Genomic DNA, 57,671 nt, shown 5'->3' on the forward strand with positions numbered 1-57,671 from the left:
AAGTAATTAAAACACTCATGAAAATGGGTGAGCTTGTCACTCAAAACCAATCAATCGACCAAGATACAGCAGTTCTAGTTGTTGAAGAAATGGGTCATAACCCAGTTCTAGTATCAGATACTCAAGCGGAAGATAACTTGCTTGAAGCGGCTGAAGAAGCACGTGGTGCACAAACAACGCGTCCACCAGTGGTTACTATCATGGGTCACGTTGACCATGGTAAGACATCGCTTCTTGATCGTATTCGTCGTGCGAAAGTAGCGCAAGGTGAAGCGGGCGGTATTACCCAGCATATCGGTGCTTATCACGTTACAACGGATAAAGGTATTATCACTTTCTTAGATACTCCGGGACACGCAGCATTTACTGCGATGCGTTCACGTGGTGCGAAAGCAACTGATATCGTTGTATTGGTGGTCGCAGCTGATGATGGTGTTATGCCACAAACAGCGGAAGCGATTGACCATGCTCGTGCAGCAGGTACGCCAATCATTGTTGCAATCAACAAGATGGATAAAGAATCTGCTGATCCAGATCGCGTATTGAATGAATTGACAACTAAAGAAATCGTGCCTGAGCAATGGGGTGGTGATGTCCCTGTAGCGATGGTTTCTGCGCACACGGGTGCAGGTATTGATGAACTTCTTGACTTGATCTTGATTCAATCTGAACTTCTAGAGCTAAAAGCTTCTGAAGAAGGTGCGGCACAAGGTGTTGTAATCGAAGCACGTGTTGATAAAGGCCGTGGTGCGGTTACTTCGATTCTTGTTCAAAATGGTACATTAAAAGTAGGTGACCTCGTTCTTGCAGGCGCATCTTACGGTCGTGTACGTGCGATGACTGATGAAAATGGTCAACGTATTAAATCTGCAGGTCCATCGATTCCAGTTGAGATCTTAGGTCTTCCAGAAGCGCCAATGGCGGGTGATGAAGTTCTTGTTGTTAACGATGAGAAGAAAGCTCGTGAAGTGGCTGATGCACGTATGGATCGTGAGCGTCAGAAACGTTTAGAGCGTCAATCTGCAATGCGTCTTGAAAACTTAATGGCTTCAATGGGCAAAAAAGATGTGCCGATTGTGAATGTAGTTCTGAAGACAGATGTTCGCGGTACATTGGAAGCGCTTCATGTTGCATTGGCTGAACTTTCAACTGATGAAGTGAAAGTGCGTGTCATTGGTTCAGGTGTTGGTGCGATTACTGAGTCTGATGTCACACTTGCAGAATCTTCTGAAGCATTCTTATTAGGCTTTAACGTTCGTGCAGATAATACAGCGCGCCAAAAAGCTGACGCAGATGGTATCGACATCCGTTACTACTCAATCATTTACCAATTGATTGATGATGTGAAAGATGCAATGAGTGGTAAGCTTGCACCAGAACATCGTGAAACAATTCTTGGTGTGGCTGAAGTACGTGAAGTATTCCACTCGAGTAAGTTTGGTGCTGCAGCAGGTTGTATGGTTCTTGAGGGCTTATTACACCGCAATAAACCAATTCGTGTCTTACGTGATGACGTGGTTGTGTTCCAAGGTGAACTTGAATCACTTCGCCGTTATAAAGAAGTGGTTGAAGAAGTTCGTGCTGGTATGGAATGTGGTCTTGCAGTCAAAGGTTATAAAGACATCAAAGTGCTCGATAAAATCGAAGTCTATGATGTTCAATTAATTAAACGGAGTCTTTAATGGCGGGTAGTCAACGTCTTAAGCGTATGGCGGACACGGTTCAGCGAGAATTGTCTGAACTCATCCGTCAGGAGCTGAAAGATCCACGCTTAGGTGGTCTTGTGACCATCTCAGCGGTGAAAGTGAGCCCAGATTTAGGCTATGCTGAAGTTTATGTCACTGTCATGGGGCGTGAACTTGGTGATGAGCAAAGTGAAGCAGCAAATAAAGATACTCTAGATGTTTTAAATAAAGCATCAGGTTTTCTGCGTCATGAGCTGAGTCGTCGTATTAAGACACGTATCACACCTCGTTTACGTTTCCATTATGATAAAACTAATGCATACGGAAACTACATGTTTGGTCTAATTGCTGAAGCTGTGAAGGACTTACCTCCAGCTGACGATAAAAAAGACGATGAGTAATTTCAAACAAAAAGCTACCTTAGGGTGGCTTTTTTTATCTTAATGTTTTTATATAAATTAAAGCCATAAAATAAATGCTACATTCAATTTTGAATTTGCGTATACAATATTTTTAATTAAACAAATACAAATAAATAATGAGGTTGATGTCATGCAAATTTTAAAAAAATCAGCTGTTGTGCTCGCATTATCAAGTACCTTGCTTTTCACAGGTTGTGGGTACAATACACTTCAAGCGAAAGATGAAGCGGTGACTGCATCATGGTCTGAGGTACAAAACCAATACCAGCGTCGAGCAGACCTTGTTCCGAATTTGGTGAATGTAGTTAAAGGATATGCAAAACATGAAGAACAAGTTTTAACTGAAGTCACAGAGGCACGTGCAAATGTTGCAGGGCTCAAAGTTGATAAAGAAGTCCTTGAAAATCCTGAACTATTCAAGCGTTATCAAGAAGCGCAATCACAAATGACAAGTGCATTATCACGTTTGCTGGCAGTGACTGAGAACTATCCAGATCTTAAAGCAAATGAGCAATTCCGTGATTTGCAGGTACAATTAGAGGGTACAGAAAACCGTATAGCAGTTGCGCGTAATCGCTATATTTCTACCGTCCAAGATTACAACACCTATGTTCGTCAATTCCCACAAGTCATAACTGCAAAAGTCATTGGTATGGATGCAAAAGAAAACTTTAGTGCCGAAGCGAGTGCACAAAAGGCACCGAATGTTTCTTTTGATTAAATCAATGATTAGAAGTTAATGAATATGAGCATGAGAACACAGCATCTTAGACACAATAGTATGAAATTGATTTCATGGCTATTTGTCTTTGTGATGACCTGTACATTGCAAACGGTTCATGCAGAAACTGCAACAGCAGTAGACCATGAGTCTGACGCGATTGTGCTGGGAAAAGTGATTCAACCCAACTCAACAAATCCATCATCAAGTGCTCAGCAAAATAAACCAACACCACTATCTCCTGTTACTGTTTCAAATGATATGCAGGAAGGAGACTCACAACGTCAACTTCCTACATTAAATGAACCTGTGATAGATCAGGCGAATATACTTTCTCCTCAAGAAAAGTCGGAGCTTGATACAATAATTCGCGGTCTATATAGCGAGGGTAAGGCTCAAATTGGGATCGTCATCGTTCCAACAACTGGTCAGGAAGGTATTTTTGACTTTGCAATGCGGACTGCACAGACTTGGGGGTTGGGTTCTGCTCAACAAGATAATGGCTTGTTAATCGCGGTGGCAATCAATGATCGAAGATTACATATCGCAACAGGCTATGGATTGGAAGGTATCATTCCAGATATCGTTGCGAGTCGAATCATTCGTGAACAAATCACGCCTTACTTTAAAGTCAATCAATTTGGACAGGGTTTAATTTCAGGAGTCAGAGAAATTGAACGAATCGTTAACCTTGATCCTGAAATTGCCCAACAAGCCGCTGAAGAACTGAAACTTAGACAAGAACAAGCCTTAAAAGCACAATATGCAAAAGAAAAGACATTTAACACGGTATTATTCATTTTGATTGCTGGTGTGATTGGTTCTTTTATTATTGGTAATCGTTTAAGTGCTTCGGTCGCGGGTGTTACTGCTTTTGCTGCGAGCATGATTTATGGTTCAGGGATTTTAATCAGCTTGATTGTGGGCATTGGAATTTTCTTTTTATTATTTACATCCATCGCACAGTTGATTTTCCAAGCATTTTTATCTGGCGGAGGACGCGGTGGCAGTGGCGGTCGAGGCGGATTTGGCGGTGGTGGATTTAGTGGCGGTGGTGGTGGCTTTGGTGGGGGAGGTGCGTCAGGCTCATGGTAACAAAAACTGAAACGACAGAAATTATCACTGAACCAAGGTTGCAACAAGCATCTCAACCGAGTTTTAAGCGCTGGATTAGGCACTTTTGTTATTTGCCTGCGTCTAAACGTTATTTTTCCAAGATGGACCAAAATGCAATTGCTGAGGCAGTGAAACAAGCGGAGCAAGGTCATGTTGGAGAGATTCAAGTGGTCATAGAGGGATATATTCCATGTGCCTTGGCTTATTCAATGAATACTCGTCAGCGCGCCGAACAACTTTTTGCTGAATTAGGTGTATGGGATACAGAGTTTAATAGTGGTGTACTGATCTATTTAAATCTATGTGAACAGAAAGTTGAAATTGTGATTGATCGTGGCATTCAAAAGGCCACAACGCAACAGGATTGGCAAGCAATCTGTGATCACATGATTCGTGAGCTTAAAAATAAAAATTATAAACAGGGTGTTATGGTTGGCGTGATGGAAGTCGGCGAAATTTTGAATTGTTTTTATGATGATAAAGTGCAAGATTTGGAAAATGAGCTCAGTAATCAGCCAATAATTTTAAATTGATTTAAGAAAAGTGACAAAAAATGTCACTTTTTTACATAAATTAACATTAAAAATAAATTTGAAAATTATTTATTGGCAACCTTGAAGCGTTATCCGAAAATAGCATCAGTTAGTTAGCAACAACAAAATCTATTTTGGGGATAGGTTGTTAACTTTGAACTTAAAAATTAGGAGAGATGTTATGAACGCTCAAAAAGGTTTTACTTTAATCGAGTTAATGATTGTTGTTGCAATTATTGGTATTCTTGCTGCGATTGCGATTCCTGCATACCAAAATTATATTGCTAAATCTCAAGTAAGTGAAGCTCTTACATTGGCTGGTGGTTTGAAGACTGGTATTCAAACTAATTTACAAAATAATTCATGTTTTGCTAATGGAGAATCTACTGCTCAACCGCAAGATTCAATCGAAGGTAAATATGGTACTGCAACCATTACTTCATCTGGAACTGCACCAGCATTAACTTGTGGTATTAAATATGAATTTAAAGATACTGGTGTTTCAAATAAAGTAGCAGGAAAAGATATTGCATTAATTGTAAACGAAAATGGTGTAATGTCTAAAGCAGCAACAGGGACTACAGTAGATGATGAGTTCTTACCACAATCTTTAACGGTTTCTGGTTCATAAGTTAAATTGACTTAAAAAGAGGATTTTAAAATCCTCTTTTTTTATATGAAAATTATTTATATTCTTCTCGCCAACTTTGCCCTTGTTGCACTTGCAAGTTACTTGGGAGTAGAACGGTCATTGGTTAACTATGATTACTTAGTCGTATTACTTATTTTTCTATTTTTAAGAAATAAAATTTTAGCAGTTGTACTATTTTCACTTTGTATTTTCATAGATGGATTGAATATATTCTTTCAAATATTTCCTGTTATTCATCTATCCGATATTATCTACCTACTTCAATTTATACCAGAAATAGATCATACTAAAAAAATAATAATTTCGTTTGGATTAATATTCCTGTTTGTATATCTGTTTTTTTTATGGAAATTTTTAGGAAAATTTTCGGTATCCAAAAAATACTTTTCCTATGCAGTCATTATTGTAATCTTACTTTCAATACTACAGAGTTTTTATATTGCCAATGGTGAGCGAGCATGGCGTATTGGTGAATCTAAATATTTTGATTCACAAATTTATAATTTCATAAAATTTAGAAATATAGATTTTATAAAAAAATTTCAAACTTCAGAAACAGCTTTGGGAGGCAGATATTCTTTTTCAACTGGTTATGATGAAGTATTAAGAATTGAAAATCCTAAAAAAATTTTATTTATTGTAAATGAATCATGGGGAGTCACTTCAGATGAAATTCAAGAAGATTTATTGCATGAAATTTTAAACAATAAACGGTTTAAATTGCTCAAACAGTCTGAAGTCATTACAGATGGGTTTACCGTCAATGCTGAAATTAGAGAGTTATGCGGTCTATATCTGAATAATTTTAATCTCAAAAAACAAAAAAATGGATTTGAGCAGTGTCTACCTCATATTTTGAGTAAAAGGGGATTTCATACACTGGGTGTTCATGGTGCTGCGAGCACCATGTATGAGAGGAAAGACTGGTATCCAAAATTAGGTTTCAAGGAATCTCTATTTTATGAAAATTTTTTAAACTTAAATTCGCGTTGCTATTCATTTCCAGGATTGTGCGATCGAGATTTGATGCAAGTTATTAGAAATAAACTCATGAATCACGATCAAATTTTTCTTTATTGGCTTACGTTGAATACGCATCTTTCATATGACTTGAGAGATCTTAAAAATGATCAATTTGATTGCGAGCGATTTTTAATCGATGGAAAATCCTCTTTATGCCGAAATTTAAAATTACAGAAGCAGTTTTTTTCAAATATAGGTGAATTGCTAATTCAATCACAACTTAGTGGAACAATGATCATAATTGTGGGAGATCATGTGCCACCGTTGCTCGAAAATAATGAAATCAAATTTAAAGATGCTAAAGTTCCAATGATCGTGGGGTATATAGAGTGACGAATTTAAAAACATATAATAATGTCTTTTTGTTTTTTTTATTTTTTATTATAGGGTTTAGTAGTGTTTCTTATAGCCTTATCAATAATTTAGTGATTACTTTTATTTTGGGTGTGGCGTTATTATTTGTTTTATTGAAATATAAACTTGAATATTTTAGCTTCGAAAAGAAAGGATCACTGTTTTATTTTTTTTTATTGTTTCTAGTTTTTGGAGTTTCTCTCTATCTCTCACCTTATCAAAATGAACACATGTTGTATCGTTATTTTGGAGTGGTCTTAAGTATTATTTTTGGAATATTTGGATACTTTAACTACAAAAATAAAGGCTTTGATCTGATTTTTATCAGCCAAATTTTGAGTCTAATCGGTTTCCTTCATTGTGCAGTTTTAATATTTTATTGGTTTACTGTTCCGAGTCCAGCTGATTACGATTGGATATGGGATATGCCATTTTTTTCAAACATCAGACATATCGCGGATTATCTGTCCATTTGTTTTTTGGCTTCATTTATTTTGCTGTTGAATAAAAAACTGAAGCTTGGTTTTATATATTATATTTTTTCAGTTGTTTTACTTTCTGTGATTATTTGGACTGGAGCTCGGGCAGCTTATTTAAGTGTCGCTTTAGCCCTTATATTTTTAGTTTTAAATGATATTAAGACTATAAAAAAATTAATTATGGTTTTAGTTCCATCAGTCATCTTGCCACTGTTTTTTAAAACAAATTTACCTGGTTTAGGTATGGGGCGATCATTTGATGTAGTTGGTAAGTCGGTTAATAGCTATACCTCAGGCCGGGTCGAGTTATATCAAATGATATTAAGCAAGTTTTCTGAAAGTCCGCTATGGGGCTTGGGTCCTGAGGCTGTAAGAAATATTGCGGTTCCTTTTGCAGGTGGCGTGTTTGCCCATGCACATAATCTGATTTTACAAATATTGATTGAATTTGGGTTCATCGGTTTTATTCTTGTTTCAATTATTTTTGTGAAACCATTAATTCGTATTGCTAAATTTGAAAAGAACTATGAATTTATAATTTTGACGAGTTTTGTTATCAACATATTCATCGCTGCTATGTTCAATGGGGGATTCTATTACATCGTGACTTTACATATTTTTTGTTTCTTTTACGGCGCACTGTTGGCGAATTTAGATTCGAAAAGTACAATTACGATTTCTTAATTACATATTTGTATGCTGAACATATTTGCATGTTTGCTATTTTTAGCGTTAGCTTGGCTGCTACCATATCATCGTTCTCCTTGGCCAACCTTCGGTTCAGAAGTACTGACGTTTATCGCAGCCTCTTTTTTATTGCTAGGCTTAGCAAAATCTAGAGTAAAAATCGCAAAACCACAGCTTTATTTATTGCCATTTTTAAGTATCCCACTCATTCAATTTATTTTTGGACAGAATATCTATTTCAGCAATGCTTTATTTAGTTTTACATATATTCTATTCTTTGTATTGATGGTGATTGCTGGATATCAACTTTGCCTTGAGCAGAAAAATAGAGAACAAGTATTTAAAATTACCTGTTTAACATTTGTTTCAGTCGGAGTTATCTCAGCTATATTTGCTGTGCTACAGTGGTTGGATATGCATACCTTCTTTTCAGGTATTATTTATTCATTTAACGGCAATCGCCCGTATGCGAATTTGGCTCAGCCGAATAATTTAGCAACATTACTCATTCTAAGTTTATTAAGTAGTATTTATCTGTTTGAAAAGAAAATAATTTCTAGTTTTTTTCTTGTGCCAATGTCTTTAATCACACTGTTTGGCGTGGTGTTAGCACAATCTCGAACAAGCATTATCGTTTGTGCTTTTATCGTGATCTATTGGTTAATCAAACAATTCAAAAAACATAATCGATTTTCATTGACCCATTTAGCTTTTTGGTTAGGTGTATTTGTACTCTTAACACTGAATTTAACGACGATCAACCAGTTGATTTTTTCTATTGGTGATTCAGCTTCAGTCGTGCAAAGTTCCGCAGCAAACCGTGCTGTCCAAGGTATGGGTGATATTCGCCTTGATATGTGGCAACAAATGATAGCTGCGATTCTGCATCAACCATGGTGGGGGTATGGATGGAATCAAACAGGCTTAGCACAATACTATATTACTGATACCTTCCAAGTTTCACTTTGGTATAAAAGTGCACACAACATGATTCTAGATCTATTGGTCTGGAATGGCTTGATTCTAGGTGGGCTTATTCTTCTGTACTTTACATCTTGGCTACTTTGGCTCAATAAAGGGGTGAAGGATAATATCTCGATCATTGCAACATTAATGGTATGTGCGATCCTCATTCATGGCATGTTAGAGTTTCCTTTACATTATGCTTATTTTTTACTTCCGGCAGGTTTCTTACTGGGCATCATTCAAGCGCAATATACAAATTTACCTTCATTAAAAATGAATGGTCGAGTGTTCGCAGTGATTGCTCTTATCACGATTGTTGGGGCTTTAGCTACGACACGGGATTATTTTTTATATAAAGAGCAAAGTGTACTCGCATCAAAGACAGAAGCTTTAACAGTAGATCAGCAACACACCATGCAAAAGAAAATTTGGTTGATTACTCAATTTAAAGAGCGTGTGTGGTGGATCGGATTAGATCCTAAAACTGAAATGACAGAACAACAACTTGCTGATCTAGAGCGAATGGTTGCAAACTTGGCATCAAAATATGATTTACATAAGTATGCACAAGTGTTGGCTTTTAATGGTAAGGAGCAAGAAGCTAAGCATCAATTATGGATTTTAGAAACATTGCATAAGCAGCATATTGAGTATGATGATTTATTGAAATAAAAAAATCCCCGAAAGGGGATTTTTTTTATTTCAATCATTAAATTTGGCTTTGAATATAATTCTCTACACCAACTTGATCGACAAGATCGAGTTGAGTGGTCGCCCAATCTAAATACTCTTCTTCTTTTTCTAAAATCTCTTGTACTAAATCACGTGTAACATAATCGAGTTGTTCTTCTGCTAATTTCACAGCAGTTTGAATCGTTTCAATATTTTCTTTGACTTTCCGAACATCGCATTGCAGCACTTCAATGGTGTGTTGACCAATATAGAGCTTACCCAGATGTTGCAGATTTGGAAGACCTTCTAAAAATAAAATGCGCTCAATGATTTTATCTGCATGCTTCATTTGACGGATAGATTCTTTATATTCCGCTGAACCGAGTTGTTCGATGCCCCAATCATTAAACATACGTGAATGTAAGAAATATTGGTTGATGGCTGTAAGATGGTGGTAAAGCACCTGATTTAACTGATGAATAACGTCACGGTTGCCTTTCATGATCTTAGCTCCAAACTCAAAATTCAGCCTATCATAGAAGGCTATCGATAGAGATTATCTTAACCCAACTTGCTAAAGCCTGACGAGTAATTTATTGAACAGCAAATGAAAATCGCAATCAAATACACTTTTGCAAAAAATAACCCCGCTGAGTCAAAGCGGGGGGAGAAATTGGAAATCTGAATTATAGTTATAGAATGAGTTGTTATTATTTTTTAGCACATTCTGAACTAAGCGGCGATTGAAATTCTGGCAGCTATTTCAGCAAGTTCTTCATTAATAATACTGCGTGCTTCAGGAACACAGCGTCCACAACAAGTGCCTAGGTCAAGCAAGTCACGAATTTCACGATAAGATTCAGCGCCATTTGCCATAGCATCTTTAATATCTTGATCTGTAATTCCACGACATAAACAAACGTACATTTCTGCTCAACCACAAGGATAAATGCGATAGTTGATATTATTGATAATTATTATCGTTTGTCAATGAAATTCATTTAAAAATGCTGTTTAATTCATCGTTTTTCCAGATAAAAAAATACCACCTTATAGGTGGTATTTTCTAAGATATTGAAATTATTTAGAAATAATTACAACGCCATCCATTTCAACCAGTGCGCCTTTAGGTAAACTTGCAACGCCTAATGCCGCTCGTGCAGGGTAAGGCTGAGCGAAATATTCCCCCATAATTTGGTTTACCAGTTGAAAGTGAGATAAATCAGTGAGGAAAATATTCAGTTTAGCAATATCAGCTAAAGAACCACCAGCAGCTTCACAAACTGCTTTTAGATTATCAAATACACGACGAATTTGAGCTTCAATGCCCTCAACCAATTCCATGCTATATGGATCTAATCCAATTTGTCCTGAAAGATAAAGTGTATCGCCGACAAGAATGGCTTGAGAGTAAGTACCAATTGCAGCAGGTGCATTTTCAGTATGAATGACTTGGCGGGACATCTATTTCTCCATTATTCAAATCTAGCTTCATCATAAAGGATGAACACTATAGGTGAAAGCTCTAATCTGTATTTGTTTAGCAGGCTTGTGAGACTTCTTCAACTGCAAGAGGAGCTGACATGCGTGAAATACGCGGAAAACCAAATGGCATGCGGAGTTCACGAATGATTTGCGCAATTTGCTGACGACTATGAACAACAATACTCAGATAGGTTTTTGAATCGTATTTTCGAACGGACTCGATTCCTATTTTTGATTTACGGCAGATATAAATCAGTTCTGAAATTTGCTCATCACTTAATAATAGATCGATACACAAGTAAGCATTGAAGTTGATTTCTGATTCACCTTCATCTTTCCAGTGCAACGGCATAATATTTTCAGGATGTAACTGTTGTTCGTGTAGAAGGTTCTTACAGCGAGCACGGTGAACAATAAGACCACGGCGAGATAAATGCCCTTGTATAGGATCGCCTAACACTGCATTACAACAATGGGCATATTTTACATCTACACCATCAGTACCTAAGATCAGGCGACTTGATGCTTGATCTTGATGATGATCTTGAGCAAAGAGATGGTTCGCCACAAGTTGTGGGAGCAAATCACCTACAGCAATTTGTTCAAAAAGTTGATTCTTGGTTGGAATATGGCGCCATTGTAATAGTTCAGTCCAATTTTGATCGGTTAGATCATGAATAGACGTATTAAATAACTTTAATGCACGATTTAAGGCTTGTTGACCGACAAGGCGCTGTTCATCAATATCTTGGTCTCGCAAAATATTTTGAATAGAGCGTCTGGCTTTTTGAGTGTTGATAAAGCTCAGCCAATCCGGGTTGGGTGAAGCGAGAACATCGGTAATCACCTCAATGACTTGACCACTTGAGAGTGGTGTAGAAAGCGGTTTGATTTCACCATCAATTTTACAGCCGACGGCATGGTTACCTAAGAACAAGCTTGCAGAGTAGGCGAAATCTACTGCTGTAGCTCCTTGTGGTAACTCATGTAAGTGACCTTGAGGAGTATAGACCCATATTTTTTCTTGATGTAAATAATCCAATAGATCATTAAACGTGGTCTTAGCACAATCGCCACCGACTAAGGTATGCAAATTCTGCATAGATGCTTGAATGGCAGATCGGCATGTTTGAGGAGCATTTTCACCTAATACTACCCCAAATCGCGCAGCCTTACGCATAAGTTCAGTTTGTATGGTGAGCGAAAGCGTTGTTTTCTCGCCTTTCAAACGCAGCATCAAGGATTGATTGCCACCAGGGAGAGGGCGGCGGATATGATCTTGGTAATTTAAAACTTGGAAGTTATCTTTTAGTAACTCAACTAAACGATCGCAATCGGCAATGGTCTGGAGTACGATTTCAAACGCATGACTATGTGTGAGTTCTTGAAGGTTAATTTCGTTTTTAACAAAGTGGCGTAGCAATTCAATGTTATTGTTTTTCTTTTTAATCCGCCCAGGAATATTGGAGTTTTCCAAGAGGTCACTCAAATGCTTTTCCCAAATGGCTTGGTACTTACAGCGCTGCGGTTTGGTTTGCGCCAAAGCATCTTGAACATCATTGAACATATCTAAATCAAGATTTTGATAGCAGAGGTGTTCAAGGTTGTCAGCCATTTCATTCATGCCGACCAAACGCGCCATTGGCACGAATATATCAAAAGTTTCTTGCGCAATACGGGCACGTTTATCCGGTCTTAAAGCTTCCAAAGTCGTCATATTGTGGTAACGGTCTGAAAGTTTAATGATGATCACACGAGGATCTTGCAATGTGGCTTGTAGGATTTTTCGGAATGAGGCTGCTTTATTATATTCTTTGTCACTAGAGTGGCTTAATTTCGTAACACCATCGACCAGCTCAGCCACTGTTTTGCCAAATTTTTCAGTAATGTCTTCTTTGCTAAAGTCGGTATCTTCAATGACATCGTGCAGTAGTGCTGCCATCAACGTTTCTGGGTCTAGGCGCATATGTGCCAGAATACAACTTACGGCTATCGGATGCAGAATATAGGGTTCACCGCTTTTGCGTGTAATACCATCATGTGCCATGTCAGCATAATCGCAGGCCACAAGCACTCTGTCGACGTCCTTTTCAGATAAATACGCGTCGATGATGACTTTTAGCTGTTGCTTAGCTTGGCTGACCAATGGGCCTGGCATACTACACCTTTGAATCCGTGGAAGAGAGTAAAAAGTAAAAGACTTTACTAAAAATTCATATTGCTACAATGCTCTATTTTTAAATAGAGAATAGCTCTAATTTTTTTAACAAATTTTTTCAATTTTGTCGAATCATTCTCTAAAAAAATTCAATAAAAAAGCCTAGTCATTGGACTAGGCTCTTTTTAAATGCAGGTCTTAAGCTTATTGGAAAGAAAAACCATCTAAGTTTAAGTTATTTGCAGAAAGTGCTAAATCTAAGCTAGACGTTTGATAATCTTGCTCACGCTGTTTCAAGATATCTTTAGTGACATGACCTTCAGCGATTTCACGTAAAGCAACCACTGTTGGTTTGTCATTGTCCCATTCTACAGTTGGTTCGATACCTTGACGAGCAAGTTGACGCGCGCGTTTGCTTGCCACTAGTACAAGCTCAAAGCGGTTGTCTACATGGTCTAAACAATCTTCAACGGTTACGCGTGCCATAAGAGTTCTCGTATGTATGAAATTTTTTAACAGACTGCGCAGTATAAAATGCTTTGTCTATAGACTCAAGTTTAATCACGAATTCGGTGTGATTAATTTTTGAATTAAATCTTTATGTCGGTGAGCCTGTTGTGATAATGAAAGACGGTTCGCATTAATGACAGACTCAAGATCATGTAAAGCTTTATTAAAATCATCATTCAAGATGATGTAATCGAAGTTTACGTACTGTTGCATATCTTCTACCGCACAACTTAAGCGATGTTCAATCACTTCAACAGAATCTGTACCGCGGTTTGATAGGCGTTGGCGAAGATCAAATTGAGTAGGTGGAAGAATGAAAATTTGTTTTGATTCAGGAAAAAGTTTGCGAACCTGTTCTGCACCTTGCCAATCAATTTCAAGTAAAACATCATGACCTTTTGCAAGTTGTTCTTTTACAGTCGCTTGTGAAGTGCCGTAGTAGTTACCGAAAACTTCCGCGTATTCGATGAAACCACCTTGATTCACTTGCTCAATGAAAGATTCTTTGCTGGTAAAGTGATAATGCACACCATCTAATTCACCAGGACGTTGACCTCGAGTAGTGTGTGAAACAGAAACGTGTAAATTGCTTACGCGCTCAAGTAGGGCTTTAACTAATGATGTTTTGCCAGTTCCAGAAGCAGCTGAAACGACAAACAAGAGACCCGACATGATATTTTTCCTGATATGATAAAATATCTTCTCTATTTTAGAGCAGAGTGCTTTTAAACTAAATAGCAATTCGCATTTGTTTTAAAAAATATTCTGATTCATTGACCAAATTTTAGCGATCGTTTGAGGGTCTTATGGAAATTGTTTTAGCTAATCCACGTGGTTTCTGTGCTGGTGTAGACCGCGCTATTGCGATCGTTAATCGTGCACTTGAAAGCTTTAATCCTCCGATTTACGTTCGTCATGAAGTGGTACATAACAAATTTGTTGTGGACGATTTACGCCAACGTGGTGCAATTTTTGTAGATGAATTAGATGAAGTTCCTGATGACAATATCGTGATTTTTAGTGCACATGGTGTATCAAAAGCTGTGCAGCAAGAAGCTGAGCGCCGTGGACTAAAAGTATTTGATGCCACATGTCCTCTCGTGACAAAAGTGCATATCGAAGTCACAAAATATGCGCGTGAAGGGATAGAAGCCATTCTGATTGGTCATGAAGGGCATCCAGAAGTTGAAGGTACAATGGGGCAATATGATCTAAAAAATGGTGGTGCAATTTATCTGGTTGAAGATGAAGATGATGTCGCTGCTTTACAGGTAAATAATCCTAATAAGTTAGCATTTGTCACTCAAACGACGCTTTCAATTGATGATACGGCAAAAGTCATTGATGCTTTACGTGCTAAATTCCCAGCCATCCAAGGGCCACGTAAAGATGATATCTGTTATGCAACTCAAAACCGTCAAGATGCGGTCCGTGATTTAGCGACTCAATGTGATGTCGTTTTAGTGGTTGGCTCTCCAAACTCCTCGAACTCTAATCGTCTTCGTGAGTTGGCAGAGCGAATGGGTAAGCATGCTTATCTCGTAGATAATGCGGATGAGCTGAAAAAGGAATGGTTTGCTGAAACCACTAAAATTGGTGTTACCGCAGGTGCTTCAGCACCTGAAATTTTGATTAAACAAGTGATTCAGCGTCTACAAGATTGGGGCGCTACGTCACCACAGGAATTAAATGGGCGAGAGGAGAATATAACCTTTAGCTTGCCTAAAGAATTGAGAATTCAAGTTACTCAAGCTTAATAATGAATTATCAATGACATAGCAGGGTAAGTGAGCAGATTGTAAAAGTGTGATCTTATCCTCATTTTAATACCATTTGTCATAACTGTGTTGGCTTTATTATTATAAAATATTACTTTTGTAACATTAATAAATAAATACAAAAGTTTGAATATGAAAGACTTACAACGGGGCTTTACCATTATTGAGCTGTTGATTACCACAATTGTGCTATCAATCACAGCAACCATGGCTATTCCATCTTTTAAAAATCTTGTTGCGCAATATCGCCTAAATTCAGATGTACGTGAATTATCAAGCGTGCTGATGATGGCGCGTAATCAAGCAACATTGTTAAGAAAAGATGTGACTGTAGATCTTCAGTCGAATCAATCAGATAGCAATACAATCTTTCATTGGACACCCAAAGCGCAAAATAAATTGACTTCATCACAAGAAAAAGTCACATTCTGGATGGATGGGGGAATTTCTGACTTTACATCTGACATAAATTTTTCTATTTGTAATAAGGTGTTAGGTGTTTCTAAAACGATAGCAATTACAAGAATGGGAACACAATATTTAAAAGCAGAGGGGACATGCTAATGCGTGCTGCGCAACAGGGGGTAGGAATGATTGAAATTCTAGTTGCCTTATTGGTTTTGGCCATTGGGGTATTGGGGTTTTCATTTTTACAAATGCGCGCAATTGATGCTTCACATGAAGCAATGTCTAAATTACAAGCCATGAATTTAGCGCGTGACTTATCTGAGAAGATACGTGCGAACTCAAATGCTTATACTCAGTATCAAGCCAGAATAAATGCAGAAACACAAACAACTACAGCCAAATCATGTGTGCAAAAAGAAACGACGAATCCATGTGTTCAAGCAGCCGATTTTGCCCATTATGATGCTGCCCAGATAATAAAAAATGCCAATGGTCTTGGTATGAGTATCAAAATGCCGAATTGCCAAGTCAGTAATAATTTGCAATCTCGCCGATGCATTTACGTAGCCTGGGGAAAAACAAAACCTATCGATGATGCTTCTGCAAAAGATGCATGTACCCATGGTGGAAGTTATTTACCAAAAGCGCAATGCATCGTTATGGAGCTTTATTGATGCAGCATCTTAGGTATACACAAAAAGGTTTGACACTAGTCGAGCTTATGATCGCTTTGGTGCTTGGATTATTGATTACCGCTGCTGCGGTACATCTGTTTTTTACAGGGCAGATGGGATTCACGATGCAGAAAGGGATGTCGGAGGTTCAAGATAACGGCAACTTTGGTCTGCGCTTTCTTACTTATGAAATTCGTAAAGCAAATTATGGTCAAGTAAATATCATTAATGATCGTTTGACGCATGGTGGCATTGTTATCACTTCAGCTCAGTCTCCAGTGGTGCCTACATCTGGTGATTTGGCATTTAATGCGACCAATATTCCCGTCAATATTTCACGAAATATTCCAAATACGGAGGTTGTGCCTGTATCGCAATCTGGTATGCCGAGTAATATAGAGTTGGTTTCAGCTGAATCTTCACAACCTGCTCAAGCGGGAATGAGCGACCAATTGGTCATGCAGTTTTATGCTGATACACAAGGTGTGGATTGTGAAGGTAATAATTACGATGCTGGACGATATATTGTTCAACGTTTTTTTCTACGTAAAGATGCAAATGCAAATATTCAAAAAGAACCACACGATGCATTGGTCTTGGCCTGTGAAGCAGGGTGGTACACGCGTAACAGCACTCAAATTTTAAAAAATTTTAATAATAAACAGACTGTCTTTGGAACAACGAATGGTGAAATTTTGATGCATCGTGTTGATCACTTTCACTATCTGTTGGGGATTTCTAATGAGGATAATACGGCACAGCAAAGATATATAAGTATTGAAGATTATAAAAAGCTCAATGTTTATCCACGTCCACGCATCAATTCAATACAGGTCGGTTTATTAGTAAGGTCATCTGAGAATGTAGGTCAAAATCAAGCAATTTCTCCTCATCAAGAATTTGAAGTTCTTGATCAAAAAGTAAAATTAAAAAAAGCACAAAAAACCGTCGCGACTAAATTTATTCGACAAGTCATTACACAAACGATCGCGATTCGAAATGGTATGAGTGTGATGGATTCAGCGGAGGGCTTATGATTCAACATCAACGTGGTGCAACGCTGATTGTGGTACTGATTATGTTAGTTCTGCTCACCATTATTGGTACTTGGGCGATTCGACAAAGTATGGTGAGTTTGAATATCACCACCAACAGCCAAGCGCAACAATTGTTAATGCAATCTTCCGATACTGTTTTTTATCGATTGGGGCATGGCGGCTATGCTGCCTCCAGTGGTAACCCTCTGAGCTTAATTGGTTACTCGATTCAGAATGAAGGTGACGAAGTCGTATTCTGTTTTAGAAACCAATCCAATAGTGCGATGTTTAATGTTTCCAACAGTAGTGTATTGCGTTGGAATGAAGCAATGAGTGATGTCTCAGTCGATGGTGTTTCTGGGTTTTGTTCCTTATCAAACGATGGGGATTATGCCAGTGCTCGTAAGGCGCAATTAACTCAGGTGTCTGTAATCGTAAGCCCTCCATCAGACAGTGATCATGATATCCCACTTTCAAACGCAAACGTTGGAACTGACACTGAAAGTATAGGACAACCTTCTGATACTAAAAAAATAACAGTCTATTCAACATCGCTCTTACCCGCATTGTCTTCGACAGATTTAACGAATGAAATCCATCTTTGTTTGCGCCGACCACATACAGCACCATTGGTGGGTAATGCACAAACCATTTCATCTTGTTTAAAGGATATTGGTGTGCCGTATAACACCCAAATTCAAAGTTACATTTTTGATGCTTATCAGCGCGCTGAATCTTAATGGGGATGTGTTGTGAAAAAAAAGATAAAGAATCATTTTACAAAAAAGATGATTGCGCAAAGTATTGCAGTCGTGATGGCATTGGGTGCGATCCCAATGCAAATGAACGCCAGTGATCTACAAATTTATCAAAATCCTGTAGCAAAAAATAATCCGATTATCATGTTGGCGATTGATAACTCGATGAGTATGAGTGCAGTAGATGCAACTTATAAAGGTCAAAGTGTTAGCCGTTTAAATGCCTTAAAAAACTCATTGGTAGATGCCTTAAATGCAAAGGACTTATCAGGAAATTATCGTATTCCAGATAATGTTTATATTGGGGTGTCGGTGTTTACGTCAACGGGTGAAATAGGGACAACAGAAGATTGGTTAAGCTATGGTGAAAATGCTCGTTCATCTAAAATCTTACTAGAAGCAAAACAACTTACACCTGCTCACCGTACGGATTTAATCAATAATATTAATAGTATTGGAGCCGTAGGTAGTACGCCCACACCACTATTACTCTCAGAAACTTATGCGTATTTACTAGGAAATCGCACCTTTGGGGCTAACCTAAAAGGCATCGATTTACTTCCTTCATCTAAATATTCTAATTATAGCCGTGGTTTATCTGGAGCATCATTTGCGCCAGCGGACATTCGCAAAGCGGATGGTAGTTATAGAGCGCCACTCAACAAGTTGAATAACAGTGATGCCCAATGTAGTACGCAAGGTGTTTTTTTCTTAACAGATGGGGCGCCAGTTGGTTTGAGACCAAAGACGGTACTCCCTGTCATGCAAAATGCGTTGGCAGATGACAGCTTTACTTGTGAAGGCTCGCCCTTAAAAGATGTCTATTACAATTACGGTAATGCCAAAGGTGCCAGTGGTGCCGCGACCTTCAATGGCGAGTTTAAGGAAATGGCGACGCAGCCATATCGTTTTTATGAAGATGATATTGGTAATGCTGTGTCAGCCAATCAAACCACCTGGCAAAACCGTAGTTCATGGGCTTGCGTAGGTAAGATGGTTCAGCGTTTGGCAAATCAAACGCAGATGACCAGCGATGCGAATCAGAAGCGTGTTTATACATCTACTGTAGGTTTTGGTCCCTTATTCCAAAAGCATCCACGAGAAACCTGCCGTGATTATGACAATGACGGGCTATACGATCATTGTACATTTGATAGTAGCTATACAGGTTCTGGAAATGACATTTCCAATAGTATGAATGCTCAAGCATTAAAACAGTTGGGGAATGTGATTGGTAAAGGGGATACTTACGGGACTCGCCAAGAAATTGGGGGGTATACCCAAGCGACTTCTGGTGAAGATATTCAGAATGCATTGAATACCTTCTTGGTTGCCGTCTCTCATGGTAACTTTGAGGCTGCTAGTTTTGGTACTTATGTGGTGCCATTTGACCGTTTATCAACAAGTTCAGCATATCCTTATGTGTTCGCACCGCAGTTTCAACCACAGGTGAGCACAGCAAATTCGGTATTGGCTTCCACACATCAATTATGGTTAGGGAACTTAAAGAAATACAGTATTAACGCTCAAGCTGTGATGATTGATCGTGCGGGGAAAGAGGTACTTGATCGATCAGGTGCAATACGAACCAATACGCAGGATTTTTGGAACAATACTGGAATAGATGATGGTTTGAGTGCAATTCAAGGGGGCGTGTTCTCTCGGATTGCCACACCTTCACCACTAGCAGGTGTTACTGCTACAGACAAAATAAAAACGCGTCCGTTATTCACCAATGCAACGATTGCCACAACGGGTGATCAAGCAAAACGATTGGTAGGTTCTGAGAATGGACAACTGACGAAATTAACGACACAGAATGTGCTAGCCGCGACCTATATTGATTCAACCAAGTCGGGGTGGCGACAAAATGTATATCAACCCTATTTACTGTCGGCTTTGGGTTATCGACTTGATAAAAACTACTTAAGTAGCTTACCTGCTGGATACATTTGGAATGATCTAAATAAGGTTAAAGATCTTAAGGTGATGCAGCAAATGGGAGGCGTTGTTCACTCGGAACCATTGTTGGTGACGCTCGAAGCAAAATATAACGCGGGGTCTGGTACCATTTTAGCGAATACCCGTAATGCGACTCATCGAAAAGATTACGTGGTATTTGGGACGATGCAAGGATTATTGCATGTTGTGGATCAAGAAACTGGTGAAGAGGCATTTAGTTTCTTAGCTCATGAAATGGTTCAAGATCCAAGTCGACGAGACGCGTTACTTGAACAGTCCAATACATTATTGTCATCTGCGCATCCTATTTATGGCATGGATGGATCATGGACTTCAGATGTTCAATATAAGATTGATCAGAACAACAATAAGTTTATTGCTGCGAAAGCCAACATTTATGGTGGTATGCGCATGGGTGGGCGTAGTTATTATGCCTTGGATATGAAAAATCCGAACCAACCTGAATTACTTTTCCATGTTGATCCAAGTTCTGGAACGATAAAGAGTAAATCAACATCAGTGAGTGGCACAAATCAATCAGATGCCTTAAAAGCTATGGGATATAGTTGGTCTAAACCTACCATTGCTAAAATTCGTTTTGACGGCAAAGTTAAAACGGTCATGATTGTGGGTGGTGGCTATGATATGGCCTATGAAACGGATGGTTATCAGCCTCAATCTGCATTAACTGGTCAACGAGCTAATCAAGGGGCGGGCGTCTATATTTTTGATGCTGAAACGGGCGAATTATTGTGGAATGCACGCTATGGCAACCAATCGAATCAAACCAGTGTTGATGTTAAGCATGCTGAGATGAAATATAGTGTGGTCAGTCAAATTAAAGCATTTGACCGCAATACGGATGGTTTGATCGATCACCTATATTTTGGTGATTTAGGTGGGCAAGTGTGGCGCGTCGATCTCAATAATCGTCTTGGAACGAATACAACCGCGTTTGGACGAGTGACACGTCTTGCTGATTTTAGTACGTATCACCAACGTTTTTATGAAATGCCTGCTTTGACCATCCATGATCTGAATGGTGAGCGATTTGGTGCGGTGAGTATTGCGTCAGGAAATCGCAGCTTTCCATTAAATACCAGCAATATTTATGACAATCGAGTCTATGTGTTACATGATTATGACTTGGCACAACCGAATTTGTTTCAAGCGAATTTTGCTAAAACACAAAACCTTACCGAAGCTCATTTAACTGCATGGTCTAATTTATCAGGTACAACAGTGCCACATCTGATGAACCGTAATAAGCGTGGTTGGTTCTATGTGTTGCAACGAACAACGGCTAAAAACGAAACAGCGAATACTGGTACAGTTAAAGCATTAAATGGTTATATTGCGATCGCAAATAGTCCAAGTCATTCAGATTTATATGTGTCTTTATACAATCCAAATGATGCATCGTCACAACAACCGAACCAATGTACTGGGGGCATTAAAGGAGCAAGTCGTACCTTAAAGCTTTGCTTGCCGTATGGTGTTTGTGGAGATGCTGGATCAACGTTTAATCTTCAAAATAAAATTGTGGCAGAAATCTCAGACACTAAGTCTGATGGGATTAGTAAGCTAAACAGCGTACCTATTGTCCAGAATGGTAAAAAGAAAACGACTTTGCTGGGCGGTGGTTATACCAACTACATCACAACCAAAGTGCTGAAAGCTTATAACTGGTTTGAGCGTCAGTAGGTGGTTACCATGAATCAAAAAGGTTTTACGCTGATTGAGTTGATGGTTGTTGTAGTGATAATTGCCATATTGATGACAATCGCAGTGCCATCATACCAAAGTTATTTAAAACGTAATGCTGCTGCACAGGCTCAGCAAGAAGTATCCAAAATTATTGAACAACTTGAACGCTATAAAAGTCGCAGTTTTTCCTATCGAGGTTTTGATGCGAAGTATATTTACGATCAAGATACATCAATGACGAGTATTTCCCTGCCTGATGCGAAGAAACCAAAATATGTGATTAGTATTGCCGATATCAGTGAAAAAACACCTAAAACCTTATTAAGTTCAGATCAGGGCTTGGGACGGGCATGGGGGATTCGAGCTGTACCAACGCAGACAGACTATGATGCGTTTTTGGCGACGAGTCAGGGTATTCGTTGTAAAACAGAATATTTGGTGGAAAATGACTTAAAAGAAGTCAATGCATATACAGGATGTGGTGCAAATGCAAAACAATGGTAATTCAGGATTTACTTTAGTAGAGATCATGATTGCAGTGGTCATCATTGGAATTTTAGCCATGATTGCCTATCCGTCCTACCAAGAATATGTTCGTAAAACTAAACGTGTCGAAGTAAAAACCACATTGGCAGATATTGCAGCTCGACTTCAGCACTATCAGGTTGCGAATTACAGTTATATTAAATCGGATGGCAAAGCAGTCACGTTGGCTGAATTGGGATTTCAGACCAATGCGCAAAATCGAGTTGAAGTTCCGCATTATGATCCTGTCTATACGGTTGGTATATCAGATGTAACCAACAACAGCTGGGTGTTGAGTGCAGTGCCTGTGAGTGGAAAATTGATGCAAACAGATGGTCACTTTGTCATAAATGAAGCCAATGAAAAATGTTGGGTGAAAGCAGCTTCTTGTACACCTTCTTCAAGTACAAACTGGGATGGAAAATAAATTTAAATTCAAAAATGTGGATAAATAATTTTTGAGCTTTCAATCGGATCAAAGTTCACGTAAAATACTGCCCTCTATGAAAGGGGTTTGAAATGTATCGATGGTCGGTGCAGGGATAATCCGTAAAAACTATAAGGTTCTATCATGGTTGTTATTCGTCTTGCACGCGGTGGTGCTAAAAAACGTCCGTTCTATCAAATCATCGTGACTGATAGCCGTAATGCACGTGACGGTCGTTTTATCGAACGTATCGGTTTCTTCAACCCTACAGCTCAAGGTAAAGCAGAAAAACTTCGTTTAGATGCTGATCGTTTCGCTCACTGGGTTGCTCAAGGTGCTCAACCTTCTGAACGTGTTGCTTCATTAGCTGCTCAAGCTAAAAAAGCTGCAGCTGCTGTTTAATACGGTAGAAGCTAGCCCATGACACCAACACAGAATGTTCCCGAAGATCGTATTCAGATTGGACAGCTACGTTCAGCTTATGGATTAAATGGGTGGCTCTGGGTCTATTCCAATACAGAACCTATGAGCAACATATTTGACTATCTGCCTTGGTACATCGAGACCAAAGCAGGTTGGCAAATTGTAGATGTGAAACGTTGGAAGCCACATGGTAAAGGCTTAGTTGTTTCGCTGAAAGGTGTGAGTGATCGTACTGCAGCAGACAATTTAGTTGGCGCAAATATCTGGATTTCTAAATCGCAACTGCCTCAACCAGGCGTGGACGAGTATTATTGGTCTGATCTAAAGGGTCTAACAGTGTTAGGTCTTGATGATGAAGAGCAAGAAGTCAATCTTGGTCAAATCCACGAGTTGTTTGAAACAGGTGCTAACGATGTGATGGTAGTTCGCGCAACTGCTGACAGTGTCGATGGCGAAGAGCGAATGATTCCATGGCATAAAGATGTGGTGCAACGCGTTGATCTCGAAACTGGTCGTATCTATGTCAATTGGGGCGTAGATTACTAATATTTTCGGAAATACGGGAGTCTGCGATGTTTTTTGCAGTCATTACGCTTTTTCCTGAAATGTTTGAAGCGATTACAAGTTTTGGTATTAGCGGTCGCGCAGCGAAACGCGATTTAATGCAAATTCATTGTATTAATCCTCGTGATTTTGCAACAGGGAACTACAAACGAGTGGATGAGCGTCCATTTGGTGGTGGTCCTGGTATGGTGATGATGGCTGAGCCATTGGCAAAAGCAATTCATCGTGCCAAAGAGCTTGCAACGCAAGCAGGTGCTGTTCATGTACCTGTGGTGTATATGTCGCCACAAGGTAAAACCTTAAATGAACCTTCAGTACAAGATTTCGTGCAATATGACGGATTAATTGTATTGTGTGGTCGTTATGAAGGTGTTGATGAGCGTTTGATCCAAAAATATGTTGATCAGGAATGGTCCATAGGGGATTACGTTTTATCTGGGGGAGAACTGCCTGCGATGGTTTTATTGGACAGTATTATTCGGAGACTTCCGGGTGCAATGTCTGATGAACAATCACACGTTCAAGACTCATTTGTAGATGGTTTACTCGACTGTCCGCAATATACAAAGCCTGATCATTTTGAAGGTTTGGATGTGCCTGAGGTACTAAAATCAGGTCATCATGCAAATATTGAAAAATGGCGTTTTTTGCAGCGCTATCAACGAACGCTTGAACGTCGACCTGAATTGGTTGAAAAAGTTGAGTTGACTAAGCAGCAAAAGAAATGGCTCAAAGATTCGCAAAAATAAATCTTTTAGATTTATTTAAGCAAATATGACCTCAAGCATATTGCTTGAAGTATTAAATAGGCTCTTTATGCATTGAAGCGGTCAAGCATAAAGGGAAAGTCAATCGGGTCTATGCGCCTTAGCCTCTAGCCCCAGTGGATATCAGACCTCTTCTGACCCACACATATTGGAGATACCCCATGAGCGGTAAGCATCCTTTAGTACAAGCTGTAGAAAATGCTCAGCTTAAACAAGACATCCCAGCTTTTGCACCAGGTGACACAGTAGTTGTCCAAGTAAAAGTAAAAGAAGGCGACCGTGAACGTTTACAAGCGTTCGAAGGCGTTGTAATCGCTAAGAAAAACCGTGGTTTGAACTCTGCGTTCACAGTACGTAAAATTTCTAGCGGTGTTGGTGTTGAGCGTGTTTTCCAAACTCATTCACCAATCGTAGCTAAAATCGAAGTTAAACGTCGTGGTGACGTTCGTCGTGCTAAACTTTATTACCTACGTGAACTTTCTGGTAAAGCTGCACGTATTCGTGAAAAGTTACCAGCTCGTAAACAAGGTTAATTTTAGCCTTGCTTCGAAGCAAAAAAATGCGCCTTTTGGCGCATTTTTTATGATCAAAACTTACAAACCTTGAATCTTCAAACGATTGGCATGTTGTCTAAAGATTGATACTGGATCAGGAGCAAAGAAGCCTTTAAGCCCAAGTATTTGATTGACTTCATCAAAATGATTTAAGTTGTAATTATCACGAATTACTTTGCCGTATTTAGCACTACAAATAGGCACGAGACCATCGTGATTGCGTTCATTAGGCATAATCGCTGTCCCTAAGACAACAATTGCGGTATCTAAAATATCGAGAACATTGGTCACCTTTGAAGAACCAATCCAAGAATAATGATATACGCCGTTAGCCGTTTGTGATGAACCGTTAGAATTACAGTCTTTCGGGATCGCAGCAGAAGGGAACTTTTGATTAAATTCTAAAGAACCTTTTACAGAAAGATCATACATGGATTGTTCGTAATTAACGCTAAGACTTGGATTACCTTCCATAATTGAAATTGCAGGTGCCAAAATATCACCAATAACTAATTTTGCTACACTATTAAGCACTTTACTATTTACGAAAGTATCTCCTAGGGGAGAGCCCTTAATACTGCCTGCAACAGCAGTTAGAGAAGCAACTTTCTCAGGAGCAATGGCTTCAACGTAACGTACAGTAGGTCCTCCATGACTATGGCCGATCAAATTGACCTTGTCTTTACCCGTAATAGCTAAAGCTGTTTCTACTTGTTGTAACAGTTGCTCACCACGAACCACAGTTGATTAGACAGGAGACATTTGAGCGACAAAAACACGTGCACCATTTCGTGCGAGGTCAGGGGTAATTTGATAGAACTGATCTAAACCGAAATGTTCTGTACCAATGCGGCTAAAACCTAATGCAAAGCCATGGGCCATTACAATAGGGTACTTAGTTTGCGCATAATTGGTATTTACGTATTTAGCTTCGACATCGATCAGGCCGGAAGCATATGTAAGTTGAGATAATCCTACCAGACTTAGCAGAAGTGCTGGGATCATTTTTTTTGTTTTCATTTTTTCTTCCTTAAAAAGACAATATTTATTGTCAAAAAATATTGTAAAGAAAAACTAAACAAAAATAAGATAAATCCGACTAAAATTTGATCATTATTAAACTAAACACAAAGGGTGAAAAATTCACCCTTTGTGTTTAGGTTTTATAGCCCTTGGAGTTTAAGTCGATTTGCATGCTGACGATAAACATCTACAGCACTTGGTGCAAAAATGCTTTTTAAACCAAGTAGATGGTTAATTTCATCTAAATGATTCCATTTATAATTATCACGAATGACCTTGCCAAATCGAGCAGAGCAACGCCCTACAATTCCATCTCCATCTTTTTCAGCCAAAAGAGAAGAAGTTAACATGCCATAATCAGATGGATCTAAAGCGGTATTAAATGGAGAGTTACCCATAAATGAATAATAATGAGTATTGTTGACACGATAAGCCCCTTCACCACATTGGGTTGTAGGTACACCATTTGGAAAATTCTGACTAAATTTGAGTGATTCTTTCGTTCCTAAACTTTGTAGGGCTGCTTTAGCATCATAAGGAAAGACTTTTGGATCAAGACCAGATGCGAATGTAATCACTGGCGATACCATATTGTCAAAAATCGCGCGAGCAGGTGCTTCTAAAATATTACCTACCAGAACACCTTCTAGTATATCAGCCATTCTTGCTCCTTGATTTCCAGAAGCAATTGTCGTAACAGATGCGACATGATCAGGTATAACATCTGCAATATATCGAACAGTCTGACCACCATGACTATGTCCGATTAAATTCACTTTTTGCTTGCCGGTAATGGCAAGTATCTCTTCAACTTGACTCAATGCTTGTTCGCCTCGCACTTCACTTGAGTTCATCGTTGAAACACGTGTTTGCCAGATGTTTGCACCATTTCGAGCAAGATCAGGAGTGATCTGATAAAAGTAGTCAACACCGACCATACTACCAAAGCCAAATAAGCCATGGGCAAGCACAATAGGGTATTGGGTTTGTGCATAATTTGATTTAGGTATTTTGACGGTATGGTTAACGGCTAAATCTTTAATTTGCGTTGAGGCTTGTGCAACAGGAAGAAAACATGAACCTATGCATAGGCTCATGACTATTTTTTTTAGTTTCATTTTCGATACTCATTCAGTGATTCGTTTATTTTTATGATTCAGACGATATCCATCGCCATAATTTAAGATACTAAAATTGTGACTTAAGTCTATAAAAAAGAGATAAAGTGCAAATTTATTGATATAAATTGGATGGGTGACTCATTTATAGGATAGATATGTCATGCTAATGAGGGCTATTTAAACAGTCTGGACCCATCTAGAGATGAGTGCAGACAAAAAAATATATTACAGACCTTGTTGTTTAAGGCGATTTGCATGTTGACGATACATCGAGACTGGATCTGGCGCAAAGACACTTTTTAAACCAAGCACTTGATTGACTTCATCTAGATGATTCCAATTGAGATCATCACGGATGGTTTTACCGAATTTCGCACTACAGCGTGAAACTAGACCATCATTCTCTTGACCACCATCAATTAATAAACTGGTAATTTTTAAAGCTGAGTCTACATCAAGTGGGTTTGTGACCGTTCCGATACCCGTAAAGGAATAGTTATATATTCCTTGTTCACGATATAAACCTTCAGAGCATGAGTTTTGAGGAACGCCTATAGGATATTTTTGATTAAATATTGCTGATCCTGCTAAGCTCAAACTATTGGCTCCCGCAAGTGAGTCATGAGGGAAGGATGCTGGATCAAGTCCCTGTGCCCAGATAATAGCTTTAGACAGTAGATTGACTACAGCCACAATAGGTGTTTCAAGGATTGGTGCTGTATCACGAATTTTTAATATAAAATCAGACACTGGTGAGCCTTGATGTGGCGCCCCAATCGCTGTCATTGATGCGACTAATTCAGGTCTTACACCTGCGACATATCGAATTGTGGGCCCGCCGTGAGAGTGACCGATTAGATTGACCTTAGGCGATCCAGTGAGTGCAATGACTTCTTCGACTTGATGTAAAAGTTGCTCACCCCGAATTTCTGATGAGTTAAATGGCGATACACGGGAAGCCCATACATTTGCACCGTTACGGGCGAGATCAGGTAAAATTTGATACCAATAATCTACACCGAGTGGATCAGTGCCAATACGGATAAAACCAGACATTCCGTGACTAAATACGATTGGATACTGGGTTTTTGCATAAGTAGTTTGAAATTTTGAAGTCACTTGTTCAGGTGCTGTAGCAGCGTAACTCGTGCCAATTAAACATGCGAAAGAGAGGCATGTCCCCAAAATAAATTTTCTCATCTCTATTCCTTAGATGGATTGAAATACTCGACAATTTCCGTTGTCACAATAAGAGTATAGCGAAGCAAGAGGAAAGAAAAGTGGATTTAAATTTTAGGGAACGATTTTTAAGATAAGCCTCCATAATTTCGTGATGAACGTATGGAGGCTTGAGAAGATTATAGTCCTTGAAGTTTCAAACGATTTGCGTGTTGTCGATAAACCGATACTGGATCTGCTGCAAAAATGCTAGTCATCCCCATCATTTGATTGACCTCATCTAAATGATTCCAACGGTAATCATCCCGAATCGTTTGTCCGAAGCGAGCACTGCAAACTGGGACTAAACCATCATTTGCACCTTCCTTAGATACAATGAAAGATGCCGCTTGCATTGCATAATCCGATGGATCAAGGGCATTGGTAAACGGTGTATTACCAGTAAATGAATACATACGCATGCCATTGACTTGATATGCACCCTCACCACATTTTGTGGTTGGTACACCCGCAGGGAAACGTTCTGTAAATGCTAATGAGCCTGCTGTAGATAAACTTTTAGCCGAGGCAAGCGAATCATGTGGCAGGCTTTTCGCATTTAATCCTTGTGCCCAAACAATTGCTCCCGAGACAAAATTCATCGCTGTCGCAAGCACAGTATCAAGTCCTGTTCCTTCTGAACGCAAGATAAAGTCTGCCATAGGTGATCCTTTATTCACACCAGCGACAGTGGTCATGGATGCCACATGTTCAGGAATTGTTCCACCAATATAACGTATTGATGGTCCACCTTGACTATGCCCAATTAAGTTCACTTTTTGTGCACCACTAATGGCTAAAATATCTTCAACTTGTTGAAGCAATTGCTCTCCACGAATTTCGTTGGAGTTGAATGGAGATACTCGTGTAGGCCAGACATTGGCACCATTACGCGCTAGATCTGGCAGGATTTGGTGCCAATAATCTAAACCAAAGCTCTCTGTACCAAGACGGACAAATCCTGTTAGTCCGTGTGCAAATACGATTGGGTATTTAGTTTTTGCGTAGGTATTGTATTTGCCAAGTGTCGAGGTCACAGGTTTCACTTCTAATGCAGAAGCATTAGATAATTGAGTCGTTAAGCAAGCTGCAGACGTAAGTAGGCACGCCATAATTTTGTTGTATTTCATCATCATCCTCAACTTTTTATTATCAAACCCTAATCCTAGAGTTAAATTGATTATAGTGATGTAAATCACATTTTAAATATCGAATAGATGAATGGTAAATTTTTAAGGTTAAAAAAGAGAGGTAGATTTGATCAATGAACTATCTTGATGAAGATTTGAATCTGCTTTCAAATCCAGCTTAATGAATTTGAAAGCAATTGCTCAATTAAAGAGCTAGAGATTTAAAGTCCTTGTAATTTAAGGCGGTTGGCGTGCTGTCTATAAACTGCAACTGGGTCAGGAGCAAAAAGTCCTTTAATTCCGAACAGCAAGTTCACCTCATCTAAATGATTCCACGGAAAGTCATCACGAATAGTTTTACCAAAATGGGCACTACAAACTGGAACGATGCCATCATTTTTTCCTGCTTTATGAACCGACAAACGGTCAAGTAGAACCATGACAGGGTCACCTAGATCCAAGGCATTCGTAAAAGGCTTGTTTCCTGTCATTGAATATAAATGAATTCCTTTTTCTTGATAAGCACCTTCGCCACAGTGGGTTAATGGTAAACCGAGAGGGAATTTTTGATTAAACAAGGCAGTTCCTTCAACAGATGTACTCACACCAGCGGCCATCGCATCATGTGGGAACGTATCAGCAGGAAGACCTTGCGCCCACATAATGACTTTACCAAAAGTGCTGATGAGAACATTCAGTAGCTCTGATGTTCCTGTTTTATCTGCGATTTTTAATACATCTGACGCGATGATTGTGCCTTTGTTGGCACCGGCTACAGTCATCACCGATGCAACATGTTCAGGCATTACACCTGCGGCATAACGAACAGAGTTTACACCATGACTATGACCAATCAGATTGAGTTTGTCAGCACCAGTAATCGCCATGACTTCTTCAAGTTGTTGAACATATTGTTCACCTCGGACTTCAGAAGAATTGAAAGGAGACATTCTAGCCGCCCATGTGTTTGCACCGTTTCTTGCTAGATCAGGTAAAATTTGATACCAGTAATCCATGCCTAGACTTTCAGTGCCCAAACGTATAAATCCAACCATTCCATGAGCGAATACAATAGGATATTTCGTTTTGGCATAATCAGATTTGACACTTGAGACTTTGATCTGTTGAGCTTGAGTAGCATAAGTTGTCGTAGATGTTAGACATAGCGCTGTCACCAGCGAGCCTAGAATGTGTTTTATTTTCATTATTATTCCTAGTTTTTTAGTGAATCTATGATGTTCTTCCAGATGAACATACAGAAGACCTTAAAAGATGTTATTGAATGCAACAAGATACAAAAAATGCCAATTTAGCTTGCCGAATTAACATATAAAAAGCAAAAAAGAATCAAAAGTTTAAATAATTAAAGGATTTAATCATTAGCAAATGTGTTCAAAAAGCATTATTTAAATTTTGTCGAGAGTCGCTGATGGTCGGAAAAGCTATTCTGATGAATAGCTTTCCATTTAACTGCGCTATTTTGTGCGTCTAGAGTCCTGTCAGTTTCAAACGATTGGCATGCTGGCGATAAAGTGAAATAGGATCTGGGGCAAATAAACCTTTGAGACCGAACATCATATTAGCTAAATCGGTATGATTTAGTTTGTAATCATCACGAATTACACTTCCAATATGCGTGCTACAGCGCCCAACCATGCCATCATTATCTTTATTGCCATACGCTAAAGGTCCTAGCTGCATTAAAATGGTATCGATATCTAAGAGGTTGGTGGTTTGTGCAACACCAGTCCAAGAATAATAAAAGATTCCGTTGTCTATTGGGTTGCCTAAACGAGTACAACTTGACGCGAGAGCTTTTGTTGGAAAACGTTCATTAAATGCAGCAGAGCCTGTTTCAGTTAATGATTTCATCGAAGCATCAAAGCTGATCGGCATATCAGGACGACCTTGTGCATAAGCAATTAATGGGGGAATGATGTAATCCCCTAAAATATTAAATATTGTTCGAGTTGCTTCATTATTTTGAATTTTATCTGCGACCATAGAACCTCTGAAAGTCCCTCCTACACCAGTAACAGAAGCAACATAGTCGGGTTTTACTGCTGCAACATAACGCGCAGTCGGTCCGCCGTGCGAATGACCAATCAGGTTGACCTTTTTCTGCCCAGTGATCGCAATTACTTCTTCAACCTGAGAAATTAATTGTTCTCCTCGAAATTCAGTCGTATGAGCAGGTGAGAGTTGTGCTGCAAAAACGCGTGCACCATTGCGCGATAGATCAGGTAAGATTTGATACCAATAGTCAATATTAAATGTTTCATTGCCTATGCGAGACCAGCCTAACCAACCGTGTGTCATCACAATAGGATATTTGGTTTTTGCATAACTACCCATCTTTGTCTCATTTACTTCGAGTAATCCCGGACCTGCGTGGGCAGTGAATGAGCTTGATAAGCATAGCGTTGTGACGAATGCTAACGTCGTAGGTATCAATTTAAGTTTTAAGTTTTTCATCGTTCTTCCCTGTGAATGAATGTGTTCCTTGAAAAGATTAATCGGCAAAAGGAAGTTGACCGCCTTGATCATGAACTTGCTCGAATGTTTCTACCCGAAGTTGCTCTTGTGAATTATTAAAATGTTGAGAACGGAGGCGTTGTACAGCTTCCTGCTTTGCACTAGGGCTCATATTACTTTTTACAATGCTGTCACGTTCAGATAAATATTGATTGACCTTGCTTTTCCAATTTGAGCGCTGTCCATCAAGATTTTCTAGACGTTGTGTTGCTTCAGGACCCACTAAGCTGAGACGCATTTGACGAATTTCTTCTGCACTACCACCACGAGCTTTAATTTCTGCAGTTAATTGACGAAGATCTTCGAGTTGAGAAAGTTGTTTTAAATTTTCTTTCCAATCTTCAGGTAGATCATTGAACAGTTCTTTTAATTTATCGGCTTTTTGTTTTTCAGATAAATTTTTATCTTCCATGACACTCATGCGAGCCAAGGTATAATCATGATATTCATCTTCGATACCAAATAAACCTTCAATTTCATAGTCTGAAAAAAATTGTTTACGTAATGATTTCATCTGATTAAAAATAGCTTTGTAATACTGCGCACTTTCTTTGTCATGGTTTGGTGGTGTTAGGTCTCCCATTTTTTCACGATATTGAACATAACGTGACCATAAATCTGTCAGTTGACCTAGTAATGGTTCTTGATAGGTGCTTTGAGCAAATTTAATAAAATCAGCCTTGATTTGCGGAATCTCTTTTTCACCGTATTGGGTAATAAAAAACTCAAAACAGTTCTTAGTATTTTCATTCACAATCAAACGGTTGGCATTATCGGTTTGGATTTGACAATTGATTTGAATATCTTGCTGACTTTTACTTGCAAAGCTAGAACCATTCACGGTTGTACTTTGTTGTAGCGCCATATTTTCTGATTGAATTTCGGCATCTTGTGCTGCTCGTTGTGAGTTTTCAACAGATTCAGCTGAGTCAGGTTTCAACCATTGAAAGAGAAGAAATAAAACGACCAGACAGGCCACAATCAGCAGAGTAATTTTCAATTTAGCTTTTGAATTCATTTCACATCCTATGAAATCATTTAGTTATTATTAATGGTGTAGAATAATTTGCCACAAATGTCACATTTTATGCATAAAAATTTAATCAATATTCGATAAATGGATTTGATAAAATAGCAGTATTTTACTGATCTGAATATTATCTAATGTCTGCTAAATCTCCAAAAATTACTCGACGTCATATAAGTGGTGTATTTCTACTCAACAAACCTTTGGGGATTAGCTCAAATGCAGCATTGCAAAAAGTGCGTTGGCTCTATCGTGCTGAAAAAGGTGGTCATACTGGCGCTTTAGATCCATTAGCATCAGGCTTACTCCCGATTTGCTTAGGTGAAGCGACCAAGTTTTCACACTTTTTACTGGAATCTACTAAACGTTATCAAACGACGATTCAATTGGGAAATAGTACAACTACAGGTGATGTCGAGGGTGAAGTTTTGCTCGAGGCACAACCGATTGAACTTAACGAAGATAAAATTCAAAGCGTGATTCAGCAATTCGTTGGAGACATTCAACAAGTTCCTCCAATGTATTCTGCTTTAAAGAAAGAAGGTCGTCCTTTGTACGAGCTGGCACGTAAAGGAATTGAAATCGAACGTGAGGCTCGTCCAATTCATATTTTCGCGATTGAACTAATGTCTTTCACTCAAGATTCAATTACTTTGGATGTGACATGCTCAAAAGGAACGTATATCCGAGTATTGGGAGAGGATATTGCTCAAGCTTTAGGAAGTTATGGGCACTTAACATATTTACATCGTATTCAAACTGGACATTTTGGTATTGTGCCAGAGTACACCATTGAATACTTAGAAAGTCTAACTGAACAACAACGTGAAGCATTGTTGTTACCTGCTTATGCGCCTGTCGATCATTTTCCAAAGGTTCAAGTACCAGAAGGTCGTGCAGAATATTTCTGTCGTGGGATGGAAAGTAATATTGATCATCCTGCCGAATCTCAAGTCCTCGTATTTGATGAAAAAAAGTGTTTAGGTTTAGCTGAAATTACTGATAAAAAACGTCTAGTTCCTAAACGTGTATTAAATTTATAAGCGAACTCAATTATGGAATTAGACATCATCCTCAGCCTGATTTTTTTTGCATTTTGCGCAGGCGCGATTGATGCAGCAGTCGGTGGTGGTGGTCTCATTCAGATTCCAGCATTGATGAGTGCTTTTCCTCATATGGCGCCAGCAACATTATTTGGCACCAATAAGCTAGCTGCGGTTGTTGGAACAGCAACATCCGCGTGGACTTTCGCTAAAAAAGTTAAGTTTGAATGGAAGTTATTACTAGTGGTGGCGATATGTGCTGCCATCAGTTCTTTTGCGGGAGCTGCCAGTGTTTCCATGATTCCGAAATCAATCTTGCAGCCCTTTGTCTTGGTGATGCTGATTGTGATGGCAATTTACACATTGTCAAAGAAGGAGTTTGGGCAAGTTCATATTGCACAAACGGTAAACACTAAAATTCTGATCTTGGCTGGAATAGGAAGTTTGGCGATTGGGTTTTATGATGGATTATTCGGTCCGGGAACGGGAAGTTTTTTTATTTTTTATTTTATTCGATATTTACAAGTCGATTTTTTGCATGCAGCAGCTTTGGCCAAGATTGGTAATGTGATGACCAATTTAGCCGCTCTTACATTCTTTATTCCTGCAGGCCACATTTTATTTGCAGTGGGTGCCATGATGGCTGTTGCTAATATGATTGGTTCGATTGTGGGGGTGAAATTGGCGCTTAAATACGGTAGCGGTTTTATTCGTATTCTGTTTTTAATTCTAGTATCTATTTTAATTGTTCGATTAAGTTATCAGATGTTCTTAATGTAAACCATTCTCAACATTAAACTTTTTTATACAAATCGCTTCTTAAACCTATCTCGAAGTTATCGCCTAAGCTCTTATAGTAAGTTGAGTGTTTTGAAGATCATTCAAGTTTTTCTTTTTTCAAATCATATTTATAAGACAGGATAACAAGATGAATATTTTTGAAGCTTTACGTGAAAGTCATGATGTTCAACGTGAACTTGCTGAGAAGCTGGTTCAAACTTCAGGGGATACGCCAGAACGCCGAACATTATTTGAGCAGCTAAAAAATGAATTGTTTGCTCATGCAGTGGCAGAAGACCGATACTTCTATATTCCACTGATGATGACCGATTCAGGTTTGAATATTACGCGTCATGCATTAGCTGAACATCATGAAATGGACGAATTACTTGAGCAACTCACCGAAACTGAATTCAGTAATCCAGGATGGTTAGCCATCGCGAAAAAATTGTCAGAAACCGTTCATCATCATCTTGAAGAAGAAGAGCATGGTTTTTTTCAGCAAGCAGGAAAAATTCTAGAGGATAAACAAAAAGAGAGTTTGGCTAAAAAATATCAAACTGAATATAAGAAATATAAGAAATTAGATAAAGACAGCTTGGTTTAATCCCATGATAAAAAAGATGGCATGTGCCATCTTTTTTTATGTTTCTATACCATGTGATTTCATTCTAGCAGCGCGATAAGTAACACCAATTGATGCAATCATAATACAACCCAAAGCAACGGCTTGTAATAAGGTAATGTGTTCATTCAACAGTAACCAACCTGTCAATGCACCTAATGCTGGTGACAAACTTGATAGCGTTCCATAAGACATTTTACTTAAATTCTTTAATGCCAATAAATCCAATGCATAGGGAATGGCTGTAGCCAAAAGCGCAATGACGATGGCTTGTGACCAATATTCAAATTGAACTAATGCGTATGGATTATGAACCATACTGATCGGTAATAATGTCAACGCTGAGAGGACGATTGCAATGCTGAGAGCATGCATGCCGATATTCTGCCGAACGACTTTCTGTCCAAAATAAATATAGAATGCCCAACAAATGCCTGCACCAATGGCCATAGCAGCACCAAGATATGAAAAGTTAGTCGCATTGGCATCTTGCCAAGGCACCATCAGTGCTACACCGAAAATTGCCAGGATGACCCAAATGTAATCACTTCGTTGTTGAATTGATAGTAAAGCCAAGGTGAGTGGTCCTAAGAACTCAAGTCCTACTGCAATCCCTTGTGGTAGTTTTCCTAATGATGCATAAAACAAGACATTCATCAAAGCGACTGAACCACTATAAAAGAGAAGATCTTTCCATTTTAAGTAAGGAAGGCGACGAAGAATTTTCCATGAACGGAACATCAATACAACCATAATTGATGCAAAGCATAGACGTAAAGTGACCACAGTAAATGGATCTAAAACTTCAAAAAGTTGCTTTGCGAAGGATGCACTAATTTGATAGGCGATCATGGATAAGACCATGAACAGCACGGCAGTGAGTTGAGCATTTGGCATTGGGAAAACGAAGCCGAATTAAAAAGAGTGAGACTGCTCAAATTTTAACATTATTATGATGACCACAGTGCTTAAATCCATCATGGAAAATGTAGTTTAAATTAAGTATGAGATCATTTTTGTTTGGCGTGTTGAGTGGTATAGGTGCAGCCAATTGAGGCACAAATGATGGTAAACAATGCTAGCCATTGATTCCATAACAATTGCTCACCCAAAAATACAAAACCAGATAATGCGGCAACAGCTGGTTCAATACTCATCAGGGTACCGAAACTTAATGCTGTTAGATTTCGTAGTGCAATCATTTCTAAAGTAAAGGGTAAAGCACTGGCGAGTATCGCTAAAGTGATGAATAACATTAGATGATTAATTTCAAATACGCTTGCTGGCAAGCCGATACTGAGGGCGATCGGCATGAGAATGATACTTCCAACAAACATGCCTAAACATACGGTGTGATTACCTGAAACTCCCGAAGGCCGCTGACCAGCAATAATATAAAGTGCCCAACATGCGCCAGCTGCCAACGCAAAAAATACACCAAGTAAATCCAAAGGTTGTTTGGCTTGGTCAAAGGGAAATAAAAGGATCAGTCCAATAATGGCCAAACTAACCCAAATAAAATCAAACTTTTGACGCGCATAATATAAGGCCACACTGAGTGGACCAATAAATTCAAATGAAACTGCTAAACCGAGTGGAAGACGATCAATGGCAAGATAGAACAACATATTCATGCCAGCTAATGCGACACCATAACTGACAATGGCTGTCCATTTAATTTGTTTAAATTGAATTTTCCAAACTTGAAAAATAAGCGCCAAAATCACAGCACTAAATGTCAGACGTAGAGCTGACACAGTAATGATCGGGAATTGTTCAAACAAAACTTTTGCTAATGAACCACTACTTTGTAGACTGATCATGGCGATCAATAACAAACCGAGTGCTTGTAACTGCGGGTTTATTTTTAACAAAGACATGGTTTTAAACGTATGGTGGTTAGATTAGAAAGGGATATCTTTCATCTAAGTTGGCGGAGCCTACGTCAACTCAGATGAAACACCATAAAAAAACCACAGCTCGAAAAAGCTGTGGTTTTCCAAACGTATTAGAGATTAGAACAATACGCGAGCGCGGATTGTACCTTCTACGTTATGAAGTGTATCAAGTGCTTCAGCAGAAGCTGTAGCATCAACGTCCATGACTAAATAACCCACATCACCTTTGGTCATAAGAGACTGACCTGAGATGTTAATGCCGTGTTCAGCAAACAGGTTGTTAATTTTAGACAACACGCCTGGAATGTTTTTGTGAATGTGAAGTAAACGGTGTTTACCTTCAGTCAATGGGAGCGCAATTTCAGGGAAGTTAACTGCTGACAATGTCATACCTTTGTCAGAGTAAGCAACGAATTTCTCTGCAACTTCTAGACCGATGTTTGCTTGAGCTTCCATCGTAGAACCACCCACGTGCGGTGTTAAAATCACGTTCGGGATATTACGTAGTGGAGAGATAAACTCTTCACCGTTCGCTTTAGGCTCTTTCGGGAATACGTCAACAGCAGCACCAGCCAAATGACCTGATTTCAGAGCATCAGCTAAATCTTCAATTACTACACATGTACCACGTGCAGCATTGATGAAGATTGAACCTTGTTTCATCTGAGCAAATTGCTCTTTGGTCATGAAATTACGTGTAGAAGGAACATCTGGCACGTGTAGTGATACAACATCAGCATTGGCAAGAAGTTCGCCCATTGATCCAACTTGGCGAGCATTACCTAAAGGTAATTTTGTTACTGTATCAAAGTAAATCACTTTCATACCCATGCTTTCAGCAAGTACAGAAAGTTGTGAACCAATTGAACCGTAACCCACAATACCTAAAGTTTTACCGCGTGTTTCAAATGAACCTACTGCAGATTTGTTCCAACCACCTGCATGTGTATCTGTAGATTTTTCAGGTACACGACGAAGGAGAAGAATAGCTTCAGCTAATACAAGTTCAGCAACAGAACGAGTATTTGAGTATGGTGCGTTGAACACTGGAATACCACGGCTCATCGCAGCATTCAAGTTCACTTGGTTTGTACCAATACAGAAACAACCGACCGCGATCAATTTATTCGCAGCTTCAAAAACTTCTTCAGTTAATTGTGTGCGCGAACGAATACCGATGAAGTGAGCATCTTTAATCGCTTCTTTCAGCGCTTCACCTTCAAGCGCAGTTTTACGATAGTCGATGTTGGTGTATCCAGCAGCATTCAAAGTGTCGATTGCGTTTTGGTGAACGCCTTCTAACAATAGGAAACGAATTTTATCTTTAGGCAAAGAGAGATGTTGGCTCATTACGGCTCCGCTACAAAGGCCAAATTTAGTGGCAGTATGATAGCATACGTGAGCGTGCTATATACATTTCCTTTATGACTTGAGCTATGGATATTTTTGCAAGATATAGTCCTTATCAGACAAACTGCGGTTGAATTAACTGCATCATATCTAAGTAACATTCGCAAAATGTCTGATTTTATCGGGGTTTCATGGGAAAATGCTTTATAATGCACAATCGTGAAATTGACTCATCCAGTCGTGGTGATATTTTCTTCACATTCGCTTAACAAATACGCTTTTAAAATCTTGATTAAAGGTTTGTTTTTTAAGCAATCTACAACTTGTATCTTTCTTGCTAGGTCTGCAAACGATGAATGCTCCAGTTGCTTTAACCCCAGAGTTATTGACTCAATTAACGTCAATTGTTGGTGAAAACCGTATCAAAACTGATACGGACAGCCTACAAAATTGGGGACGCGATCACACTAAACATTTTGATCCAAATCCATCAGTCATCGTTTTTCCTTCGACGACTGAACAAGTTCAGGCAATTGTGAAACTAGCAAACCAATTTAATGTTGCTGTGACACCGTCAGGTGGTCGTACTGGTCTTTCTGCAGGGGCTGTCGCTGCCAACGGTGAAATCGTGGTCAGCATGGACAAGATGAACCAAATTTTGGAATTCTTCCCAGCAGACCGTATGGTGCGTGTACAAGCAGGTGTGGTGACTGAGCAACTTCAGAACTATGCTGAAGAACAAGGTATGTATTATCCAGTTGATTTCGCTTCAGCTGGTTCATCACAAATCGGCGGTAACATCGGTACTAATGCTGGCGGTATTAAAGTCATTAAATACGGTATGACACGTAACTGGGTACTCGGTCTGACTGTAGTCACTGGTAAAGGTGATGTGCTGCGTTTAAACAAAGGCATGATCAAGAATGCGACAGGTTATGCGTTGCAACACTTATTTATTGGTGGTGAAGGTACGTTAGGCTTAGTGACTGAAGCGGAAATTAAACTTGAGCGTCAACCACAAGATCTGCAAGTAATGGTGCTCGGTGTACCTGACTTTGATGCAGTGATGCCAGTTCTTCACGCGTTCCAAGCGAAAATTGATTTAACTGCGTTCGAGTTCTTCGGTGAACTTGCGATGCAAAAAGTATTGGCAAATGGTCACGTGCAACGTCCATTTGAAACTGAATGCCCATTCTATGTATTGCTTGAGTTTGAAGCGCCATTTGAGCCAATTATGGACAAGGCAATGGAAATCTTTGAGCATTGTATGGAACAAGGTTGGGTACTTGATGGCGTGCTTAGTCAAAGCTTAGACCAAGTAGAAAGCTTGTGGCGTCTGCGTGAAGATATTTCTGAGTCAATCGCACCATTTATCCCATACAAAAATGATATTTCAGTGCTCATCACACACGTACCTGCATTCATTAAAGAAATTGATGCAATTGTTGCTGACAATTATCCTGACTTTGAAATCTGCTGGTTTGGTCATATTGGCGATGGTAACTTGCACTTAAATATCTTAAAGCCTGAAAATTTAACCAAAGATGAATTCTTTGCGAAATGTCAGGTGGTGAACAAGTATGTATTTGATACTGTGAAAAAGTATGATGGTTCAATTTCTGCGGAACATGGTGTAGGTATGACGAAGAAGCCATATCTTGAGTACACACGTTCAGCTGAAGAAATTGAATATATGAAAGCGCTCAAACAAGTATTTGATCCAAATGGGATTATGAATCCAGGTAAATTATTTGATTTGTGAAACAAAATCTATCTATAAATAAGGTCTAAAAAACAGCATGCTTGTCATGCTGTTTTTTTATTTCATGAGAAATTTTAATGTTAAAAAGAATAATTTTTCTAAGTGCAATTGCACTTTCACTTAATGCATGTATAGGTCAAAAACAGTCGAATGAGATCAATACTAAAAATCATAATTCTGTAGCTGGTCAAGTAGAAACGTCGAAACAAAATGCCAATTCTGTTCAAAACTCTCCTTTAGATCAAGTGTATCGGAAAATTCAAAGCTTTGAAGATATGAGAACAGTAGATTTACAACAGGAATTCGATACACCTGAATCTGGAAAATCTCATGCAAAAGTAACTGTCACCTATGGTGGACTAGCGGATGACTCTGTTTCTGCACAACGTGAAACTTACCAATTTGAATATATTAATAGTGAGTGGAAAGAAATATCAAAAGATGAAACTTGGAAATGTGGTCGTGGACCAGATACTACAAACTTTCATAATAAATTATGCCCTTAAAAATTTACTTTCGAAATTTTCCATAAAATTGTTACGAGCGTCATTTGAACTGATTAAATTCAAAAATGTAGCATCAATATGCTGCATTTTTTATTCGTATTTCTCGTTCTATTAATCATTTTTAATGTGCTTTAGAAAAAATAACATACATATCTGTTCTTTTTTGTCACAACAGTTCAGAACATCATATGTAAAAGATCAATGGCAAACTGAGTAAAACAATGATGATGAAAATAATGACCACAGTTGGTCTAGTTAGTATGATGCTCACGGGGTGTGCTACTACGAAAAATGTTATTTCTAAAGTACATGGGAATGACACTCCTTTAGAGCAAGTCTTGAAGCTACATCCTGAATTACGCAATGAGCTTGCGACTGTTGAATTACGTCAGTATTTTAATCGTGCCGAAGCACCGACCGTAGCCGAAGTCAAAGTGACACAAACAGGCTTGATGGATGACTCAATTGCTGCCGAGCGCTTTATCTATAGTTTTAAATTGAACGATGGTAAATGGCAGCAAGTTAATAAGAAAACGGAATACAAATGTGTGCGAGGAAAAAATACAAAATCTTTCCAAACTGCGCTTTGTCCATGACATCAGACCAGAAATTCGGTTTAAAAAGGCATAATGAGTTATGCCTTTTTTATTGCATGCATTATTGAGTCGAATAAGGATGAGTAGACGAGAAGCGCCACTCACGATAGCAAATATAGCCCATCGCTAAAATGGGAAAAATCATACATAAGAAGCCAAACAACATATAAGTAATCGCACCTAATATTGCACCTGAACTGAAGGATAAAATAGTCGGTAAGATTTTTAGAATATTTTGTTTGGCAACTTGTTTGCGTTCTTCTGATACATGAGGCGCCCCATAAGCAATAGTACAATCAATGGTCAGTTGAGCAAGATTGCCCGTCATTAAGGTTGAGGTAGCCATTGTAGATAGTAATGTTCGGATAATGGCATTTCGAATTCCCATTGCAGCAATGCCCAATGTTGCGGTAAGTATTGCGCCAAATTCAGCCAAAGTATTAAAGGGACTGAAATTAAGTCCCGCCAGCATGAAGAGCGTTAACAGTATTGTCTCTGCAATAAAGAACCCCAGTAAGATGTTCGGATATTTGTCCTTCCAACGTTGTTCACACCACGCAGTAATACCAATCGTAACTACGAAAATGCCAATAAAAAGAGCCCACAGTCCTAATCCTCCCAAGATCGTTTCTTTGCCTGCAGTCACGATATAGCCAGTAACATGATTGGTATAAATGCCAAATAATGAAATAAATCCAACGGTATTTAGCCAACCACCGACGAGCGATAGAATCGAAGCTTCATGATGATGTCGCCAGCGATTTTTAATTGGTATGTAGCATTTTGACATAGTTCTAAAAGCTCAAGGTGTACTGAGAGATTACATCGACAAAACAAGTGTTTTATTGAGTCTGCAGATCCTTTGCTTTGTGGAATTAGTCCACATGAACATTAAGTAATTAAAAGTTTCATATTTATCACTGGTGAATGTTCAGATTAGATGATTTCTAACATTTTATATGTTTCAAATTGCATCAAATTTTGATGACAAAAATATTTCAATTGATAAAACACAACTGAAAGCATCATAAAATTAACGTAGAGGGAAATCTAAAACCACATTAAACTAAAGTCATTCAATAAATAAGATAAAAAATGAAAACACTCGCTTTTATCCATCGTAACGACAGTCATTTTTCAGTTGGTGACTTTAATCCGGTTGTGTCTGTTTTTTCACACTATGAACTGGGAAATACAGTATCCCCATTTTTGCTTCTCGATCATATTGGTCCCGGTACGTTGAAACCCTCTCAACTGCGTAAAGGTGTTGAAGAACATCCACATCGTGGATTTGAGACAGTCACGTTCGTGTATGAAGGTGAGTTAGAGCATTGGGATTCGCAAGGTGGTGGAGGTGTTATTCAGAAAGGTGATATACAGTGGATGACTGCTGCATCAGGCATTATTCATAAAGAAAAATTTAGTGAGTCATTTTCCCGAGAAGGTGGACGATTTGAAATGATTCAGCTGTGGGTGAATTTGCCAGCAACTGCAAAAAAATCGAATCCGCGTTATCAAAGCTTACTCAAATCTAATATCCCGGTTGTAGAGTTAGCTCATGATGCGGGTACTGTGCGTGTCATTGCTGGAGCCTTTATGCAAGTGAAAGGACCAGCATTAGTTCATAGTCCTTTGCTGGTTTTGGATTTGGATTTAAAAGCAGGTCACACACTCATATTACCAGCAGGACATTTGGATACCACACTGATGTATATGCGCCGTGGTAAAGTTGAATTTGGTACAGATGATGAATTACTGACTGATCAGGGAATGGCAGTATTTTCAAGTCATGGTGAAAACGTTGAATTCACCACATTGTCTGATAGCAAAATTTTATATCTCATGGGACAGCCACTAAATGAACCTTTAGTCGGGCGTGGTTTTTATGTCATGAATACGCAAGATGAGATTGTTGAAGCGATTGAGGAAATGAAGCATGGTACTTTTTTGAAAAGCCATGCAATTGATGCCAAATGATGTCAATGTTTGGGTGAGAAATTGATTTAAGATAAAGGCTAAATTTTCGTTTAATTTTCAGACTTTCTTTCTCAATTCGGGGTTACAAAAACGCAAAACTTTGTCATGGCATTGTGATGCATTTCACGTAAACTACGCTTCCAAAAAATATTCAAACATGTGAAAAAAAACATGCAAAAGGTGAGTAAAGCAACCTTAAGTCGGGCAACAATTATGTTTCCTTTGGCATTGGTGCTCTTCGAATTTTCAGTCTATATCTGTAATGATCTTGTACAACCTGCGATGCTTACGATTACACGTGAGTTTGGTGTAGGCAGTGAGTGGGCGCCATCATCCATGTCTTTCTTTTTATTGGGTGGAGCATGTTTGGCGTGGTTTTTAGGTCCGTTATCAGATCGCTTAGGTCGTAAAAAAGTACTCCTTGGAGGTGTTTTCTTTTTTATGGTCTGCTGTTTGCTCATTTTATTCACCCAGTCTATAGAGCAATTTCTTGCATTTCGTTTTTTACAAGGGATTGGGCTGACCATTATTTCAGCTGTGGGTTATGCTGCCATTCAAGAAATTTTTGAGGAAAGAGATGCGATTAAAGTCATGGCTTTAATGGCGAATATTTCATTGATCGCACCATTACTTGGTCCTGTGCTAGGCGCATTTATGATAGACCATGTGTCTTGGCATTGGGGTTTCATTGGGATTGCCTTTTTAGCAGCCTTAAGTTGGTTTGGTCTTAAAGCAAAAATGCCTGAGCAGCATTTGAGTATTCCTAAGCAACCATTAAGCTATGTATGGGATGACTTCAAAGCCATTTTTAAAAATAAAAAATTTATGGGCTTGGCTTTGTCAGTACCCATGGTCTCAATTCCACTGATTTTGTGGATCGCTATGTCACCTGTAATTTTGGTCGAACAGCTCGGTCTGACCAATATGCAATATGGCTATGCACAGGTGCCTGTATTGGGTGGTTTAATTATTGGAAATATAGTCTTGATTCGTGTCATTGATCGCTATGCGGTAGGAAAGACCGTGCTAGTTGCATTGCCGTTGATGTTGGTTGGAACGCTTATTGTTTTGGCAGGTGCGATTTGGCAGGATTATTTGTTATGGTGCTTAATTATCGGTATGACCTTAATCAGTTTTGGTGAGGGCTGCAGTTTTTCTGTGCTTTATCGTTTCAGTTTAGATGCATCTGAGGTATCTAAAGGAACTGTTGCTGCCGCAGTAGGCATGATTATGATGATTGCATTCTTTGTTGTGATCGAAATTGTACGCATTATGTATGAATCTTACGGCACGATGGCATATGCATTGGCTTGTTTTATCCTTATTGCACTGTGGTTTAGTGCTCCAAGAAAAATTGTTCATCAGATCATGCAAGAAAGAGCCACTTCAGCATAAAAAAATCCTCCTTGTGGAGGATTTTTTAATCATTGTATTTGTTCGAGATGTTTGAGTTTACGATCAAAAATAAAAGGGGCAAAGGGTAGAACGGAAGCTATCAGCCCAAGAATAAATACATTGATAGACCACTTTTGCTTCTCGCATACCACAAATAATACGACTAAAAACAACACAAATAGAACGCCATGTCCCATGCCAATATATTTCACATAAATAGGCTGATCTAACATATATTTCATTGGCATGGCAAAAAAAAGCAGTAGTAGGAATGTAATCCCTTCAAGTAAACCAATAATACGTAAGGACTTAATATTCATTCTCAAACCCCACAAAAGAAGACATCCTATTTTACCTAATCGTTGTTGTAGCAAAGTTAGAATCTATGTGGACTAGATCGCATTGTTTAAGGGAAATATAATTTATAATAATCGTTTTTTATGATAGTAGATTTAAAAATAAGCTAATATGTCAATCATGTCTATAAAGATGAATATGAAGTGATACTCACAACATTTTATAGATCATCAGCGAAATAAAAAAAGGACTAAGCTAGAGCTTAATCCTTTGATGAGTCTTGGGTGTAGCTTAGCGTATAACACCACATGCTACACGATCACCCCCACCACCTAGTGGTTTAGGTTGGTCTGAATAATTGTCACCACCTGCATGTACCATGATGGATAGACCTTGAATGTCTGCAAGTGTGAGACGTGGTGCAATCACTTGTGTTTTTGCATTACCTGACGCGTCAACATTTAACACTGGTAAGTCACCTAGATGACCATCGTTTGGCGTACCATGCCCAGGCGCTTGATTTGGATTGTAATGTCCACCAGCGGCAAGCGCAGCACCCATTTTGCCATCTTTTTCAGCAGGTTCACATGAGCCTTTTTCATGGATATGGAACCCGTGATATCCAGGTGATAATTTAGTTAAGTCCGTTGTGATCACAAGACCTTTGTCACTATCTTGGAAGCTAATCGTTCCAATTTGATCATGAACTCCTTGAGCACTCACCGCATTTACAGGAATGGTTTGGATTTTAGTGTTGGATTCTTTGGATGCAGATGTATTTTGCGTTGCTGCACATCCCACAAAGCCTAAACTCAGCAATGCACTGAGCATAGAAATTTTGAATGCTGAAACTTTCGATTGCATTTGCATGCTGTTCTATCCTTGTTCCATGTAAGTGATAACGCATTGAAACAAATTTGGCATTTAGCAACAAGAACGATTTAAGTATTTGATTGTATAGATTTCTTATCAGTAAAAATAAAACACCACTTATGAGAGTGGTGTTTCATTGTCTTGATCGTAGGCCATCGTGGCTTTAGGCACGGGTTCTGGTTCCAGTGTTTCATGTAACCATTCACGCCAAATGGCTAAAAGAATGGCGAGAATTACAGGACCAATAAAGAGTCCAACTAAACCAAAGCTCGCTAAACCACCCAATACACCAAACATGATCAATAAGAACGGAATTTGAGTAGCACCTGAAATGACCAAAGGACGAATGATATTGTCGGCTGTACTCACCACACAAACGCCCCAAGCCATTACACCAATTGCCTCAACGGTCTGACCTTGTGAAAATAACCACAGTGAAACAGCACCATATGCCACTGGAGGGCCAAAAGGAATCAGCGCCATGATAAAGGTCATAATGGTTAAAAGCATTGGATTTGGAACACCAGCAACGTAATAACTGATTCCTGCCAATATCGACTGTGCAACGGCAGTCAAACCAACACCATATACTACTGCACGCGTTGTTTCAGAGATCGTGTCGATATAATGTTGGATACGTGGACCAATGACTTTCTCCATCGCTTTACTGACCTGTTGAACAATCGTTTGTCCATCACGGTAAAAGAAAAATAGAGAGAGCATGGCAAAACCAAGTTTGACTAAATTCTTGGTAATTTCGCTAATCACGAATTTACCGTAATTTAGATGTCCTTGAATCCATACACTAATATTACTGAAAAGTGCATTTGGGTCGGCATTGATGTCACGTACAATTCGAGAAACTTCTTTACCTACAATGGGTAACTCACGTATCACGTCAGGAACGGTGATATGACCAGAAGCCAGTTGGCGCTGTAAATCAAAGAATAAGTTTCGGCCTTCATGTTGAAGTAAGAAGATAGCAAAGGTGAACGGTAAACCGACAACGAGTGCCAATAAGAACGTCATAACAGACGCACCCAATGTAGGTCGATTACCACACCAAGCGAGAATACGTTTGTATAAAGGCCAAGTCATATAGGCGATAATACAAGCCCATAACACAGGTACGATAAAGTATTTGACAATGTCATATCCCAAATAAAGCAGAATAAAAAACAAGCCAAATAAAAGTACACGCTGTAAAGTTGGATTAAAATCTTGCACTAAAGTCTCTGATCTATATTCTTGATTTTCAAACTTATCTGCCGCACATCTGATTCATTTCGAGTATGCATTTAACATCATATATGAAAATGAAAAAAAAAGTGCGATGACAATCTGTATTCTTTATTTAGAACCAATCACTTGGATCATCAATTAAAACATCTAACAAGGGTTGCCATTGTTGTTGTATTGATAAATAAGTTTTTTGATTTTTATCAAAAATGTTGAGACCCTGCATCGCCAATTGACCATAAGCTGTTCGTTCAGAAATCCAAGCAACAGGTTGTTGATCAATCTTGGCAAAGAACTGTTGAATCTCTTTAGCACTCTGACTATTTGGTTTGACACGATTTGCCACCAAATGAACTTGAACTTTACCTTTCCGAATACGTTTAATGTCATGGATGTGTTTTAAGAAGCGACGCGTGCTGTCGATATCAAAAAAAGAAGGTTGCAGAGGTGTGACCACTGCATGACATTCTGCAATTAATTGTTCAGCGTGTTCACCTGTTAATGCGCCTGGAGCATCAATAATCAGATAATCAAGATTCTTCGGTGCATCACCAATCGATTTTTCATGGCGCCAATCTAAACTTTGAATGTGTGTTGCTGATTCTGGGCGCTGTTTTAACCATTGCAATGCAGATTTTTGATTGTCCGCATCCGCCAATGCGACTTTATAACCTTTCTGTGCGAGTGCTGTCGCCAGCGTAATCGCAGAAATTGTTTTTCCACAGCCACCTTTTTGGTTGGCAATCAGTATCGTTTTCATGAGTTTAAAATTATACATGCTTCAAATAAGGTCTAATCTTAGCTTAGCATTAAAATCAGCCAAAACGCGCATACATGACAAAAGTTTAGTTCTTGTTTAAATTGTCCGCATAACAAGTCATAGAGAACGTCAATGTCCATTTGGATGGCAATGTTAATAGGCGCCTGTATTGGCGTGGTAATCACCACAATGATGTTGAGCTCAACCCGCAATGGCCGTATCAAAGCAGAATATGAACAATATATTGCAGAGCTTGAACTTGAGCATCAACACGCATTAGCTGCTGCTCAAAAACGCAGTGTAAATACCAGTCGTGCGGTACTGAAAGGTAAAATGGCTGAACAATTAGCACCGATTATGCCAGAATTTCAATATTTACCCAGTGATGCTAAATTCTTAGGTGATCCTGTCGACTATGTGGTATTTGATGGATATACAGATTTCCGTGATGGTGATGGCGCGGCAGAAGATATTGAAGTTGTATTGATTGATATTAAAAGTGGTGGAGCACGGCTCACCAAAGGTCAGACGGCAATTGCGAATGCAATTGCCGAAGGGCGTGTGCGTTTTGAGACGATACGTATCGACTTTCAAGACTAGCTTGGATCAATAATCCACTATGTGAAGTGGTCAGTTGGTTTTAGTCGCGCGAGCAAGCATCATGCGACGACCTACTTTGGGCACTTCTTCTGCTTCGAAATAATCGAGTTCAGAAATCTCAAAGCCAGCATCAAGCAGTGCTTGCTCGATATTTCTGTTCAAATGACAACCATCAGCAATCACTTTCTGTACTGGCGTTAAAAGATCTTGAAGACGCTTTAAACTCTTTTGCTGTTGTGCATCGTAAGCGACATGTTCAACCAAATGCAAAGTGCCACCGATGCGTAATACACGTTTAATTTCATGTAGAACTTGTTGAACATGACTCACACTACACAATGTCCATGTGCTGACGACATGTTGAATAGATTGATCTTCAAAAGGTAAATTTTCCGCTTTAGCATGAACATGTTCCACATGGAACGGTGCATCTTGAATACGTTGTTCAGCTAATTTGTATACATCTAGACTCGGTTCAAGCGCATAGAGACTGTCCACAGCTTGATAAAATGGCAGGTTAATTCCTGTACCAAAACCAATTTCTAATACCTCACCTTGAATCGGAAGCAGAAGACGGCGTCTGCTGTCCATCATACTTGGTAACTGCATGACTTGATTCAGAATATGAGGGAATACTCGTTGCTGATAAAATTTATAGATCATTTTTGTTCTTAACATCTTCCATTATTCGATTATTTTACACGTTGATTACACTTTTAACAGTAGACAAAATTGTGACTAAATCACGATAGATTGTTACTGTTCATCAATTTCCTTTTCAGAATGAAGTTCTAAGATAGATCATATAGATTTAGGTTAAATACAATTCAGTCGGATGTTGTCCATAGTAGATGTATGTGCTGCGGTTGAGTTGTTTTTGATACTTAGCAAGAAGGATGGATGTCTGTTGAAAAAGTTAGTTCTCGCATTATGTATCACCCTTGGTGGTGTTTCGGCTTATAGCTCTGCCAGTGTGAAGTCGAGCGACTTTAATATTGCCAATGGTTTGCCGCCAGCTTCGTCAGATCAAAAGATTTCAGTATTGGAACCCTTTGAAGGGGAATTTCGTATTCTTGGTTCAAAAGAATATACCGATGATCCGCAAGCCCAATTTTCACCCATCGACTATGCAGTGACCCGCGGTATTTTCACAGAACCTGAAATTGCACGACAAATTTCGATTAATCAGTATGACCGCTATTTAAATTGGAAAATGGCAAAACCACCGATTCACCCACGCTTAGCAACACAGTTGGTGAGTAACATGCACATTATCCCGGCTAATCCAGAAATTGCGAAAGAGATTAAGAAAGTTCAACGTGGTGATCTGGTGCGCTTAGAAGGGGAATTGGTGCAAATCAATGCCAAAGATTTGGTGTGGAAGTCAGCTTTGGATTGGAATGGTATCGGTGATGGTGCATGCAAATTAATTCGCGTCGAATCAATTGAATGGTTAGAAAAGCGAAATATTTAAATATGATTTGAGATTGATGAGTTTGAAATGATTTTCAGCTCAAAGTTTTGATCATTAGATAAATGAGAGTGTGGGATCATGAGCGTTGGCAAGACATCCTTATGGATAAGTTTATGTATTGGCGTACTCGGGAGTAGTCTTGCCGCATGTCAAAATCCAGTCTCTGAAGTGCAAGCGGAGTCCCATCACTATACTGATCAGCAAAATTGTCCTGCACTATTGGTGATGAAAGTGGGTGAAACCTTAGAATTTAATGCAGCAGAAAATCCAAGTACGGGTTATCAATGGCAAATTATGCAACCGCTTCATCTCTTTAAAGTTGAAGAACAATATTTGGCGACTGAAAAATCAAAAGCGATGGTAGGCGTTGGAGGTGAAAAGACAGTGAAGCTGACTGCGCTAAAGCCTGGTCAGGAACTCATTGAATTGGCATATGTGCGACCTTGGGAAGTTGCTCAAGACCGTACTCAAACAGATGCCCCAACATCGTGGCAATGTCGAGTACGTATTTCTTAAGCAGGCAGAACACCGTTTCTAAAATTGTGCTGTACTTTTACTATGTACGCTATTGTTCTTTCGTGACACTAGTATTTTGACTCCAATGTTGGAGTTGGGCTTTCGCAGTATAATAATCACTCATATTTCGAATTGCATCTTTAGGATTTCGAAGCTCATCTTCGGGAGACTGTTCGAGCTCTTGATAGACCTTAATCTGATTTTCCCAGTATTGATAAAATAAGCCTTGAATATATCTACCTTGTTCAGTCTTAAGATCTAAGTCTTTCAACATATTGAGGGAAGACTGAATGAGATCTCGTTTACGTTGGAACTCCATATCCGCATTTAAATTGCCATCTGCTTTTAATTGCTGAAGTTCTGCGTCTAGCTCATCACTTAATTGCTCAAAACTCTGATCATATTGATTCAGCAAAGCAACGTCATGTGCGTCATTTGGAGTAGGTTCAAACGATTTGATCGGCTGAGCTTCGATCTGTGTTTTCAATTCAACGGATGGATCAACGGATTCTTTTTGTTCGGTCGGAGGGTTTTGTTCTGTTTTTTGGCATCCAATGAGCATGAAAGGCATAATCAAGCAGAGTGCAAATATCGAAAGTCGAATAGGGTGAAGATTTGCCGTCATGAGAGTCAAACCTCTGTTGGTTTTTTAATGAATGATCGAGATTAAGTTTAGTTTATCGCGCACGATAGTGATAGGCATAAGTGATATAAGGAAAGGAAACCTCATCATGGGGCATGAGTCCCGTATGTTCAAATACGATCGATTCAAATACTGTTTTCATTTTTGCTTGGTCTGCTGCTGACATTGCCGCAATAAAACTGGTAGATAAGAGTCGTTTGCTGACGACCTGTTCAACACTGCCGACTTGATGCTGAGTGAAGGTGCTTAAACTTTGGAATTCAAATAATTCTTGCTGCTGAAATACATTTTGCCATTGGTCACTGTGAAAGCGTGGCGTATCGGACTCAAAAGGTTCGATGTAATCCGCCAATGCTTTGACCCAATCCACTGAGATATCTCGTTGGTTCCAGACTAGACCTAAATGTCCTTGAGGTTTAAGAAGGCGATGCATTTCTTGCAATGTTTGGCGTCCAGCAAACCAATGAAATGACTGTGCGCATAAAATAGCATCAACACTATGCGTTGATTGCGCAATTTGATGGCTTGATGCTTGTAGTGTCTTCACCTCAGGATGTACTATTTTCAATTGTTCGAGCATTGCTGGAATCGGTTCAACGGCGATTATGTTCGAGGTGACTTGTTTTAGATAGTGCAGGAATTTTCCTGTCCCTGAACCTAAGTCAATCGCAACTGCATCAGGATGAATATTCAACTCATCTTTCAACCACGTGACGATAGCCTGTGGATAATTTGGTCGGACTTGTTGATAAAGTTCAGCCGCAGAACTAAACCCATTTTCAGCAGCAGGATGAAGTGAATGTGTCATATTTTGCGCTTTTTAATCTGAACAGTATCTATAAAATATGACACCGACAATGTGATGTAAGCAAGTGAACGATTGATTCATTTTGCAAACCAAATGATGAGAACCCTTTTTCGGAATTGCAATGGATAAGCAAATAGTATTTGAAGACGAACACATCAGAGCAATTTATTTAAAAGGAACAACAGAAACATTGGTTCTCTCTTTTGGTGACTTGATCAGTCGTGCCAAAGGCAATGCCATTAATGCTGAAAAATCCTTAGCCAAATATGACTACAATGTCATAGGTATCATGCCAAAACAAAAGTCATGGTTCCCATCACAGAGCATGCACGCTTTAATCGAGCAAATATCACCTTTGTTGAATCAATTTCAGCGTGTCGTGGCTTATGGTGGTTCTATGGGCGGCTACGCAGCGATTAAGTACAGTAAGCGATTAGGCGCAGCACGTGTGGTCTCTATGGTGCCACAATATTCAATTAATCCTGCTGAAATCGAAGACCGCCGTTATACTGATTTTTACGATCCTAACGTCAATGCTGACATGCAAATTGACGCGACAGATATTGCGTCCGATGCAGAATATATCGTGGTTTATGATCCTTACTTTGATCTGGATCGCGAGCACTATGAAAAGATTAAGCCACTTATTCCTCAACTCAATACACTACATTTACCTTATACAGGCCATGATGCGGTTGCTGTATTAGCAAATTCTGCGTTATTGCATGATTTTATTGAACATGAATTTGATGCAACCTACTTTTATCGCCAGATTCGAGCAGTTAAAAAGAACAGTAAATTTTACTATCGAAGCGTGATCGCACATCTGCTTGGCACCCACAATGAAGCATTAGGTAATATTTTAAAAACCATCGATCTACAACTAGACAGTAGCTTTTTTGATGCCAGTCTTAAACAGACGATTACCCGTATTTTGCTGACCAATAAACGAGTTGATGAGCAAGATCTACAAAAGCTCGGTATTTCGATTCATTTGCCGTTTGAAAATAAAACACAACTTCATGACAGCTTTGGCAAAGTGTTGGTCTTTAACGTGATCACCCAAAAACTAGAAAGCTATGAACAACATGTGATTGATATTAATGGTAAATATATTATTCCATTACATGTGGAAAGTACTGGATTGGCCCAGATTGAAATTAAAAAACAGCACTATCTCATTTGTATGAATGATCGCCGTGTCACCAAATTGATCAAAATGGATGATGCGCTCAGTGCGGATATGAGCCCTTTGATTGTGAAAAAGGGCGAAGGTTTCTTTAGCATCAGTTATAAGCATCTCTATATGCACTGCGATGAGTTAGGAAACTGTATTTTTGAATCAGATACTGTTGGTGAAGCAGAAAAATTTTCAGTGGAGTAAGGCTGAATTTTTCATAGTTATTGATCAAAGCGCTTCGGCGCTTTTTTTATCTTTAAGTAAAAAAGATAGAGTGTGTGATAGGTCTCAATCTGTCATAAAAAGTGATATTGTTTAAAATTTACCCGTGTTTATTTTGTAACGAAAGCGACGGAATGACTCTGTTTCGTTGCTAAGATCAGGCAATATATAACGAATTTGAATGATTCAAATGATGATGTATTCATGAATATCGGAATATTCATGCATCTTTCACGTGTCTACTTGAGCACAAAAAAACCCATATAAATGGAATTTAGGTGGGACAAATGAATAAAAAGAAAATTGCAAAAACTGAAACAGGAATGAATCCTCCAAAACAATCGCGTACACATCGTCGTGTTATGCAGGTGATTCAAACCGCTGAAAAACTTTTAGTTAAAATGGGCTTAGAGTCAATTTCAATTCCTGAAATTGCCAATGCTTCAAACATTCCAAGAGCGAGTATTTATCAGTTCTTTCCGACAAAATATGATCTGTTGCATCATATGGCACAGTTGCATTTGCAGAAACTAGTAAGCTTGCTCAAGGAAGCTGGTTTAAACGTCATACGCGAACATCCGCACGAAAGTATGGCGGCTTATGGTCGAATGGTGGCTGCAGCTGTGATTGAAACCACTGCCAAGTTTTATAATGAATCTGCTGTGGCCCGATTATTAATATTGTCAGGTCCACTGAACCGACAAGTGTATTTACGTCATCAAATGGAACTCAAACAGTTCAGTCAAGATTTAAGAGATGCACTTAAAGCAATTCGGGTAGATGATTATTTACCGCAACAACCTGACAGTATGTTGATCATTATTGAAATGATCTTTACTTGTATGAAACATGGTTATTACACAGAAGATCGGATTTCTGAACGTATCTGTGAAGAGGCGTATCGTTTGGCGACTGCATATTTAAATGCACTAAAAGAAGATCAATTTTCCCTAAAAGCACAGCGTGCAGCAACGACGCAATCTGAGACAAAAAACCAGTCAAATCAACTATTGTTGACTTACAATTAAGCTTACAATCAGTTGAATTATCATGAAAATCTTGCAGTCGAAATGCAGATCAATATTGCTGAGGTTCAACGTGAAAGCTGTTTTTTTGGATCAATTCTCTCTCGATCAGAATGATTTAGATTTTTCGGGGTGGTATCAAGTCTTTGATGAGGTAACATTCTTTGAGCGCACTGATCCAGATCAAGTGCTTGAACGCATTGCGGATGTAGATGTGGTGGTGACCAATAAAGTGGTGATTACGGCAGACATGATGCAACAACGACCGCAGCTTAAATTAATTATAATTTCAGCCACAGGCACCAATAATGTCGATTTAATCCAAGCAAAAGCTCAAAACATTGTGGTATGTAACTGTCAGGCATATGGTACTGCCGCTGTAGCTCAACATACCATGATGTTGATGCTCAACTTGGCAACGTCTTTTATTCAATATGATCGTGCAGTTCGTGCGGGTGAATGGAATAAAGCGTCACAATTCTGTTTATTAGATTTCCCCATTGCCGAATTGAATGGTAAGACCTTGGGGATTTTGGGCTATGGTGAACTTGGTCAAGCCGTAGCGAAGTTGGCTGAAGCCTTTGGTATGAAGGTGATTGTGGCTCATTTACCAGGACGACCTGCAGCCGCTGATCGTGTCAGTTTAGAAAGCTTGCTGCGTCAATCAGACTTTATTAGCTTACATTGTCCATTAACTGAAACAACACGCGACTTAATTGATGCAGAAGCATTCAGTCTAATGAAAGAAAGTGCATATTTAATTAATTGTGCCCGTGGTGGCATTGTGAATGAACAAGCATTGGCGGAAGCACTAATAAATCGGAGAATCGCAGGGGCAGCGACTGATGTATTGAGTATAGAACCGCCTCAGCAAGGCAATGTGTTATTGAATTCGGATATCCCTAATCTCATTATTACACCACACAGCGCATGGGGAAGCGTTGAAGCACGTCAACGCATTGTGCAACAAGTACAGGAAAACGCAGCTGCATTTAAAGCGGGTCAACCGATCCGTCAAGTTAACTGAAGTTAAGTAATAAAAAAGGTGCTGTGAGAAGCACCTTTTTTCTTGAAGAGATATAAATAAACTCAACCTAATAAATAAACTCCACTTAGGTTTGAATAAAACGACAGGGTTTAACGTGGGACACCTGCATCACTGTCATCTACAGCTGGACTAGAGGTGGTAGCTCCACTATTAGGTAAAGCAACACTTTGACGCTGAATGGTCGGTTCTGCTTCAGGTGCTTGATTTAGACTTGCTAGCGTGGTGTTGGCTGATTGCGCAGTTTCAAGGTTGACTGAATTTTCTTGAACGGGTAAAGCGACCGATGCAGTAGTTGGAGCAGGGGAGGCTGTGACAGCAGGTGCTGTCGTTGGGTTGGGTTGACTCAAACTGCCTCTTTCGATGGGAACACCACCTGCACCGACGAGGTTCTGTTTAGCATGCTGCACAGATTTGACAGTTGTATCTACGCCTTGACGAGCACCGTCACGTAATGCAACCGCTTTTTCATTGGTGAATTCTTTGGTGTTTTGCCAAGCTGAATCGACGGATGGTTTGATTTTAGCAATACCACGCTTGGTCGCATCATCAACGGTGTTGGCTGTATTTTGCAAAGTCTCTTGTGCTTTGACTGCAAGTACTTTGGCTAAATTTGGATTGTCACCGTAAGCAGGATTGTTGCCTGTTAAAGTAGAGTCTTGAGCAAATGTAGTTGCTGAGCATAGCGTAATGCAACTTACCAGCATCGTTTTCATTATGTTCATGAAGGATCCTCTTCTCAGTTCTGTATGGGTGGCGCTGTGACTCAATCGCCTCATCTGTACAAAACGTTTGAATTTTTTATCAGTTTCCAAGCAAACTACATGAGCGATGGGGCTGTTTCAATGTTGAAATGTATCTGTAACGTTGTGCTTCGGCAGTTTTAATGATTAAAGCTACAATTTTTATTCATCTTGCATCGCTTAAAGGCTTTTAGGATACAACACTACATTGTGTGCATTGGATCGTGGACAATAAAATTAAAAGTAAAGTTTATCCTCCGATTTTAAGACAGGTGTTGATCAAACCAATATATTCAACATAAAAAAAGTCTGAGCATGGATTCATGCTCAGACGCTGTCTATAAGAAATCTAAAAATCAATGCTTCAGATATTGAGTCGGGACTTTTGGTAAAACCACGCTTGATGGGTATTGTGAATTCGAATAGATCGAAATCGATCCCAAAAGCGATGAAGTTAAACTTGGTAGTGGGGCAACGCCTTTCCATACATCACTGGAAACCACCGAAATTTGAATACGATGTCCTTTAGGAATAAGCGCAGCAGTTGCTGGAATCTCAACATTGACCAAGACTGGCTTGTTTTTGTCTAAAGGTTGAATATCCGATGCTTTAAATGTATGCCAAGGTTGAATCATTTGTCCTTTGATATAACGAGAACGTGATTCGTCAACTTTACGCATGGATGCTGTGATAATACCCGTGCTTAATGTTTTAGCATTGCCCGTTCTTGGGTCCACATCGGATACACGTACGACTAAACCACTGTCTTTAGAGCTGGATGAAATCCACAAGTCAGCTTGCATCGGCCCATTTAAATAATAGTCTTCAGTTAAAGGTACTGAGTTAAAGACCGAAGCAGGAATATTCGCTAAGTTGCTATTTTCCAGACATGGGAAAGGTAGGATAGACGTTGCACCAATGAGAACTTGTTCAACAGTACTTGAGCATAAACCGAAAGTTGGGGCTTGTAATAAGTAGTTTTCACCAGAGCTTGACGTTGGTCGATCTTTTGCAAGATTTCCACGTGTATTTAAGAATAAACGATCTGGTTCTAATGCTACATGCGGCCAATCCGTACTGACGACATAATCTTCATAACCATGTACCCATTGTGTGACGTTAGGTAGAGTTTCAGCGCCAGTGTTGATACCTTTTAAATATTGATCAAACCATTGAAGTTGCATTTTGTCTAAACGCGGTACATTACCTTTAG

General features: G+C 39.1%; 60 protein-coding genes and 1 pseudogene (2 of these 61 cut by a window edge). 35 read left to right on the forward strand and 26 right to left on the reverse strand.

From position 1 onward, the window contains the following. From infB to AC1M9K_RS04250, 9 genes are all read left to right on the forward strand, one after another. On the forward strand, window positions 1-1,682 hold the 3' portion of the coding sequence (gene infB, locus AC1M9K_RS04210) for a translation initiation factor IF-2 (RefSeq protein WP_481588598.1). It extends 1,033 nt beyond the left edge of the window; only the last 1,682 of its 2,715 coding nucleotides appear in the window; the start codon falls outside the window, past its left edge; it ends in the stop codon at window positions 1,680-1,682. Continuing rightward, entirely contained in the window at window positions 1,682-2,086 is a 405-nt protein-coding gene (locus tag AC1M9K_RS04215) for a ribosome-binding factor A (protein ID WP_481588599.1), read from the forward strand. The genes infB and AC1M9K_RS04215 overlap by 1 nt, the downstream gene beginning before the upstream one ends. Before the next feature lie 151 nt (window positions 2,087-2,237). Further along, entirely contained in the window at window positions 2,238-2,828 is a 591-nt protein-coding gene (locus AC1M9K_RS04220; protein WP_481588600.1) for a LemA family protein, read from the forward strand. Window positions 2,829-2,888: 60 nt separating this feature from the next. After that, a complete protein-coding gene (locus tag AC1M9K_RS04225) occupies window positions 2,889-3,923 on the forward strand; it encodes a TPM domain-containing protein (RefSeq protein WP_481588601.1) in 1,035 nt (344 codons plus the stop codon). After that, window positions 3,917-4,477 (forward strand): TPM domain-containing protein, encoded by a 561-nt coding sequence (locus AC1M9K_RS04230; RefSeq protein WP_481588602.1) that lies wholly within the window; start codon window positions 3,917-3,919, stop codon window positions 4,475-4,477. Before AC1M9K_RS04225 ends, AC1M9K_RS04230 begins: the two co-directional genes overlap by 7 nt. 181 nt (window positions 4,478-4,658) lie before the next feature. Next, a complete protein-coding gene (locus AC1M9K_RS04235; RefSeq protein ID WP_481588603.1) occupies window positions 4,659-5,108 on the forward strand; it encodes a pilin in 450 nt (149 codons plus the stop codon). Between the two features lie 45 nt (window positions 5,109-5,153). Beyond that, window positions 5,154-6,485 carry a sulfatase-like hydrolase/transferase gene (locus tag AC1M9K_RS04240; protein WP_481588604.1) on the forward strand — a complete coding sequence of 444 codons (1,332 nt, stop codon included), beginning with the start codon at window positions 5,154-5,156 and terminating at the stop codon, window positions 6,483-6,485. Then, window positions 6,482-7,669 (forward strand): O-antigen ligase family protein, encoded by a 1,188-nt coding sequence (locus AC1M9K_RS04245; RefSeq protein WP_481588605.1) that lies wholly within the window; start codon window positions 6,482-6,484, stop codon window positions 7,667-7,669. The genes AC1M9K_RS04240 and AC1M9K_RS04245 overlap by 4 nt, the downstream gene beginning before the upstream one ends. Before the next feature lie 12 nt (window positions 7,670-7,681). Next, on the forward strand, window positions 7,682-9,310 hold the full coding sequence (locus AC1M9K_RS04250; protein ID WP_481588606.1) for a PglL family O-oligosaccharyltransferase: 1,629 nt from the start codon (window positions 7,682-7,684) through the stop codon (window positions 9,308-9,310). 37 nt (window positions 9,311-9,347) lie between these two features. Here the strand turns inward: AC1M9K_RS04250 and bfr are convergent, their stop codons facing one another. The 6 genes from bfr to gmk form a co-directional block, all read right to left on the reverse strand. Next, window positions 9,348-9,812, reverse strand: coding sequence for a heteropolymeric bacterioferritin subunit Bfr (gene bfr / locus AC1M9K_RS04255; RefSeq protein WP_035264352.1), 465 nt, complete (start codon window positions 9,810-9,812; stop codon window positions 9,348-9,350). Window positions 9,813-10,042: 230 nt separating this feature from the next. Continuing rightward, a complete protein-coding gene (locus AC1M9K_RS04260; protein ID WP_035264349.1) occupies window positions 10,043-10,237 on the reverse strand; it encodes a bacterioferritin-associated ferredoxin in 195 nt (64 codons plus the stop codon). 153 nt (window positions 10,238-10,390) lie between these two features. Continuing rightward, window positions 10,391-10,774: a RidA family protein gene (locus tag AC1M9K_RS04265; RefSeq protein ID WP_035264336.1), complete on the reverse strand. Its 384-nt coding sequence runs from the start codon at window positions 10,772-10,774 to the stop codon at window positions 10,391-10,393. A 76-nt stretch (window positions 10,775-10,850) separates the two neighbouring features. After that, window positions 10,851-12,953 (reverse strand): RelA/SpoT family protein, encoded by a 2,103-nt coding sequence (locus AC1M9K_RS04270; RefSeq protein WP_481588607.1) that lies wholly within the window; start codon window positions 12,951-12,953, stop codon window positions 10,851-10,853. Between the two features lie 204 nt (window positions 12,954-13,157). Continuing rightward, window positions 13,158-13,439, reverse strand: a complete 282-nt coding sequence (gene rpoZ, locus AC1M9K_RS04275) for a DNA-directed RNA polymerase subunit omega (protein WP_035264331.1) — start codon at window positions 13,437-13,439, stop codon at window positions 13,158-13,160. A gap of 75 nt (window positions 13,440-13,514) precedes the next feature. Next, on the reverse strand, window positions 13,515-14,135 hold the full coding sequence (gene gmk, locus AC1M9K_RS04280; RefSeq protein ID WP_035264330.1) for a guanylate kinase: 621 nt from the start codon (window positions 14,133-14,135) through the stop codon (window positions 13,515-13,517). Between the two features lie 134 nt (window positions 14,136-14,269). On the opposite strand from gmk, the gene ispH reads away from it, so the two are divergent. The 12 genes from ispH (at window position 14,270) to rplS (ending at window position 25,026) form a co-directional block, all read left to right on the forward strand. After that, window positions 14,270-15,220, forward strand: coding sequence for a 4-hydroxy-3-methylbut-2-enyl diphosphate reductase (ispH, locus tag AC1M9K_RS04285; protein WP_092766665.1), 951 nt, complete (start codon window positions 14,270-14,272; stop codon window positions 15,218-15,220). Between the two features lie 153 nt (window positions 15,221-15,373). Then, complete coding sequence (locus AC1M9K_RS04290) at window positions 15,374-15,805, forward strand: pilus assembly FimT family protein (RefSeq protein WP_481588608.1); 432 nt, start codon at window positions 15,374-15,376, stop codon at window positions 15,803-15,805. After that, window positions 15,805-16,323, forward strand: coding sequence for a type IV pilus modification protein PilV (gene pilV / locus AC1M9K_RS04295; protein WP_481588609.1), 519 nt, complete (start codon window positions 15,805-15,807; stop codon window positions 16,321-16,323). The genes AC1M9K_RS04290 and pilV overlap by 1 nt, the downstream gene beginning before the upstream one ends. After that, a complete protein-coding gene (locus tag AC1M9K_RS04300) occupies window positions 16,323-17,360 on the forward strand; it encodes a PilW family protein (RefSeq protein ID WP_481588610.1) in 1,038 nt (345 codons plus the stop codon). Before pilV ends, AC1M9K_RS04300 begins: the two co-directional genes overlap by 1 nt. After that, a complete protein-coding gene (locus AC1M9K_RS04305) occupies window positions 17,357-18,100 on the forward strand; it encodes a pilus assembly PilX family protein (protein ID WP_481588611.1) in 744 nt (247 codons plus the stop codon). Before AC1M9K_RS04300 ends, AC1M9K_RS04305 begins: the two co-directional genes overlap by 4 nt. Window positions 18,101-18,112: 12 nt before the next feature. After that, window positions 18,113-21,784: a PilC/PilY family type IV pilus protein gene (locus AC1M9K_RS04310; protein WP_481588612.1), complete on the forward strand. Its 3,672-nt coding sequence runs from the start codon at window positions 18,113-18,115 to the stop codon at window positions 21,782-21,784. A gap of 9 nt (window positions 21,785-21,793) precedes the next feature. Continuing rightward, the gene (locus AC1M9K_RS04315) at window positions 21,794-22,291 is read left to right on the forward strand and encodes a type IV pilin protein (protein WP_092766670.1); all 498 of its coding nucleotides are present in this window, start codon (window positions 21,794-21,796) and stop codon (window positions 22,289-22,291) included. Beyond that, on the forward strand, window positions 22,275-22,739 hold the full coding sequence (locus AC1M9K_RS04320) for a type IV pilin protein (protein WP_171260680.1): 465 nt from the start codon (window positions 22,275-22,277) through the stop codon (window positions 22,737-22,739). Before AC1M9K_RS04315 ends, AC1M9K_RS04320 begins: the two co-directional genes overlap by 17 nt. A gap of 144 nt (window positions 22,740-22,883) precedes the next feature. Next, window positions 22,884-23,141 carry a 30S ribosomal protein S16 gene (gene rpsP / locus AC1M9K_RS04325; RefSeq protein WP_035264308.1) on the forward strand — a complete coding sequence of 86 codons (258 nt, stop codon included), beginning with the start codon at window positions 22,884-22,886 and terminating at the stop codon, window positions 23,139-23,141. 18 nt (window positions 23,142-23,159) lie between these two features. Beyond that, window positions 23,160-23,708, forward strand: a complete 549-nt coding sequence (gene rimM, locus AC1M9K_RS04330; protein WP_035264305.1) for a ribosome maturation factor RimM — start codon at window positions 23,160-23,162, stop codon at window positions 23,706-23,708. 26 nt (window positions 23,709-23,734) lie between these two features. Further along, on the forward strand, window positions 23,735-24,475 hold the full coding sequence (gene trmD, locus AC1M9K_RS04335) for a tRNA (guanosine(37)-N1)-methyltransferase TrmD (RefSeq protein ID WP_092766672.1): 741 nt from the start codon (window positions 23,735-23,737) through the stop codon (window positions 24,473-24,475). Between the two features lie 179 nt (window positions 24,476-24,654). Next, window positions 24,655-25,026: a 50S ribosomal protein L19 gene (gene rplS / locus AC1M9K_RS04340; RefSeq protein WP_004787066.1), complete on the forward strand. Its 372-nt coding sequence runs from the start codon at window positions 24,655-24,657 to the stop codon at window positions 25,024-25,026. Window positions 25,027-25,086: 60 nt separating this feature from the next. Here the strand turns inward: rplS and AC1M9K_RS04345 are convergent. The 7 genes and pseudogenes from AC1M9K_RS04345 to AC1M9K_RS04375 form a co-directional block, all read right to left on the reverse strand. Beyond that, window positions 25,087-26,067, reverse strand: a pseudogene (locus AC1M9K_RS04345) (lipase family alpha/beta hydrolase). 143 nt (window positions 26,068-26,210) lie between these two features. Then, window positions 26,211-27,188 (reverse strand): lipase family alpha/beta hydrolase, encoded by a 978-nt coding sequence (locus tag AC1M9K_RS04350; RefSeq protein WP_481588613.1) that lies wholly within the window; start codon window positions 27,186-27,188, stop codon window positions 26,211-26,213. A 228-nt stretch (window positions 27,189-27,416) separates the two neighbouring features. Beyond that, on the reverse strand, window positions 27,417-28,391 hold the full coding sequence (locus AC1M9K_RS04355) for an esterase/lipase family protein (protein WP_035264290.1): 975 nt from the start codon (window positions 28,389-28,391) through the stop codon (window positions 27,417-27,419). Between the two features lie 158 nt (window positions 28,392-28,549). Next, window positions 28,550-29,539 carry a lipase family alpha/beta hydrolase gene (locus AC1M9K_RS04360; protein ID WP_481588614.1) on the reverse strand — a complete coding sequence of 330 codons (990 nt, stop codon included), beginning with the start codon at window positions 29,537-29,539 and terminating at the stop codon, window positions 28,550-28,552. A 221-nt stretch (window positions 29,540-29,760) separates the two neighbouring features. Then, the gene (locus AC1M9K_RS04365; RefSeq protein WP_481588615.1) at window positions 29,761-30,744 is read right to left on the reverse strand and encodes an esterase/lipase family protein; all 984 of its coding nucleotides are present in this window, start codon (window positions 30,742-30,744) and stop codon (window positions 29,761-29,763) included. Window positions 30,745-31,027: 283 nt separating this feature from the next. Continuing rightward, complete coding sequence (locus tag AC1M9K_RS04370) at window positions 31,028-32,014, reverse strand: esterase/lipase family protein (RefSeq protein WP_481588616.1); 987 nt, start codon at window positions 32,012-32,014, stop codon at window positions 31,028-31,030. Window positions 32,015-32,051: 37 nt separating this feature from the next. Then, window positions 32,052-33,092 (reverse strand): lipase secretion chaperone, encoded by a 1,041-nt coding sequence (locus AC1M9K_RS04375; protein ID WP_481588617.1) that lies wholly within the window; start codon window positions 33,090-33,092, stop codon window positions 32,052-32,054. Between the two features lie 146 nt (window positions 33,093-33,238). Here AC1M9K_RS04375 and truB point away from each other — a divergent pair, with 146 nt between their 5' ends. From truB to AC1M9K_RS04390, 3 genes are all read left to right on the forward strand, one after another. Continuing rightward, complete coding sequence (truB, locus tag AC1M9K_RS04380) at window positions 33,239-34,144, forward strand: tRNA pseudouridine(55) synthase TruB (protein ID WP_035264283.1); 906 nt, start codon at window positions 33,239-33,241, stop codon at window positions 34,142-34,144. A 12-nt stretch (window positions 34,145-34,156) separates the two neighbouring features. Continuing rightward, complete coding sequence (locus AC1M9K_RS04385) at window positions 34,157-34,924, forward strand: sulfite exporter TauE/SafE family protein (protein WP_092766679.1); 768 nt, start codon at window positions 34,157-34,159, stop codon at window positions 34,922-34,924. A gap of 148 nt (window positions 34,925-35,072) precedes the next feature. Beyond that, window positions 35,073-35,531: a hemerythrin domain-containing protein gene (locus AC1M9K_RS04390; RefSeq protein WP_035264279.1), complete on the forward strand. Its 459-nt coding sequence runs from the start codon at window positions 35,073-35,075 to the stop codon at window positions 35,529-35,531. Window positions 35,532-35,567: 36 nt separating this feature from the next. Here AC1M9K_RS04390 and AC1M9K_RS04395 read toward each other — a convergent pair whose 3' ends face one another. From AC1M9K_RS04395 to serA, 3 genes are all read right to left on the reverse strand, one after another. Continuing rightward, complete coding sequence (locus AC1M9K_RS04395) at window positions 35,568-36,446, reverse strand: EamA family transporter (RefSeq protein ID WP_481588618.1); 879 nt, start codon at window positions 36,444-36,446, stop codon at window positions 35,568-35,570. A 113-nt stretch (window positions 36,447-36,559) separates the two neighbouring features. Continuing rightward, a complete protein-coding gene (locus tag AC1M9K_RS04400) occupies window positions 36,560-37,429 on the reverse strand; it encodes an EamA family transporter (protein WP_481588619.1) in 870 nt (289 codons plus the stop codon). Between the two features lie 135 nt (window positions 37,430-37,564). Further along, window positions 37,565-38,797: a phosphoglycerate dehydrogenase gene (serA, locus tag AC1M9K_RS04405; protein WP_035264273.1), complete on the reverse strand. Its 1,233-nt coding sequence runs from the start codon at window positions 38,795-38,797 to the stop codon at window positions 37,565-37,567. Window positions 38,798-39,149: 352 nt separating this feature from the next. Here serA and AC1M9K_RS04410 point away from each other — a divergent pair, with 352 nt between their 5' ends. The 3 genes from AC1M9K_RS04410 to AC1M9K_RS04420 all read left to right on the forward strand — a co-directional run bounded on the left by AC1M9K_RS04410 (window position 39,150) and on the right by AC1M9K_RS04420 (window position 41,661). Further along, a complete protein-coding gene (locus AC1M9K_RS04410) occupies window positions 39,150-40,559 on the forward strand; it encodes an FAD-binding oxidoreductase (protein WP_035264271.1) in 1,410 nt (469 codons plus the stop codon). A gap of 77 nt (window positions 40,560-40,636) precedes the next feature. Beyond that, on the forward strand, window positions 40,637-41,065 hold the full coding sequence (locus tag AC1M9K_RS04415; RefSeq protein ID WP_180028908.1) for a hypothetical protein: 429 nt from the start codon (window positions 40,637-40,639) through the stop codon (window positions 41,063-41,065). A gap of 236 nt (window positions 41,066-41,301) precedes the next feature. Beyond that, a complete protein-coding gene (locus AC1M9K_RS04420; RefSeq protein WP_228133217.1) occupies window positions 41,302-41,661 on the forward strand; it encodes a hypothetical protein in 360 nt (119 codons plus the stop codon). A gap of 61 nt (window positions 41,662-41,722) precedes the next feature. Here AC1M9K_RS04420 and AC1M9K_RS04425 read toward each other — a convergent pair whose 3' ends face one another. After that, window positions 41,723-42,451, reverse strand: a complete 729-nt coding sequence (locus tag AC1M9K_RS04425) for a YoaK family protein (protein ID WP_481588620.1) — start codon at window positions 42,449-42,451, stop codon at window positions 41,723-41,725. A 305-nt stretch (window positions 42,452-42,756) separates the two neighbouring features. Between AC1M9K_RS04425 and AC1M9K_RS04430 the strand changes: the two genes are divergently transcribed. Together AC1M9K_RS04430 and craA are read left to right on the forward strand one after the other, a co-directional pair. Continuing rightward, window positions 42,757-43,638, forward strand: a complete 882-nt coding sequence (locus tag AC1M9K_RS04430; RefSeq protein ID WP_481588621.1) for a pirin family protein — start codon at window positions 42,757-42,759, stop codon at window positions 43,636-43,638. A 171-nt stretch (window positions 43,639-43,809) separates the two neighbouring features. After that, entirely contained in the window at window positions 43,810-45,033 is a 1,224-nt protein-coding gene (craA, locus tag AC1M9K_RS04435) for a chloramphenicol efflux MFS transporter CraA (protein ID WP_481588622.1), read from the forward strand. Window positions 45,034-45,062: 29 nt separating this feature from the next. Here craA and AC1M9K_RS04440 read toward each other — a convergent pair whose 3' ends face one another. From AC1M9K_RS04440 to AC1M9K_RS04455, 4 genes are all read right to left on the reverse strand, one after another. Further along, window positions 45,063-45,353, reverse strand: coding sequence for a DUF3817 domain-containing protein (locus AC1M9K_RS04440; RefSeq protein ID WP_481588623.1), 291 nt, complete (start codon window positions 45,351-45,353; stop codon window positions 45,063-45,065). Window positions 45,354-45,621: 268 nt separating this feature from the next. After that, entirely contained in the window at window positions 45,622-46,200 is a 579-nt protein-coding gene (sodC, locus tag AC1M9K_RS04445) for a superoxide dismutase [Cu-Zn] SodC (RefSeq protein WP_373687194.1), read from the reverse strand. 120 nt (window positions 46,201-46,320) lie between these two features. Beyond that, entirely contained in the window at window positions 46,321-47,430 is a 1,110-nt protein-coding gene (locus AC1M9K_RS04450) for an AI-2E family transporter (RefSeq protein ID WP_481588624.1), read from the reverse strand. A 127-nt stretch (window positions 47,431-47,557) separates the two neighbouring features. Then, on the reverse strand, window positions 47,558-48,202 hold the full coding sequence (locus AC1M9K_RS04455; RefSeq protein WP_092766778.1) for a ParA family protein: 645 nt from the start codon (window positions 48,200-48,202) through the stop codon (window positions 47,558-47,560). 132 nt (window positions 48,203-48,334) lie between these two features. Between AC1M9K_RS04455 and AC1M9K_RS04460 the strand changes: the two genes are divergently transcribed. Beyond that, on the forward strand, window positions 48,335-48,802 hold the full coding sequence (locus tag AC1M9K_RS04460) for a Holliday junction resolvase-like protein (protein WP_035264256.1): 468 nt from the start codon (window positions 48,335-48,337) through the stop codon (window positions 48,800-48,802). 30 nt (window positions 48,803-48,832) lie between these two features. Here AC1M9K_RS04460 and AC1M9K_RS04465 read toward each other — a convergent pair whose 3' ends face one another. After that, on the reverse strand, window positions 48,833-49,465 hold the full coding sequence (locus AC1M9K_RS04465; protein WP_035264378.1) for a class I SAM-dependent methyltransferase: 633 nt from the start codon (window positions 49,463-49,465) through the stop codon (window positions 48,833-48,835). A 241-nt stretch (window positions 49,466-49,706) separates the two neighbouring features. Here AC1M9K_RS04465 and AC1M9K_RS04470 point away from each other — a divergent pair, with 241 nt between their 5' ends. Together AC1M9K_RS04470 and AC1M9K_RS04475 are read left to right on the forward strand one after the other, a co-directional pair. After that, window positions 49,707-50,276 carry a hypothetical protein gene (locus tag AC1M9K_RS04470; protein ID WP_481588735.1) on the forward strand — a complete coding sequence of 190 codons (570 nt, stop codon included), beginning with the start codon at window positions 49,707-49,709 and terminating at the stop codon, window positions 50,274-50,276. 78 nt (window positions 50,277-50,354) lie between these two features. Then, the gene (locus AC1M9K_RS04475) at window positions 50,355-50,792 is read left to right on the forward strand and encodes a protease inhibitor I42 family protein (RefSeq protein WP_180028899.1); all 438 of its coding nucleotides are present in this window, start codon (window positions 50,355-50,357) and stop codon (window positions 50,790-50,792) included. Between the two features lie 49 nt (window positions 50,793-50,841). Here the strand turns inward: AC1M9K_RS04475 and AC1M9K_RS04480 are convergent, their stop codons facing one another. Both AC1M9K_RS04480 and AC1M9K_RS04485 read right to left on the reverse strand, forming a co-directional pair. After that, complete coding sequence (locus AC1M9K_RS04480; protein ID WP_481588625.1) at window positions 50,842-51,417, reverse strand: hypothetical protein; 576 nt, start codon at window positions 51,415-51,417, stop codon at window positions 50,842-50,844. A 52-nt stretch (window positions 51,418-51,469) separates the two neighbouring features. Next, complete coding sequence (locus tag AC1M9K_RS04485; protein ID WP_481588626.1) at window positions 51,470-52,243, reverse strand: class I SAM-dependent methyltransferase; 774 nt, start codon at window positions 52,241-52,243, stop codon at window positions 51,470-51,472. Window positions 52,244-52,364: 121 nt separating this feature from the next. Here AC1M9K_RS04485 and AC1M9K_RS04490 point away from each other — a divergent pair, with 121 nt between their 5' ends. From AC1M9K_RS04490 to AC1M9K_RS04500, 3 genes are all read left to right on the forward strand, one after another. Then, on the forward strand, window positions 52,365-53,627 hold the full coding sequence (locus AC1M9K_RS04490) for a hypothetical protein (protein WP_092766691.1): 1,263 nt from the start codon (window positions 52,365-52,367) through the stop codon (window positions 53,625-53,627). Window positions 53,628-53,932: 305 nt separating this feature from the next. Continuing rightward, entirely contained in the window at window positions 53,933-54,673 is a 741-nt protein-coding gene (locus AC1M9K_RS04495; protein WP_092766779.1) for a TetR/AcrR family transcriptional regulator, read from the forward strand. Window positions 54,674-54,743: 70 nt separating this feature from the next. Next, window positions 54,744-55,697, forward strand: coding sequence for a 2-hydroxyacid dehydrogenase (locus AC1M9K_RS04500; protein ID WP_481588627.1), 954 nt, complete (start codon window positions 54,744-54,746; stop codon window positions 55,695-55,697). A 110-nt stretch (window positions 55,698-55,807) separates the two neighbouring features. Here the strand turns inward: AC1M9K_RS04500 and AC1M9K_RS04505 are convergent, their stop codons facing one another. Continuing rightward, on the reverse strand, window positions 55,808-56,440 hold the full coding sequence (locus AC1M9K_RS04505; RefSeq protein ID WP_481588628.1) for a hypothetical protein: 633 nt from the start codon (window positions 56,438-56,440) through the stop codon (window positions 55,808-55,810). Window positions 56,441-56,814: 374 nt separating this feature from the next. Further along, window positions 56,815-57,671 carry the 3' portion of a CocE/NonD family hydrolase gene (locus AC1M9K_RS04510; protein ID WP_180028626.1) on the reverse strand. It continues 1,162 nt past the right edge of the window, so only the last 857 of its 2,019 coding nucleotides appear in the window; its start codon lies beyond the right edge, outside the window; its stop codon occupies window positions 56,815-56,817.

The organism is Acinetobacter sp. 24-47-67, assembly GCF_056779735.1.

Coding starts and splice junctions, on each gene's coding strand:
- AC1M9K_RS04215 (WP_481588599.1), top strand. CDS start 1,682: ATGGCGGGTAGTCAACGTCTTAAGCGTATGGCGGACACGGTTCAGCGA.
- AC1M9K_RS04220 (WP_481588600.1), top strand. CDS start 2,238: ATGCAAATTTTAAAAAAATCAGCTGTTGTGCTCGCATTATCAAGTACC.
- AC1M9K_RS04225 (WP_481588601.1), top strand. CDS start 2,889: ATGAAATTGATTTCATGGCTATTTGTCTTTGTGATGACCTGTACATTG.
- AC1M9K_RS04230 (WP_481588602.1), top strand. CDS start 3,917: ATGGTAACAAAAACTGAAACGACAGAAATTATCACTGAACCAAGGTTG.
- AC1M9K_RS04235 (WP_481588603.1), top strand. CDS start 4,659: ATGAACGCTCAAAAAGGTTTTACTTTAATCGAGTTAATGATTGTTGTT.
- AC1M9K_RS04240 (WP_481588604.1), top strand. CDS start 5,154: ATGAAAATTATTTATATTCTTCTCGCCAACTTTGCCCTTGTTGCACTT.
- AC1M9K_RS04250 (WP_481588606.1), top strand. CDS start 7,682: ATGCTGAACATATTTGCATGTTTGCTATTTTTAGCGTTAGCTTGGCTG.
- bfr (WP_035264352.1), bottom strand. CDS start 9,812: ATGAAAGGCAACCGTGACGTTATTCATCAGTTAAATCAGGTGCTTTAC.
- AC1M9K_RS04260 (WP_035264349.1), bottom strand. CDS start 10,237: ATGTACGTTTGTTTATGTCGTGGAATTACAGATCAAGATATTAAAGAT.
- AC1M9K_RS04265 (WP_035264336.1), bottom strand. CDS start 10,774: ATGTCCCGCCAAGTCATTCATACTGAAAATGCACCTGCTGCAATTGGT.
- AC1M9K_RS04270 (WP_481588607.1), bottom strand. CDS start 12,953: ATGCCAGGCCCATTGGTCAGCCAAGCTAAGCAACAGCTAAAAGTCATC.
- rpoZ (WP_035264331.1), bottom strand. CDS start 13,439: ATGGCACGCGTAACCGTTGAAGATTGTTTAGACCATGTAGACAACCGC.
- gmk (WP_035264330.1), bottom strand. CDS start 14,135: ATGTCGGGTCTCTTGTTTGTCGTTTCAGCTGCTTCTGGAACTGGCAAA.
- ispH (WP_092766665.1), top strand. CDS start 14,270: ATGGAAATTGTTTTAGCTAATCCACGTGGTTTCTGTGCTGGTGTAGAC.
- AC1M9K_RS04290 (WP_481588608.1), top strand. CDS start 15,374: ATGAAAGACTTACAACGGGGCTTTACCATTATTGAGCTGTTGATTACC.
- pilV (WP_481588609.1), top strand. CDS start 15,805: ATGCGTGCTGCGCAACAGGGGGTAGGAATGATTGAAATTCTAGTTGCC.
- AC1M9K_RS04300 (WP_481588610.1), top strand. CDS start 16,323: ATGCAGCATCTTAGGTATACACAAAAAGGTTTGACACTAGTCGAGCTT.
- AC1M9K_RS04305 (WP_481588611.1), top strand. CDS start 17,357: ATGATTCAACATCAACGTGGTGCAACGCTGATTGTGGTACTGATTATG.
- AC1M9K_RS04315 (WP_092766670.1), top strand. CDS start 21,794: ATGAATCAAAAAGGTTTTACGCTGATTGAGTTGATGGTTGTTGTAGTG.
- AC1M9K_RS04320 (WP_171260680.1), top strand. CDS start 22,275: ATGCAAAACAATGGTAATTCAGGATTTACTTTAGTAGAGATCATGATT.
- rpsP (WP_035264308.1), top strand. CDS start 22,884: ATGGTTGTTATTCGTCTTGCACGCGGTGGTGCTAAAAAACGTCCGTTC.
- rimM (WP_035264305.1), top strand. CDS start 23,160: ATGACACCAACACAGAATGTTCCCGAAGATCGTATTCAGATTGGACAG.
- trmD (WP_092766672.1), top strand. CDS start 23,735: ATGTTTTTTGCAGTCATTACGCTTTTTCCTGAAATGTTTGAAGCGATT.
- rplS (WP_004787066.1), top strand. CDS start 24,655: ATGAGCGGTAAGCATCCTTTAGTACAAGCTGTAGAAAATGCTCAGCTT.
- AC1M9K_RS04350 (WP_481588613.1), bottom strand. CDS start 27,188: ATGAAACTAAAAAAAATAGTCATGAGCCTATGCATAGGTTCATGTTTT.
- AC1M9K_RS04355 (WP_035264290.1), bottom strand. CDS start 28,391: ATGAGAAAATTTATTTTGGGGACATGCCTCTCTTTCGCATGTTTAATT.
- AC1M9K_RS04360 (WP_481588614.1), bottom strand. CDS start 29,539: ATGAAATACAACAAAATTATGGCGTGCCTACTTACGTCTGCAGCTTGC.
- AC1M9K_RS04365 (WP_481588615.1), bottom strand. CDS start 30,744: ATGAAAATAAAACACATTCTAGGCTCGCTGGTGACAGCGCTATGTCTA.
- AC1M9K_RS04370 (WP_481588616.1), bottom strand. CDS start 32,014: ATGAAAAACTTAAAACTTAAATTGATACCTACGACGTTAGCATTCGTC.
- AC1M9K_RS04375 (WP_481588617.1), bottom strand. CDS start 33,092: ATGAATTCAAAAGCTAAATTGAAAATTACTCTGCTGATTGTGGCCTGT.
- truB (WP_035264283.1), top strand. CDS start 33,239: ATGTCTGCTAAATCTCCAAAAATTACTCGACGTCATATAAGTGGTGTA.
- AC1M9K_RS04385 (WP_092766679.1), top strand. CDS start 34,157: ATGGAATTAGACATCATCCTCAGCCTGATTTTTTTTGCATTTTGCGCA.
- AC1M9K_RS04390 (WP_035264279.1), top strand. CDS start 35,073: ATGAATATTTTTGAAGCTTTACGTGAAAGTCATGATGTTCAACGTGAA.
- AC1M9K_RS04395 (WP_481588618.1), bottom strand. CDS start 36,446: ATGCCAAATGCTCAACTCACTGCCGTGCTGTTCATGGTCTTATCCATG.
- AC1M9K_RS04400 (WP_481588619.1), bottom strand. CDS start 37,429: ATGTCTTTGTTAAAAATAAACCCGCAGTTACAAGCACTCGGTTTGTTA.
- serA (WP_035264273.1), bottom strand. CDS start 38,797: ATGAGCCAACATCTCTCTTTGCCTAAAGATAAAATTCGTTTCCTATTG.
- AC1M9K_RS04410 (WP_035264271.1), top strand. CDS start 39,150: ATGAATGCTCCAGTTGCTTTAACCCCAGAGTTATTGACTCAATTAACG.
- AC1M9K_RS04415 (WP_180028908.1), top strand. CDS start 40,637: ATGTTAAAAAGAATAATTTTTCTAAGTGCAATTGCACTTTCACTTAAT.
- AC1M9K_RS04420 (WP_228133217.1), top strand. CDS start 41,302: ATGACCACAGTTGGTCTAGTTAGTATGATGCTCACGGGGTGTGCTACT.
- AC1M9K_RS04425 (WP_481588620.1), bottom strand. CDS start 42,451: ATGTCAAAATGCTACATACCAATTAAAAATCGCTGGCGACATCATCAT.
- AC1M9K_RS04430 (WP_481588621.1), top strand. CDS start 42,757: ATGAAAACACTCGCTTTTATCCATCGTAACGACAGTCATTTTTCAGTT.
- craA (WP_481588622.1), top strand. CDS start 43,810: ATGCAAAAGGTGAGTAAAGCAACCTTAAGTCGGGCAACAATTATGTTT.
- AC1M9K_RS04440 (WP_481588623.1), bottom strand. CDS start 45,353: ATGAATATTAAGTCCTTACGTATTATTGGTTTACTTGAAGGGATTACA.
- sodC (WP_373687194.1), bottom strand. CDS start 46,200: ATGCAAATGCAATCGAAAGTTTCAGCATTCAAAATTTCTATGCTCAGT.
- AC1M9K_RS04455 (WP_092766778.1), bottom strand. CDS start 48,202: ATGAAAACGATACTGATTGCCAACCAAAAAGGTGGCTGTGGAAAAACA.
- AC1M9K_RS04460 (WP_035264256.1), top strand. CDS start 48,335: ATGTCCATTTGGATGGCAATGTTAATAGGCGCCTGTATTGGCGTGGTA.
- AC1M9K_RS04465 (WP_035264378.1), bottom strand. CDS start 49,465: ATGATCTATAAATTTTATCAGCAACGAGTATTCCCTCATATTCTGAAT.
- AC1M9K_RS04475 (WP_180028899.1), top strand. CDS start 50,355: ATGAGCGTTGGCAAGACATCCTTATGGATAAGTTTATGTATTGGCGTA.
- AC1M9K_RS04480 (WP_481588625.1), bottom strand. CDS start 51,417: ATGACGGCAAATCTTCACCCTATTCGACTTTCGATATTTGCACTCTGC.
- AC1M9K_RS04485 (WP_481588626.1), bottom strand. CDS start 52,243: ATGACACATTCACTTCATCCTGCTGCTGAAAATGGGTTTAGTTCTGCG.
- AC1M9K_RS04490 (WP_092766691.1), top strand. CDS start 52,365: ATGGATAAGCAAATAGTATTTGAAGACGAACACATCAGAGCAATTTAT.
- AC1M9K_RS04495 (WP_092766779.1), top strand. CDS start 53,933: ATGAATAAAAAGAAAATTGCAAAAACTGAAACAGGAATGAATCCTCCA.
- AC1M9K_RS04505 (WP_481588628.1), bottom strand. CDS start 56,440: ATGAACATAATGAAAACGATGCTGGTAAGTTGCATTACGCTATGCTCA.